The organism is Oceanobacillus sp. AG, assembly GCF_009746545.1.
Taxonomy (GTDB): domain Bacteria; phylum Bacillota; class Bacilli; order Bacillales; family Amphibacillaceae; genus Oceanobacillus; species Oceanobacillus indicireducens.
The window spans coordinates 1-57,671 of sequence record NZ_WOWT01000024.1; the positions used below are offsets into that span (position 1 = coordinate 1).

The 57,671-nt window shown below is 38.8% G+C and carries 54 protein-coding genes, 13 tRNA genes and 1 rRNA gene (1 of these 68 running past the window's edge); 53 read left to right on the top strand and 15 right to left on the bottom strand.

The genetic code is table 11. The annotated features are described in order from the left end of the window. Positions 1–141: 141 nt before the first annotated feature. From rrf to GN217_RS13110, 14 genes are all read left to right on the top strand, one after another. A 5S ribosomal RNA gene (gene rrf / locus GN217_RS13045) occupies positions 142–257 on the top strand. Between the two features lie 105 nt (positions 258–362). Then, positions 363–437: transfer RNA gene (locus tag GN217_RS13050), tRNA-Glu, on the top strand. A gap of 70 nt (positions 438–507) precedes the next feature. After that, positions 508–583 (top strand) — tRNA-Val (locus tag GN217_RS13055). 160 nt (positions 584–743) lie between these two features. Then, a tRNA-Met gene (locus tag GN217_RS13060) sits at positions 744–820 on the top strand. 80 nt (positions 821–900) lie between these two features. Then, positions 901–977: transfer RNA gene (locus GN217_RS13065), tRNA-Asp, on the top strand. Positions 978–1,176: 199 nt separating this feature from the next. Further along, a tRNA-Phe gene (locus GN217_RS13070) sits at positions 1,177–1,249 on the top strand. 353 nt (positions 1,250–1,602) lie between these two features. Further along, positions 1,603–1,675 (top strand) — tRNA-Lys (locus GN217_RS13075). 96 nt (positions 1,676–1,771) lie between these two features. Further along, positions 1,772–1,848, top strand: a tRNA-Arg gene (locus tag GN217_RS13080). A gap of 100 nt (positions 1,849–1,948) precedes the next feature. Further along, positions 1,949–2,022: transfer RNA gene (locus tag GN217_RS13085), tRNA-Ile, on the top strand. Positions 2,023–2,053: 31 nt separating this feature from the next. Further along, positions 2,054–2,146: transfer RNA gene (locus GN217_RS13090), tRNA-Ser, on the top strand. A gap of 10 nt (positions 2,147–2,156) precedes the next feature. Continuing rightward, positions 2,157–2,227 (top strand) — tRNA-Gly (locus GN217_RS13095). Positions 2,228–2,240: 13 nt separating this feature from the next. Then, positions 2,241–2,314, top strand: a tRNA-Ile gene (locus GN217_RS13100). 66 nt (positions 2,315–2,380) lie between these two features. Next, positions 2,381–2,454 (top strand) — tRNA-Arg (locus tag GN217_RS13105). Positions 2,455–2,522: 68 nt separating this feature from the next. Further along, a tRNA-Ala gene (locus GN217_RS13110) sits at positions 2,523–2,595 on the top strand. Between the two features lie 55 nt (positions 2,596–2,650). On the opposite strand, the gene GN217_RS13115 is transcribed toward GN217_RS13110, so the two are convergent. Further along, complete coding sequence (locus GN217_RS13115; RefSeq protein WP_232334441.1) at positions 2,651–3,799, bottom strand: Rpn family recombination-promoting nuclease/putative transposase; 1,149 nt, start codon at positions 3,797–3,799, stop codon at positions 2,651–2,653. A 409-nt stretch (positions 3,800–4,208) separates the two neighbouring features. Between GN217_RS13115 and GN217_RS13120 the strand changes: the two genes are divergently transcribed. The 3 genes from GN217_RS13120 (at position 4,209) to GN217_RS13130 (ending at position 7,380) form a co-directional block, all read left to right on the top strand. Further along, on the top strand, positions 4,209–4,427 hold the full coding sequence (locus tag GN217_RS13120; protein WP_156857118.1) for a hypothetical protein: 219 nt from the start codon (positions 4,209–4,211) through the stop codon (positions 4,425–4,427). 335 nt (positions 4,428–4,762) lie between these two features. Continuing rightward, complete coding sequence (locus GN217_RS13125; RefSeq protein WP_156857119.1) at positions 4,763–5,932, top strand: DUF4145 domain-containing protein; 1,170 nt, start codon at positions 4,763–4,765, stop codon at positions 5,930–5,932. Positions 5,933–6,774: 842 nt separating this feature from the next. Next, positions 6,775–7,380: a DUF5067 domain-containing protein gene (locus tag GN217_RS13130; protein WP_156857120.1), complete on the top strand. Its 606-nt coding sequence runs from the start codon at positions 6,775–6,777 to the stop codon at positions 7,378–7,380. A gap of 339 nt (positions 7,381–7,719) precedes the next feature. Here the strand turns inward: GN217_RS13130 and speB are convergent, their stop codons facing one another. Both speB and GN217_RS13140 read right to left on the bottom strand, forming a co-directional pair. Beyond that, positions 7,720–8,700 carry an agmatinase gene (gene speB, locus GN217_RS13135; RefSeq protein ID WP_156857121.1) on the bottom strand — a complete coding sequence of 327 codons (981 nt, stop codon included), beginning with the start codon at positions 8,698–8,700 and terminating at the stop codon, positions 7,720–7,722. Between the two features lie 23 nt (positions 8,701–8,723). Next, positions 8,724–9,644: a YkvI family membrane protein gene (locus GN217_RS13140; protein ID WP_198042656.1), complete on the bottom strand. Its 921-nt coding sequence runs from the start codon at positions 9,642–9,644 to the stop codon at positions 8,724–8,726. 377 nt (positions 9,645–10,021) lie between these two features. Between GN217_RS13140 and GN217_RS13145 the strand changes: the two genes are divergently transcribed. From GN217_RS13145 to GN217_RS13165, 6 genes are all read left to right on the top strand, one after another. Beyond that, positions 10,022–10,441 (top strand): Lrp/AsnC family transcriptional regulator, encoded by a 420-nt coding sequence (locus GN217_RS13145; RefSeq protein WP_156857123.1) that lies wholly within the window; start codon positions 10,022–10,024, stop codon positions 10,439–10,441. 266 nt (positions 10,442–10,707) lie between these two features. Continuing rightward, positions 10,708–11,301, top strand: a complete 594-nt coding sequence (locus GN217_RS13150) for a restriction endonuclease (RefSeq protein ID WP_156857124.1) — start codon at positions 10,708–10,710, stop codon at positions 11,299–11,301. A gap of 195 nt (positions 11,302–11,496) precedes the next feature. Beyond that, positions 11,497–12,393: a D-alanyl-D-alanine carboxypeptidase family protein gene (locus GN217_RS13155; RefSeq protein ID WP_156857125.1), complete on the top strand. Its 897-nt coding sequence runs from the start codon at positions 11,497–11,499 to the stop codon at positions 12,391–12,393. A 539-nt stretch (positions 12,394–12,932) separates the two neighbouring features. After that, complete coding sequence (locus GN217_RS19015; RefSeq protein ID WP_232334442.1) at positions 12,933–13,685, top strand: beta-ketoacyl-[acyl-carrier-protein] synthase family protein; 753 nt, start codon at positions 12,933–12,935, stop codon at positions 13,683–13,685. Then, the gene (locus GN217_RS19020; protein WP_232334443.1) at positions 13,664–14,191 is read left to right on the top strand and encodes a beta-ketoacyl-[acyl-carrier-protein] synthase family protein; all 528 of its coding nucleotides are present in this window, start codon (positions 13,664–13,666) and stop codon (positions 14,189–14,191) included. Before GN217_RS19015 ends, GN217_RS19020 begins: the two co-directional genes overlap by 22 nt. 29 nt (positions 14,192–14,220) lie before the next feature. Further along, on the top strand, positions 14,221–15,957 hold the full coding sequence (locus GN217_RS13165; RefSeq protein ID WP_156857126.1) for a class I adenylate-forming enzyme family protein: 1,737 nt from the start codon (positions 14,221–14,223) through the stop codon (positions 15,955–15,957). A gap of 266 nt (positions 15,958–16,223) precedes the next feature. Here the strand turns inward: GN217_RS13165 and GN217_RS13170 are convergent, their stop codons facing one another. Then, complete coding sequence (locus GN217_RS13170; RefSeq protein ID WP_156857127.1) at positions 16,224–16,697, bottom strand: hypothetical protein; 474 nt, start codon at positions 16,695–16,697, stop codon at positions 16,224–16,226. A 540-nt stretch (positions 16,698–17,237) separates the two neighbouring features. Between GN217_RS13170 and GN217_RS13175 the strand changes: the two genes are divergently transcribed. From GN217_RS13175 to GN217_RS13190, 4 genes are all read left to right on the top strand, one after another. Next, complete coding sequence (locus tag GN217_RS13175) at positions 17,238–17,528, top strand: hypothetical protein (protein WP_156857128.1); 291 nt, start codon at positions 17,238–17,240, stop codon at positions 17,526–17,528. 164 nt (positions 17,529–17,692) lie between these two features. Beyond that, positions 17,693–18,802 carry a type III polyketide synthase gene (locus GN217_RS13180; protein ID WP_255454398.1) on the top strand — a complete coding sequence of 370 codons (1,110 nt, stop codon included), beginning with the start codon at positions 17,693–17,695 and terminating at the stop codon, positions 18,800–18,802. After that, complete coding sequence (locus GN217_RS13185) at positions 18,799–19,320, top strand: isoprenylcysteine carboxyl methyltransferase family protein (RefSeq protein WP_370459781.1); 522 nt, start codon at positions 18,799–18,801, stop codon at positions 19,318–19,320. The genes GN217_RS13180 and GN217_RS13185 overlap by 4 nt, the downstream gene beginning before the upstream one ends. Positions 19,321–19,571: 251 nt before the next feature. Next, positions 19,572–20,357, top strand: a complete 786-nt coding sequence (locus tag GN217_RS13190; protein ID WP_370459782.1) for an STAS domain-containing protein — start codon at positions 19,572–19,574, stop codon at positions 20,355–20,357. Positions 20,358–20,425: 68 nt separating this feature from the next. Here the strand turns inward: GN217_RS13190 and sspL are convergent, their stop codons facing one another. Next, entirely contained in the window at positions 20,426–20,566 is a 141-nt protein-coding gene (gene sspL, locus GN217_RS13195) for a small, acid-soluble spore protein L (RefSeq protein ID WP_156857130.1), read from the bottom strand. A gap of 159 nt (positions 20,567–20,725) precedes the next feature. After that, entirely contained in the window at positions 20,726–20,890 is a 165-nt protein-coding gene (locus GN217_RS13200) for a hypothetical protein (protein ID WP_156857131.1), read from the bottom strand. A gap of 487 nt (positions 20,891–21,377) precedes the next feature. Here GN217_RS13200 and GN217_RS13205 point away from each other — a divergent pair, with 487 nt between their 5' ends. Further along, on the top strand, positions 21,378–21,569 hold the full coding sequence (locus tag GN217_RS13205; RefSeq protein WP_156857132.1) for a CsbD family protein: 192 nt from the start codon (positions 21,378–21,380) through the stop codon (positions 21,567–21,569). 122 nt (positions 21,570–21,691) lie between these two features. Further along, complete coding sequence (locus GN217_RS18720; RefSeq protein ID WP_198042657.1) at positions 21,692–21,832, top strand: hypothetical protein; 141 nt, start codon at positions 21,692–21,694, stop codon at positions 21,830–21,832. Between the two features lie 52 nt (positions 21,833–21,884). Here the strand turns inward: GN217_RS18720 and GN217_RS13210 are convergent, their stop codons facing one another. Continuing rightward, the gene (locus GN217_RS13210) at positions 21,885–22,340 is read right to left on the bottom strand and encodes an SRPBCC family protein (protein WP_156857133.1); all 456 of its coding nucleotides are present in this window, start codon (positions 22,338–22,340) and stop codon (positions 21,885–21,887) included. Positions 22,341–22,498: 158 nt separating this feature from the next. Here GN217_RS13210 and sspO point away from each other — a divergent pair, with 158 nt between their 5' ends. From sspO to pcp, 5 genes are all read left to right on the top strand, one after another. Then, positions 22,499–22,648 (top strand): small acid-soluble spore protein O, encoded by a 150-nt coding sequence (gene sspO, locus GN217_RS13215; RefSeq protein WP_156857134.1) that lies wholly within the window; start codon positions 22,499–22,501, stop codon positions 22,646–22,648. Positions 22,649–22,798: 150 nt separating this feature from the next. Further along, positions 22,799–23,200 (top strand): hypothetical protein, encoded by a 402-nt coding sequence (locus GN217_RS13220; protein WP_156857135.1) that lies wholly within the window; start codon positions 22,799–22,801, stop codon positions 23,198–23,200. 404 nt (positions 23,201–23,604) lie between these two features. Beyond that, entirely contained in the window at positions 23,605–24,288 is a 684-nt protein-coding gene (locus GN217_RS13225; protein WP_156857136.1) for a DUF969 domain-containing protein, read from the top strand. Between the two features lie 5 nt (positions 24,289–24,293). Next, entirely contained in the window at positions 24,294–25,217 is a 924-nt protein-coding gene (locus GN217_RS13230; protein ID WP_156857137.1) for a DUF979 domain-containing protein, read from the top strand. Between the two features lie 46 nt (positions 25,218–25,263). After that, positions 25,264–25,911, top strand: coding sequence for a pyroglutamyl-peptidase I (pcp, locus tag GN217_RS13235; protein ID WP_156857138.1), 648 nt, complete (start codon positions 25,264–25,266; stop codon positions 25,909–25,911). Between the two features lie 194 nt (positions 25,912–26,105). On the opposite strand, the gene GN217_RS13240 is transcribed toward pcp, so the two are convergent. Together GN217_RS13240 and GN217_RS13245 are read right to left on the bottom strand one after the other, a co-directional pair. Continuing rightward, positions 26,106–27,890, bottom strand: coding sequence for a glycoside hydrolase family 13 protein (locus GN217_RS13240; RefSeq protein WP_156857139.1), 1,785 nt, complete (start codon positions 27,888–27,890; stop codon positions 26,106–26,108). 139 nt (positions 27,891–28,029) lie between these two features. Continuing rightward, the gene (locus GN217_RS13245) at positions 28,030–30,150 is read right to left on the bottom strand and encodes an alpha-amylase family glycosyl hydrolase (protein WP_156857140.1); all 2,121 of its coding nucleotides are present in this window, start codon (positions 30,148–30,150) and stop codon (positions 28,030–28,032) included. Positions 30,151–30,521: 371 nt separating this feature from the next. Between GN217_RS13245 and GN217_RS13250 the strand changes: the two genes are divergently transcribed. From GN217_RS13250 to GN217_RS13300, 11 genes are all read left to right on the top strand, one after another. After that, complete coding sequence (locus tag GN217_RS13250) at positions 30,522–31,808, top strand: sugar ABC transporter substrate-binding protein (RefSeq protein WP_156857141.1); 1,287 nt, start codon at positions 30,522–30,524, stop codon at positions 31,806–31,808. 173 nt (positions 31,809–31,981) lie between these two features. After that, positions 31,982–33,229, top strand: a complete 1,248-nt coding sequence (locus GN217_RS13255) for a carbohydrate ABC transporter permease (protein ID WP_156857171.1) — start codon at positions 31,982–31,984, stop codon at positions 33,227–33,229. Then, on the top strand, positions 33,229–34,068 hold the full coding sequence (locus GN217_RS13260; protein WP_156857142.1) for a sugar ABC transporter permease: 840 nt from the start codon (positions 33,229–33,231) through the stop codon (positions 34,066–34,068). Before GN217_RS13255 ends, GN217_RS13260 begins: the two co-directional genes overlap by 1 nt. Positions 34,069–34,220: 152 nt before the next feature. Continuing rightward, positions 34,221–35,246 (top strand): LacI family DNA-binding transcriptional regulator, encoded by a 1,026-nt coding sequence (locus GN217_RS13265; RefSeq protein WP_156857143.1) that lies wholly within the window; start codon positions 34,221–34,223, stop codon positions 35,244–35,246. Positions 35,247–35,333: 87 nt separating this feature from the next. Continuing rightward, positions 35,334–36,365, top strand: a complete 1,032-nt coding sequence (locus GN217_RS13270; RefSeq protein ID WP_156857144.1) for a Gfo/Idh/MocA family protein — start codon at positions 35,334–35,336, stop codon at positions 36,363–36,365. 5 nt (positions 36,366–36,370) lie between these two features. Beyond that, positions 36,371–37,405, top strand: a complete 1,035-nt coding sequence (locus tag GN217_RS13275; protein ID WP_156857145.1) for a Gfo/Idh/MocA family protein — start codon at positions 36,371–36,373, stop codon at positions 37,403–37,405. Between the two features lie 15 nt (positions 37,406–37,420). Continuing rightward, complete coding sequence (locus tag GN217_RS13280) at positions 37,421–38,389, top strand: sugar phosphate isomerase/epimerase family protein (RefSeq protein WP_156857146.1); 969 nt, start codon at positions 37,421–37,423, stop codon at positions 38,387–38,389. Between the two features lie 69 nt (positions 38,390–38,458). Continuing rightward, positions 38,459–40,129 carry a glycoside hydrolase family 13 protein gene (locus GN217_RS13285; RefSeq protein ID WP_156857147.1) on the top strand — a complete coding sequence of 557 codons (1,671 nt, stop codon included), beginning with the start codon at positions 38,459–38,461 and terminating at the stop codon, positions 40,127–40,129. A gap of 79 nt (positions 40,130–40,208) precedes the next feature. Further along, positions 40,209–41,183 (top strand): ROK family glucokinase, encoded by a 975-nt coding sequence (locus GN217_RS13290; protein WP_156857148.1) that lies wholly within the window; start codon positions 40,209–40,211, stop codon positions 41,181–41,183. Between the two features lie 437 nt (positions 41,184–41,620). Next, positions 41,621–43,171, top strand: a complete 1,551-nt coding sequence (locus GN217_RS13295; RefSeq protein WP_156857149.1) for a class I adenylate-forming enzyme family protein — start codon at positions 41,621–41,623, stop codon at positions 43,169–43,171. A gap of 73 nt (positions 43,172–43,244) precedes the next feature. Beyond that, a complete protein-coding gene (locus tag GN217_RS13300) occupies positions 43,245–44,411 on the top strand; it encodes a lactate 2-monooxygenase (RefSeq protein ID WP_156857150.1) in 1,167 nt (388 codons plus the stop codon). A 273-nt stretch (positions 44,412–44,684) separates the two neighbouring features. On the opposite strand, the gene GN217_RS13305 is transcribed toward GN217_RS13300, so the two are convergent. Both GN217_RS13305 and GN217_RS13310 read right to left on the bottom strand, forming a co-directional pair. Next, a complete protein-coding gene (locus GN217_RS13305; protein WP_198042658.1) occupies positions 44,685–46,442 on the bottom strand; it encodes a glycerophosphodiester phosphodiesterase family protein in 1,758 nt (585 codons plus the stop codon). 3 nt (positions 46,443–46,445) lie between these two features. Further along, positions 46,446–46,979: a hypothetical protein gene (locus GN217_RS13310; protein WP_156857152.1), complete on the bottom strand. Its 534-nt coding sequence runs from the start codon at positions 46,977–46,979 to the stop codon at positions 46,446–46,448. A gap of 456 nt (positions 46,980–47,435) precedes the next feature. Here GN217_RS13310 and GN217_RS13315 point away from each other — a divergent pair, with 456 nt between their 5' ends. The 4 genes from GN217_RS13315 to GN217_RS13330 are packed head-to-tail and all read left to right on the top strand — an operon-like array spanning position 47,436 to position 52,173. Then, a complete protein-coding gene (locus GN217_RS13315; protein ID WP_156857153.1) occupies positions 47,436–48,473 on the top strand; it encodes an ABC transporter substrate-binding protein in 1,038 nt (345 codons plus the stop codon). Positions 48,474–48,487: 14 nt separating this feature from the next. Further along, a complete protein-coding gene (locus GN217_RS13320; protein WP_156857154.1) occupies positions 48,488–49,609 on the top strand; it encodes an ABC transporter ATP-binding protein in 1,122 nt (373 codons plus the stop codon). Next, positions 49,606–51,315, top strand: a complete 1,710-nt coding sequence (locus tag GN217_RS13325; RefSeq protein WP_156857155.1) for an ABC transporter permease — start codon at positions 49,606–49,608, stop codon at positions 51,313–51,315. Before GN217_RS13320 ends, GN217_RS13325 begins: the two co-directional genes overlap by 4 nt. Positions 51,316–51,354: 39 nt before the next feature. Next, positions 51,355–52,173, top strand: coding sequence for an HAD-IIA family hydrolase (locus GN217_RS13330; RefSeq protein WP_156857156.1), 819 nt, complete (start codon positions 51,355–51,357; stop codon positions 52,171–52,173). On the opposite strand, the gene GN217_RS13335 is transcribed toward GN217_RS13330, so the two are convergent. Then, positions 52,130–52,696, bottom strand: a complete 567-nt coding sequence (locus tag GN217_RS13335; RefSeq protein ID WP_156857157.1) for a glycerol-3-phosphate responsive antiterminator — start codon at positions 52,694–52,696, stop codon at positions 52,130–52,132. The genes GN217_RS13330 and GN217_RS13335 overlap by 44 nt on opposite strands. A 285-nt stretch (positions 52,697–52,981) precedes the next feature. Between GN217_RS13335 and GN217_RS13340 the strand changes: the two genes are divergently transcribed. Then, positions 52,982–53,326 carry an SLC5/6 family protein gene (locus GN217_RS13340; RefSeq protein WP_198042659.1) on the top strand — a complete coding sequence of 115 codons (345 nt, stop codon included), beginning with the start codon at positions 52,982–52,984 and terminating at the stop codon, positions 53,324–53,326. 17 nt (positions 53,327–53,343) lie between these two features. Continuing rightward, positions 53,344–53,466 carry a heavy metal-binding domain-containing protein gene (locus GN217_RS19240; RefSeq protein WP_255454399.1) on the top strand — a complete coding sequence of 41 codons (123 nt, stop codon included), beginning with the start codon at positions 53,344–53,346 and terminating at the stop codon, positions 53,464–53,466. Positions 53,467–53,526: 60 nt separating this feature from the next. Here the strand turns inward: GN217_RS19240 and GN217_RS13350 are convergent, their stop codons facing one another. Next, positions 53,527–54,096, bottom strand: coding sequence for a biotin transporter BioY (locus tag GN217_RS13350; RefSeq protein ID WP_156857159.1), 570 nt, complete (start codon positions 54,094–54,096; stop codon positions 53,527–53,529). A gap of 506 nt (positions 54,097–54,602) precedes the next feature. On the opposite strand from GN217_RS13350, the gene GN217_RS13355 reads away from it, so the two are divergent. Together GN217_RS13355 and GN217_RS13360 are read left to right on the top strand one after the other, a co-directional pair. Then, positions 54,603–54,980 (top strand): cupredoxin domain-containing protein, encoded by a 378-nt coding sequence (locus GN217_RS13355; protein ID WP_156857160.1) that lies wholly within the window; start codon positions 54,603–54,605, stop codon positions 54,978–54,980. Between the two features lie 281 nt (positions 54,981–55,261). Beyond that, positions 55,262–56,170: an RluA family pseudouridine synthase gene (locus tag GN217_RS13360; RefSeq protein WP_156857161.1), complete on the top strand. Its 909-nt coding sequence runs from the start codon at positions 55,262–55,264 to the stop codon at positions 56,168–56,170. Positions 56,171–56,335: 165 nt separating this feature from the next. Here GN217_RS13360 and GN217_RS13365 read toward each other — a convergent pair whose 3' ends face one another. Then, positions 56,336–57,070 carry a DUF6320 domain-containing protein gene (locus tag GN217_RS13365; RefSeq protein WP_156857162.1) on the bottom strand — a complete coding sequence of 245 codons (735 nt, stop codon included), beginning with the start codon at positions 57,068–57,070 and terminating at the stop codon, positions 56,336–56,338. Next, a protein-coding gene (locus GN217_RS13370) for an alcohol acetyltransferase (protein ID WP_156857163.1) crosses the window boundary here: on the bottom strand, positions 57,057–57,671 show its 3' portion. 654 nt of this gene lie beyond the right edge of the window; only the last 615 of its 1,269 coding nucleotides appear in the window; its start codon lies beyond the right edge, outside the window; the stop codon is at positions 57,057–57,059. Before GN217_RS13370 ends, GN217_RS13365 begins: the two co-directional genes overlap by 14 nt.

Below are 57,671 nucleotides of genomic sequence, written 5' to 3' on the forward strand. Positions count from 1 at the left end.
ATGAGGTTGATAGGTTCGAGGTAGAAGCATGGTGACATGTGGAGCTGACGAATACTAATCGATCGAGGACTTAACTAACTTCTATTTTGATGTCGTGATCTACTCTTATTTAGTTTTCAGGGTATAAGTATATATTTCATGTCTGGTAGCGATAGCGGAAAGGTCACACCTGTTCCCATACCGAACACAGCAGTTAAGCTTTCCAGCGCCGATGGTAGTTGAGACTTTGTCTCTGCGAGAGTAGGACGCCGCCAGGCATTTTTTTGTTTTAAATCGCCTCACTACACCTTAATGGTTGGGCAATTGGCTGTTAATCAGCTATAAACTTTGTGTGTGGAGCTAATTATTTCCAAAACTTAATTGGCCCGTTGGTCAAGCGGTTAAGACACCGCCCTTTCACGGCGGTAACACGGGTTCGAATCCCGTACGGGTCACCATTTTTTTAGGAAGGCATATTAAATATGCAACGTCCTATTGCAACACATGTACTAGCATGTCCGATGCTTCGGAGGATTAGCTCAGTTGGGAGAGCACCTGCCTTACAAGCAGGGGGTCGCAGGTTCAAGTCCTGCATCCTCCACCATTATTTATATGTATTTTTACGATCACGGAGTGGAGCAAAGCCGAAACACCTCTGAATAGGCTTTGTGAGAAGTGTAAGCTTCCCCGAATTATCTCGAAACACGATGAACAGTCCTTATTCTATTATTATGCATGAACAAAACTTGCATATTTCTTATTATCGCGGGGTGGAGCAGTCCGGTAGCTCGTTGGGCTCATAACCCAAAGGTCGCAGGTTCAAATCCTGCCCCCGCAACCAAAAAATATTAATGCTAGTTGAATCGGTGGTACTTAGAAAGTGCAACCAAATAACATTAATGTTTTTAAAAATACAATTAAGGTCCGGTAGTTCAGTTGGTTAGAATGCCTGCCTGTCACGCAGGAGGTCGCGGGTTCGAGTCCCGTCCGGACCGCCACTATTATAAATGAATTATTATGGCTCGGTAGCTCAGTCGGTAGAGCATAGCGTAAACTTCTTCGAATTACTTCATTGTAGCTATGCGAGGAGTGCAACTTCGCCGAATAAGCTTGCAACACGACGAGCAACAACATCTTTGAACATGCTTCGAAACAGAACCCGAAGCGAGAGGCTAATTAAAATCAGTAATATTCCATGGCTCGGTAGCTCAGTTGGTAGAGCAACGGACTGAAAATCCGTGTGTCGGCGGTTCGATTCCGTCCCGAGCCACTTTTTTAAAAGCAGCACTACATAATATACGTTGGCCTAGCTCAATTGGTAGAGCATGCGAATTACATCCTTGCATGTACTTCTCCGAGGCGGCCTACGAGGAGTGTACGCATCGTCGAATAATCTTGGAACACGACGAGCTTTCAAACTCCAAGCTCACATAATAAAACCAGCACCAAACTTACAACACGAGCCATTAGCTCAGTCGGTAGAGCACGCCGCGAATTACATCCTTGAGTGAACTTCTCTGAGGCGGCCTGCGAGGAGTGTACGCATCGCCGAATAAGCTTGCAACACGACGAGCTTTCAAACTCCAAGCTCATATAATAAAACCAGCACCAAACTTACAACGCGAGCCATTAGCTCAGTCGGTAGAGCATCTGACTTTTAATCAGAGGGTCACAGGTTCGAATCCTGTATGGCTCATCAATTGAATCACGGTTTTGGCGGGAGTCGCTAGTTGCAGAGGATCTCTAAACCTTCGCGGAGTCTGGTTCCGACTGAACCCCAGAACCATATAAAGCGCCCGTAGCTCAATTGGATAGAGCGTTTGACTACGGATCAAAAGGTTAGGGGTTCGACTCCTCTCGGGCGCGCCATATACATATTTGATTGCGTGAAAGCAGCTCAGAGATGACGGGCATAAAAAATACCAGTGAGGTAGTGAATTCAACTCCCACCGGTCACCCCATAAATACTGGACCCTTAGCTCAGTTGGTTAGAGCTATCGGCTCATAACCGATCGGTCGCAGGTTCGAGTCCTGCAGGGTCCATCGGTTCATCTAAAGAAGCATCATATAGTTCGGAGGTATACCCAAGTCCGGCTGAAGGGATCGGTCTTGAAAACCGACAGGCGGGTCAAACCGCGCGGGGGTTCGAATCCCTCTACCTCCTCCATTTTACATATGCGGGTGTAGTTTAGTGGTAAAACCTCAGCCTTCCAAGCTGATGATGAGGGTTCGATTCCCTTCACCCGCTCTTATTTCATGATGGGCCTGTAGCTCAGCTGGTTAGAGCGCACGCCTGATAAGCGTGAGGTCGGTGGTTCGAGTCCACTCAGGCCCATTAGAAAAACACTTGTTTCTGGGATAGGCAATACATAGTTTTGTAGGAAAATATATTGTTTATGTTGCGCTCTTAGCTCAGCTGGATAGAGCAACAGCCTTCTAAGCTGTAGGTCAGAGGTTCGAATTCTCTAGGGCGCATGAGCCATTCATTATTATTTAGCAGCTTAGGACTAGAATAGCCAACTATTTTACATATATTTTATCTTGGGGCCTTAGCTCAGCTGGGAGAGCGCCTGCCTTGCACGCAGGAGGTCAGCGGTTCGATCCCGCTAGGCTCCATCTAAGCAGGACTACAGTTAGCTTATTAGCTAATTGTAGTCCTTTTTTGTGGTAATTATTTCTTTTTCAATTCACGTTTAATTTCTACAACACGTGATACTGTTAATTCTGTAAAATTCGCTACTTCTTCAACCGCCATACCGCTACTTAGAAGGCGTCGTGCAGTTGTTTCGTTAGCAATTTTTTTACCTTGCTCTAAACCTTCATATAAACCTTGCTTTATACCTTGTTGGAGCCCTTGTTCTAGCCCTTGTTCTAATCCCTCCTTCATTATGCGTTTTCTACCTTCCTCGAGTCCTTCTTTCAATCGCAGTTCCATTTCTCGTTTAGCAGCTTCTTCATCTAAAATATATTTTAGCCTTGCTTCATAAGCAGCGTACTCCTTATCATTCATACTTAATTCTTCCCAATTTTTAAAGGCAGACTCTAATGATTTATCGTTCATTGCAATCTCCTCCAATTTTTGAAAAATGTCATCATAAACCTTTTTATTCTTCCTGTCAACAATTCCTAAAAGTAATAACCATCTTGCTAGTATATCATTCCAAGGGTCAAGCTGCTCTTTTTTCCACGCCTGGATGAGTTTAGGTATTTCTATAAAATGAAATTCCATCAACTCGGTCAGCTTGAACTTTTCTTCATCTTCGTACAGGTGATACGTGGTGTGGAATCGATCCGTTTGCATCAAGTAATTGAAGTTCATGATATTAATGGCAATGACTGGTCTTAGTTCCTTATAAGCCATACTCTTTTTCATTTGCCGGCGATAGATACCTGACCAATAATAAATCGAGCGGTTAATCATATTATGCTGATCCGTGAACTGGATTTCCACATTGATTCGTTCACCAGTTTCAGTTTCAACGATTATATCTAATCGTGACTGCTTGTCACCGTCATATTCCTCTACTTCTTCTACATTTATAAAAATGATGTCTTTAATAGAGTTGCGATTCGTTTTTTGCAAAATTGCATTTAAAAATACTACAGTGATTTGTTTATTCTTTTCTGTACCAAATAACTGTTTAAAAGCATAATCAACTTTTAGATCCATTAATTTGTTCAAGGGTATCCGTTTGAGTAAAGCAGTATCCGAACGTTTTCTGTTTGGCTTTGGTCGAACGCGTTCTTTGTCCTTCTCCTTTACTTCCATTATGACTGGGGGAACAGTGGTATAAATTTCAGAGGGAATATTTCGTGGCATATTGATACTCCTTATTAAATTTTGAGGGTAGTTTCTTTGAAGTATTTCTACTGTAAGTATACCAAATATTTATATAAGATTTAGTTGTTTTTTATCATTCCTTGGAGTATGAAGATGTGTAATTGTTATGGTGGCTCACTTTTAAGTTACCATATACGTGAATAATAGTTTTTCACACTTCATTGAAACGACCGAACAAATGTGCTAAGATAGATGAAGAATATTACCTTCTAGACACCTCACCATAATATCTTAAAAGGACGGGATATCTTGGTAATGCCCCTAGTTATTAGAGAAAAAACGTCGACTTACACAAAACATGATCAGCTTCATAAAAAACTCATCCACACATTTTTATGGCTTCTTTGAAACATATTTAAAACTATCAGAAGACGAGGAGGAAAAGTTGATGAAGGAAATTAGGGAGTTACCAGAGGCTGAAAAAATATTGGAAATTCCAATTTCGTATGAGGAGAAAGGGAAGGAGTTAGGGAGAAAAGAAGGTAGAGTTGAAGGAGTTAAGCAAGTGGCAATGGAAATGATAAAAGAAGGAGCCAGTTTAGAATTCATCTCTAAAGTAACAAAATTAACAATGGAAGAGTTAGAGAAATTAAAAAAGCATCTATGAATATAACTTGAAGTTATTCCAAAAAACCTTCAAGCTGGAGGGCACGTAAGTCTTCTTCAAGTACTTCTTTTTGTTTTACGGAATTCAATTCTTCAAGATACCTTTCCTTGAACTCCATGCAGCCTTGTGCTTGCATGGATTTTTAATGTAGCGTGTACATGTTTGAAATGACAATATAGATCAACTTTACCTATACGAAGATTTGTTCGCTGGAAAGCAACAAATCTGGTAAGATATAGGTAGTAATACACACCTCACAAAATTAAATTTTTCTATCTATAAATACATACATATCAGCAATTTGTTTTAAGATTTACATCAAGGGAGAACAGAAAATGGGAAGTTATTTTTATCAGTTTCTAGAGGATATATCAGAAGAATTGGCAAGGACGTTGGATGAACTGGAAAAGGCTATCTATCACAGTCCTCGCTCGATGTTGACACATAGTAGAACGTTTATCGAAGTATTGCTTGAAAAAGTAATGATCCACGAAAATATGCCCAATGAGCCGTATTTAACGATTAAAACCCGGATTCAAAATTTGGATGATAAAGGGTTGCTGAATGAAGAAGTGAAACATGCATTCCATGAGGTTCGGAAATTAGGGAACGTGGCAGCACATGACACACGACAATTCAGGTTCTCGGAGTCGCTCACATCTTGGGAGCATATTCATACGATTGTGAAATGGTTCGTGGAAGTGTATGAATCGTATACGATTGTAGTTCCAGATTATGTGGATCCAATCATGAAACAGGAGCATTCCTATGGATTAGAAGAGATGGCATTGCGTTTTAAGAAAATTGAAGATCTGTTGAAGGAATCGCTTGCGCATGAGAAACCGAAAGATGTCGAATCTGTAGGAAATGAGATGACTGCAGAAGATAGAACAGAGGAACCGAAGAAGAGGAAGGCCAGGCTTTTATTGCAGGAGGCTTTCAATGAAGAGCCTGGATTTATTCCTGTGCGTACGATTCACTATGGAGATGACTCCATCGATATCCCCTACTTTTTGCGTGATGCATTTCTACTTCCACAGCGTTTTGAAGAGTCGGAGCGGTTTTTAGTTCGTCTAGGTGGAGAGCAACAAGCTAGAATAATGAGTGAACTGCCGCATTCAATGGAAGGTTTCCATTTAAGGGTAACACGTTATACTGAATCTCATTCTGAAACATTCTTTAAAGAGTTGAAAGAATTTGTTGCGGAAGAAATTAGAAGGAAAAAGCTGATGAACAGCCGTCCAGGAGAGTTGTTCTTATTCTATAAGTCTAGTGAAATTGTGGTGACGGAGGATTTGGGCAATGTGGATATCAGTGTAGATAATTTTACTGGTATGCCTGGGTTGATTAAGCAATTAAATCAGGATGGGATTGATAAGGTTCGGGATTTGCCGAAGGAGTTGCTAATTCTTGGGAAATATCGGAGAGTTGGGAAGAGTAGGGTGGAGAGTTTTTTTGGACAGCTTGAGGAGATGCAGGGGAATTTGGTGAAAGAGTTGGTGTAGACACTATTGGTAATTATAATGGAACTGCCAAAATTATAAAAGTTGATTAAATGACTGAAGTACCTTGTCAAAAAAAGTATTACTCCAAGATAGGGAATGTAAACTAAACTGTGTAAGTGGAAGAGCGTACGATTCTGCTATTTAAACGATATACTGAAAGGAAATTATTATGAATAGAGAGACGTTTAACGTTCTTATGTTATTTGTTGAATCAAGCTACTTTCTTATTATGGCCTATGCATATTTTTTTTACTATTATTATTGTTAATTCTTGTTGCCAACTAGATTTAATGCTCCATACGTCGTCATCCCACCACCTCCCTTCTATAGGAAGATGATTAACCGCCCACTAAACTTATGTAGTTGCTGTATAGATTATAGCATAAGACTTATTTGAGTAATGGATTGAACAGAACAATCGATCTATTTTCATTATGGAAGGACATAGGGACAGGTTGTTCGTCATCTTATTAACAAGGTAATTCAAACAACGGACCTGTACCTCCGTCCTTTGTAATAATATCCAATCTATTTGATGATAGGATTCAAAAAACCACTAAAATTTGGTTATTATTCGAATGTTGTTTTCAATTCCTATTGAATATCCGTATTATAACAGTATAATAGTTATAAGGAACTGTGCTTAAATGACTGGTAAAATGATATTATAGGGAGTGATTGCTAAGGGGGGGCGATGCCATTTTGTAGTCTAATACTTTAGGAGGTTTATAAAGAAACCTTAGATGGAGGAAAAATAGTAAGTTATATCAACTGTAGGAGCGTTAAGTTAAGTAGGCTATCTATATCGAATAAAAGAATGGAAAATAATATATTTACAAACAATGAATACATATGGAGGTAGAAAAGTGAGTAAAAAGTGGTTAGGTTTATTGATTGCAGGTCTTTTAGTCTTATCAGCCTGTGGAGATACTAATAATGAATCAGGTCAACAAGAGGAAAATGCAGAACCAGAAACAAATGATGTTGCACAAAATGAAGAAATAGAAGAAGCAGAGGAAGAGCAGGAAGAAGAAGTGGAAGTTGAAGAATCATCAGGAAATGAGATTGTCCTTGGCGAACCAATCAATGTGGGAGAATACGAAATGACTATTCAAAGTTATAGCCTTGGTGTAGATTATGATGGAAAAGATGCTTTAATTATTGAATATGATTGGGTCAATAATTCAGATGAATCAGCTTCGCCTTTCATGACTTTCATGCTAAAAGGTTTCCAAGATGGAGTGGAAACGGACGAGGTATTTATGGTTGACGATGTGGATTTATCGATTGGGCAAAAAGAAGTTAGACCAGGTGGATCAATTGAAGGTGCACAGGATATTGTTGGTATAGATGATTTGTCCAAGCCGCTTGAGCTGGAATTAGATGAACTTATGTCTTTTGAAAGCAACCCTTATTTAGTAGAAATTGATTTATCAACATTAGAATAATTTTTAAAAGTTATCTCAATAAAAAAAACGAGTAACAAGATAATTTTTAGCTTAACATTCGCAACAAGTTGACTTTATATGGAATCATAATAAGAAATATTAAGCATTCATGAGATATCTAGATTAATGGACTTAGCAGCATCAGAAATACAATAAATTTCAGTGGAAGCACTACTTTCGGAGCCATGTGTGTAAAAAGAAACGGCTGGGTCTCTAGAGACTACGCTAAGACATAATTCTTTTCTTAATGTAAAATATGCACCAACATAAAAACACAAAAAAGCAATCCACACAAGGATTGCTTTTCTGAAATACAAATCTTAGTAGATTATTGTAATCTTAACTTTGTTCAGCTTGCTTAAGATTTTTCTCATGAATAATGAAGTTCATAAAATCGATGATAAGTCTTGCTGCGATTTGAGAAGTCACTCCTGTAGGGTCATATAAAGGATTCACCTCAACTAAATCAAAGCCAATGACATCACCTTTTTTGGCAACGACTTCCAAGATTTCACTGACCTCGTCATAGAAGAATCCGCCAGGGGAAGGGGATCCTGCACCAGGTGCGATGGACGCATCCAAACCGTCAATATCAAGGGTAACATAATACTTTTCACCTTCAGGCATATCTTTCAATGCTTCCTCGATACCCATTTTTCGAATTTGTTTTGGTGATAGAATCGAACTGCCATATTCTCTTGCATCATCAAAATCTTCCTTCTGACTGCTCCCAACACCGCGAATACCTAGTTGAGCCATTTTGTTAATATGCGGCATTTCCGACATCCGTCTCATTGGGCTACTGAGTGTGAAACGTTGGCCAGAAGCTTCTTTCAACCAGTCCAAGTGGGCGTCAATCTGTACGACGTTCACTTTTTCGTGTTTGTCTAGTGCAAAAGCGACTGGAGATGTTATCGAATGGTCTCCCCCCAACACAATAGGAATTGCTCCCTTTTCAATGATTTTCCGAATGGCTTCCTCGGTATTTTCGTGGCTCTGTTCTACATCGCCATTGATGATGGATACATCACCACAATCGACTATTTTCCAACCTTCATCGCTATAGATAATATCTCTTTCGTGGTCATATCCTCCCCCGAATCCATAAAGAGAGGATTGTTCGCGAATGGATCTTGGTCCCATTCTAGTGCCGGAGCGCCATGCGGTTGTCATATCATTTGGTACACCGATGATTGCAAAATCTGCATCTAGTTCATCTAGGTTTGTACATATTGGATATTTTCTAAATGACGTAATACCAGTAAATGGCATGTTCAATTTCACTCTTGTATAATTATCTTTTCTTGCGTATTTACTCATGTTATAACCCTCATTTTCTATTTTTAAAATTTTTGTTTATCAATGTTTCCTTTATTGATGAATTGCCGATAGAGCATACCTGCAATTAATATTAGACCGATATAGCCGACGATTGGGTAAACCAAATCAATAATTTTGGCAAACGGTAATAATCCACCGAAAAATCCGACAATTGTTAATCCAATGGTAATAAGTCTATATTTCTTCGTGTCGCCTTTTGAAAATTGTACAGCGACGGTCCACAACATACCTACTGCAGTGGTATATATCGCAATCAATAGAATGATAGAAAAGACTAGAGAAAGCGAAGGACTGATTTGATTTGCTAAGAACAAGGTTGGAATATCCATCGTATGTGTTTCTTCGACGTTGGACAAGATGCCAATATAGATTGCAAAAACCCCGATAAGCATAATCAATCCACCAAGAGTACCTCCCAAGATGACATTTTTTCTGCTTGTTTCTTCTTTCCCTACATTCGCTAAAAAAGGAAGGGCAACTAGGAGAACAAAAGAAGAATAAACAAAGCCAGATTGCCACCAGTGATTTGTTGCGGTTGAAATTTGAATGTTATTAAGGATATCTCCAGCTTGTCCAAATCCTTCTACATTAAAATTCCCTGCTCCTACTACAATTGCAAAGATTACGATAATAGGTCCCGCTATTCCCAAAATCTTTACGATGGTGTCTAAACGTAATAAAGCTGTAATCATAACAAGGATAGCCATTAAGGCACGTCCGGGAACGACACCTACCCCAAAGTGTTCCGAAACGGTTGCACCTGCACCAGAAATCATGACGACAAATACGACTAGTATGAATAACTGGGCAAACCAATAGAAGAATATTCCTAGGTATTTTCCACAAAAATATATAAAGACTTCTTTTGAATCTTTCGCCTGTAAACGCAGTCCCGTGTCCATCGCATAGGCTCCGAACCACATATGGATAACAGCAGCTATTATAATAGCACCTATACCTAAGTAGCCGAATGAAACGAAAAATTGCAGAATCTCTTAGCCCGTCGCCGTACCAGCGCCCAATATAAATGACACGAAGGTACCTGCTAAAATAATGATTCTTAATGTGTTATTCATCATGTCTCCTCTTTTTCATTTTTTTTCACTTGTTTGACCACTACAAAAAAGCTTGCCTCCTTTTTAAAATTTTTATCCCTTTTCAAACAAGATTATATTACATATAATAATAGTAGAAATTTTAAATTATTATATACAAAAGTGAATTAATTCAATTAAAAGAACCTTCTAATTGAATAAAAATATACTAATATACTTATCATATTGAAAAAGGAGGATTAAGGATGGATGAATTAGATATCAAACTGATAACATTACTGCAAGAGGACGGGCGAATTTCAATAAGTAAACTGTCGGAGAGAATGGCACTTAGTCGTCCTAGTGTGGCCGAAAGAGTGAAGCGCTTGGAAGAAAAAGGTATGATAGAAGGCTATACTGCCTTGATATCACCTGAAGCAATCGGGCGGAAATTGTTAGTTATCATTGAATTAAGCGATATACTGGAACCTCTAAATAAAATTGAAGAAAAGCTTGCAAGTGAACCCGCTGTGATCGAATGCCATCGAGCTACAGGCCATGTTCATTATTACATCAAAGCGGCTCTATATGATATTGGGGAACTCACCCGATTGGTGGAAAGTCTTTTACCCTACGGAAAAACAAAAACATCTGTGTTGCTCGGCACCCCTGTGAAAAAAGGGTAATTTTGCCGCATGATAATTACCATGATGAACAATGAAGAGTGAATAACCTGGGATAGTGAAAACAATTGAAGACATCGGTAACGAGGGACGTAAAATTACTCAATAAGTTACTAGGACTGACCAATTCACTCATAAATACAAAATTATGCCCACCTATATGCTAAAATGAATCTATATTGTTAGTCATTATTCTATACGCCTTGTATACTTCCTATCAATCATGTTAATAAATATTACTAACATGATAGTTTAGGGAGTGACACAAGATGTTAGTTTTAGAATTAATTATCGGTTTAGTCCTACTGGCTGCATTCCTTCATTTCCGTTATACAAAAAGGAAACACCAACGGATAAACTCGCTCATTGATCGACATATCGAAGCAAGTGAGGAATTGAAGAAGACCCTAGCTATGGGGTTGTATTTACGATTCAAAACAGAATCAGCAGAGCAACCGGTAAATTATTCTAGCATTTATCTTAAAGGTAATCCTATTTCCTTTGAATCGTTTGTTGCGGACCTTATGAAAACAAGTAGAGGCGGAAGTATTTGGGTTTCTCCTTCCAGTAATGATCAAGGTGTGGATTTTGAACATACAACTGGTTCCGGATTATATCTAGGCCAAGTAAAATGCTATGAAGAAGACCTGCCTTTTGACCCGATTGCACTCATTCATTCGAATATGGTAAAACGGGATGCGGTTGGTGGCTATGTTATTACTACCGGATCTTTTACCGAAAATGCAAGACACTATGCACAAGGATTAAATATTGAACTGATTGATGGAGTTAAACTTGTGGAAGAATGGTTTGCGAGTTTAAGGCACTCTGAGGAAGATATAAATAATTTGATAGATGATTAGTATCTAATCTTGTATTTCGTCTCTGTTATATATTAAATAAAGCATGAAGGACAGGTTCCTTTACCATTGTTTTACCGAGAATCAATGGAAGAGGAGCCTTTCCTTTTATTTCTACTTTGATACAATAAATGTATCAATTAAAGGTGCTCTTTTGTTGAGGTATACGATAGGAAAAATATGTAAAGGAATACTAGTATGAAAAAACTCTCGAGATTTATAAAGATTTTAATCATTGCGGTTGTTACCATATTTGTATTATTTAAAGTAGGGGATAAAATTTATGAATATTTTTCTCCTTTACGTAATGATGGATATACCAGCCCATACATTTATCTGTTTGATAGAGAAACAGGGAATACTATTTATGAAAAAAATATACACTCTAAAACATATCCTGCTTCACTGACCAAAATAATGACAGCGATTGTCGCCTTGGAAAATATTGATAACTTATCTGAAATTACTCCAATAGATGTAGAAACATACCAAGATATGGTCGATCAAAATGCTTCGATGGCAGGATTTTATGGGAGAGAGGCAGTCACTTATCGAGATCTGCTGTATGGAACGATTCTAAGTTCAGGTGGTGAAGCCGCCAACTCTTTAGCCATTCATGTAGCGGGAAATGTAAAAGACTTTGTTCAGATGATGAATGCAAAGGCTGCGCAACTAGGGTTAGAGGACACACATTTTACGAATCCAGATGGGCTCCACGATAAAAAACAATATACAACGGCTTATGATATGGCAAAACTTTTAGATTATGCATTAGATAACGGTCATTTTAAGGCGATTTTTACAAAAGAGACCTTTCAAACCACATCAACGCCTGATCACCCTGAGGGAATTTTATTAGAATCAACTGTTCTTACCTTTCTGAATAAAGAGGAGCAAGAAGGGTTTGAGATTATTGGTGGAAAATCAGGTACAACCTATGAAGCGGGGCAATGTTGGGCAACCCTCGGAGTAGTAGAAAATCAAGAGTATATAAGTATTGTCATGGGAGCACCACTAGAAGATATTAGTCAACCAGACCAAGCACAAATAACAGACACGCTAAAGTTATTTAAACAAATTAAATCCGGAAAGTAGTTCATTATAGCTGTATTGTTAGAAGAAAGAAAATAACTACCCCTGAAGCCTCGCAAGCAGAAGAGTAGTTATTTTTTACTGCCGAATTTTCCAGTTAAAGTGGAGATGAAAATAACCTTGAACTCATCTGACTATTGAATCCTCAGCTGTTTCTATTTGCCGAAAAGTTGTAGTGTAAGCCATTCCTGAGTTCTTTTAATTTCTCCTAATGGTAGGCAATGAAAATGAAGTAAGCGCTTTTTTGAAGTATACTAGTTTTATACCTATAATCATCGTTCTAATTAACAAATGATAGATTTTGAATGGTTGCTTATTTTGTTAATCACGAAAAATAGTAGTATGCACATATTTTTATCACGCATTACCGGTCTGTAATAGCCCACCTCTAAACATGGAAGGAAGCCCAAGATGTGAAGGTGGGGGATATACAGTCCGTAAATCCCTGATTCTGTTCAACTAACATTCAGTGGGGGAAGGAAAAACCCACTGAATGAAGTTTCACTTTATTACAATGATATTCATACAAAGGAGCAGTGATCATGAAACAAATAGAGATTGCGGTAACTGGGATGGGGGCTGCCTCTCCATTTGGAATGGGTGTATCGACATTCTGGGATAATTTAATTGCCAATCGTTCTGCTGTAGCGGAAGTGACGGATGAGGAGTTACGTAGGTGGGCAAAGGTTGGTGCGCGTGTTCCAGAATTTCATGCAACGGATTTTCTTTCTAAAAAGATTGCCAGAAACACGGATTATTTTACACAGTTAGCATTAATTGCAGCCGAAGAGGCGCTAAAAGATGCAGAATTGTTAAAAGGTGATGGAGAATCCTTTGCAGCTGGCGTGGAAAGAGATCGAATTGGAACAGCGATTGGAACAGCATTTGGCGGTATTCAGTCGCTAGAGCAGGCTTCGGAAAAGCTCGCAACAGGGCGTGCAAAACGAGTTGGACCTCGTATGATTTCCAAGTCGATTCCCAATGCAGCGGCAAGTACGATTTCCATACAATATGGTTTTCGCGGTCCATCTAATACATATGTAACGGCTTGTGCGGCTTCAGCGAATGCGATTGGAGAATCTGCTTACTGGTTTTTCCGAGATGATGTAGATTATATTCTTGCTGGAGGAGTAGATAGCCTTTGGTCCAATGCATTTCTGTCTGGATTAGGAGATGCGGGGGCACTAGCAACGAAAGGGCCGGAAGACTTTTCGACATGGTCTCGTCCGTTCGATAAAGAGCGGACAGGAATGGTAATGGGAGAAGGGCAGGCTTGTTTGTCCTGGAGCCATTAGAACATGCCAAGGCAAGGGGGGCACATATTTATGCAATATTAAAAGGTTACGGGGCTTCCAATGATGCATATCATGATACGTCGCCAGACCCTGAAGGAACCAGCGCTGCATTGGCAATTGAGCGAGCGCTTCGTTCGTCAGGATTAACTCCTGCTGATATTGATTATATTAATGCACATGCGACGTCAACACCAGCTGGAGATATTGCAGAAACGAAGGCATTAAGACTTATCTTCGGGGAGAGGCTAGATGAAATACCTGTCAGCTCCATTAAAGGAAGTGTAGGTCATTTACTTGGTGCAGCGGGAGCGATTGAGAGTATTGCGTGCATCAGAGCACTAGAAACAGGGATGCTTCCTGCAACACTTCATTCTAATATTCGTGATGAACAAGCATCTTTAGATATCATTCCGAATAAGAGCCGCAAGCAGCGTATTACAACAGCGATGAGTAATTCATTTGGCTTTGGCGGTCAAAATGGAATTCTTATTTGGCAGGCTCCTTAATGAATGAAAGGATGAATGGAGGGATAAAGATGCAAGAAACTCGATTAAGTGTAGAGCAAAGAAGAGAGGCATTAAAATCGGCTTATCCTAAATGGGAGAAAAAGACAATTGCAGCCCATTTCAAGGAGCAATGTCGACATTACCGGGATTATCCGCTGATTATGATGCCGGAAGATACTGTGACATACGAAGAGATTTGGGAAAGGTCACGACGTTATGCCAAAGCAATGATTCAGCTGGGTGTACAGCCGGATGATCATGTCGCTATCTTAATGGAAAATGATCCAGATTACATCGCTTTATTTATTGCTTCTTCGATGATTGGAGCTATTGTTGTTCCGTTGAATACACAGCTTCAAAAGGAAGAGTTGACCTATATGCTTCGCCAATCGGATACAAACTGGCTTTTCTTACATCAGGTTGCAAATAAAAAAGAACACGCGGAATCCTTAAAAGGCGTAATAGCAACCCTTCAGAGGGAAGCGGACAGTCCTTTTAAACAGGCTGTTTGTATTCCAATGAAGAAGGAAGAAGCTCCGGCAATTTACCAACATTGGAATTATTTTATAAAGGGGGCAGAAGCGGTAGAGAATGCGGTTGTTGATCAACGTATGCTGGAAACAACTAATCCTGATTCCTGTGCTGCGATTATTTATACGTCAGGATCTACCGGTTTGCCAAAAGGTGTGATGCTTACGGATGATATGATGCTGCGTTCCGGATTTGCGACTTGTTATACAAGGGCTTATGAAACAGGAAGACGAATTTATGCACCGATTCCGATGTATCATGTTTATTTTCTACAAGAAGGTTTATTTGCAGCCTCCTTTTTAGGGGGAGGGATGGTTACCTGTCAGGCCTTTCAGCCATTGCAATCATTGGAATTGATGGAAAAATACAATGTGCATGATTTTCAGGCGGTTCCTTCGATGCTGGTAGCTTTATTGAATCGACCGGAAATCAAAAATACCAAACTGAATCATCTCTATGCGTTGTTATGTTGTGCAGCTCCATCACCAGTTCCTCTGTGGAAACGTGCAGTAGAAGAGCTGGCAGTGACAGAGATTGGTACAGGTTGTGGGGGAACGGAAGCAGCCTCTACAACAATGCTGACAGAAATCGGTGATCCTTTAGAAATTATATCGACAACTGTTGGAAAGGTGAAAACAGCTGGAGTAGCAGGAGACCCGGAGTTTGGAGATAAAAGTGTAACATATAAGGTAATTGATCCAGGTTCTGGGGAAACCTTACCAAGCGGTTCCGTTGGTGAGTTAGCAGTTCGAGGCAACGTTGTAACAAAAGGCTATTATAAAAAACCGGAGGAAACGGCTTTTGCGATTGATGAAGAAGGCTATGTCCGTAGCGGCGATCTAGGAACCATTGATAAGAATGGCTATATTCGGCTATTAGGAAGAAGTAAGGACCTCTACAAGGTATCCGGAGAAACCGTAGCTCCAAAAGAGGTAGAGGACGTTATTTCAATGCATCCTGCTGTCAATCAAGTATACATTGTTGGTGTGCCAGATAAGTTAACGACTGAAACTGGTGCAGCGTTCATTGAATTGAAAGAAGGGGAGAGCTGCTCGAAGCAAGAAATCAGAAACCTGTGCCGGGAACGTGTAGCCCGTTTTAAAATACCGAGACATATTTGGTTTGTGGAGGCCTCCGAATGGCCGCTGACGGGAACCGGGAAAATTCAAAAGTTTAAATTACAGGCGATTGCAGAAGAAAGATTGAAAAAAGTAAAACAGATTGGAACAAAATAAATTTGTTTCAGTCTGAGTTCGAATAATAATTGAATATAGAAACGTATCTAAAGACTTCGTGGCTATATTGTCAGAAAAGAGAAAATAACCACCCTTGAAGCCGCACAAGCTGAAGGGTAGTTATTTCTTACTCCCAGCGAGTCGTCCCCTTGAAGGGCTATTACACGCTTTGCCGCTTCATGTGATCAGCATGGAGCGGTTTCTTATATTATGATGATTCTCTACCTAAGTTAATCCGAACAAAAAATGCTTAGGAGTTGCTATGTTCATCCAACAATACCACTCATTACACAACCCGTTAATTTATTTGATAGGTTTGCATGTCTAAATAGCCAATTTATAAGTTTTGGCTCTATAATAAATTCCTCAGCTCCAACTTTTCCTTCAGTAAACAGCAATGCCAGTTCACTTGTCAACGTAATAGGGATCCCTTCTTGCTTCCATCTTAATTCCGTAACCCAATGCTCATAACTGTCCAAATTCGTCTGGTGATCATTATACCAATTTAAAATATAGTCGTCTCCAATCATAGCGACTAATTTCATATAAAAATCCTCAATATGCTCCTCGAAGACACTCTCTTTCAAAGTACCTTTCACTGCCTTGTCATCAACATGTAAGCTGTATTGCTCTAAATCGAACCGTTCATTTAAGAAGTTTTTCCATTCATTCTCGGACAATGCTCCAAATGATGTTGCTGTAAAATTCTTTACTATTCCAAGTGTGTAATATGTTGCCATTTTTTCACCTCATTTCTTGTAAATTAGTTGTTAGTTTTCATTCTAACATAATATTTAAAAAATAAAATTAAATAGGGGGTTCGAGAGCAACCTCTCAAATCTATGTGGTTTTACTGCTCTGAGAAATCCAGTTATAGCTATGCATTTTTTATGGAACAAAATTGTCTTGCATCCAGTTTTTTCATACGTTATTCTTAAGACAAGGAATCTCATTCCCTGATTTACAAGAAGACCACCTTTTTTCCATAGGAAGATGGTTAACCGTCCGCCATACTTATGTAGTTGTTACACAGATTATAGCATAAGATTTATTAGAATAATAGATTAAATAGAATGTATGTTTCTCATTTTTGGTTAGCATAATGGTATCTAGTTTCTTTTCCGAAAAGGGGGTGCCACAACGTGTGTGCTGCCCAAAATATCGCTTATAGCCACCGGTTTTTCCCCCAGTTAAAAGTGCTATCCCTCCCCGAACCATAGCAAATGTTGTGGAATTGTGAATTAGAGAGAAGGTTAAAGTAAATAGAGGGAGTGATTTAATTGAGTAAGAGGGCTTTTCATATATATAACATTATTATTTTACTTTTATTACTATCGTTTAATCTCTTGGCCTTATTCGGAGCAGGAATAGGTGAAGGAGGAATCAGCTCAGGAATGTGGTTTATTACTGGTTCCTCATTGGTATTTTGGCTCATCTTTTACATTATTCAATTTGTTGGTTCTAATAAAATTTGGAGAATTTCCTGGTTTCTTATTATGGTAGTATTTCTATGGTTTTGGGAAACAGGTCTTGGCTTTCTTGTCGGTGGAATGTGGTTTGGTATGAGTTAAAAATATTCTATATCCATTTTGAGTAGAGAAATCCCCGTATGATCAAGAACAAAATACGCACCGATAAAAGATTGAAGCTGGCAAGATACGGCTTCTTTTTATTTTGAGAATTTACACGTCTATCTATGAATCATAACTTCCAACCTGGGGAAACTATAAAAAATATGAATTCAAAAGGTGAAGTTATGTCATACATATGTTCAGTTGGCACGAGTATCCCGAAACACAACATCAACCAAGAAGAAGTAAAAGAATTAGTCCAGAACGTATTTGGCTATACCAATCGTGAGGTCAAACGGCTACTTCCCGTGTTCGACAATGCCCAGATTGAGAATCGGCAATTTGCCGTAGCTAAAACATGGTTTGAAGAAGAGCACACTTTTGCAGAGAAAAATAATATCTATCAAGAAAATGCAATTAGCCATTCGCTTGAAGCAATTGATGATTGTTTGCAAAATGACCACTTTCTAACAAATTCCATTCCTTATGAAGCGGTAGATTTAATTATTTATGTATCCAGTTCAGGCCTATCAACTCCCACGATCGATGCTTTTCTGCTTAATGAAAGGTCCTTCCGGCAAGACGTTCAACGAATGCCGCTCTGGGGATTGGGCTGTGCAGGTGGAGCAATCGGTTTGTCAAGGGCTCATGACTGGGTCAAGGCACACCCTGAAAAAACTGCACTTATCATATGCTGCGAATTTTGCGGGGTTACTTTTCAAAAAGGAGACCATCGTAAAAGTAACCTTGTTGGCACCGCGTTATTTGGGGATGGAGTGGGTGCGGCACTACTGGTTGGAGAGAATTCGCCATACTTGAAGCATAAGAAACAGGCTGTCCCGCAAGTGAAAGGGACAAGTTCACGTACAAAAAAGAATAGCACCGAGGTAATGGGCTGGAATATAACGAATAGTGGGCTTGAAGTTATTTTTGCAAAAAGCATCCCTTCGCTTGTCGAATCTTTTTGGAAAGAACATATCGAGCTTTTCTTTCAACAATTTCAAGTGAAAAAAGAAGCGATACACGCTTATATTGCCCACCCGGGTGGGGTAAAAGTGTTGCAAGCGATGGAAGAAGTATTAAAGGTGGAAAAAGCTAAATTAAAGCATTCCTATAACGTGTTAAGAGATCATGGAAATATGTCGTCCGTCACTGTTTTATATGTCCTAAAAGAATGGATGAAAGAAGGCATAAAAGCTGGAGAGAAAAGCATCTTATCTGCATTAGGGCCTGGTTTCTCGTCCGAATTACTGTTATTGGAGTGGAGTGAATGATGCCTGCTTATCTCTGGTGGATTTTTATATTTATAGCGTTAGAGCGTATCGTGGAATTAATTATTGCAAAAAGAAATGAAAAATGGATGTTGGAACGAGGAGGGATAGAGTGGGGGAGGGAGCATTATAAATGGTTTATTGTTGTTCATCTGTTATTCTTCTTATCGATTTTGACTGAGGTTTCGCTCCGTGATAATTCTGGTTTTGTAATAAACAATTATGTATTTGCGCTCTTTCTCCTAACGCAAGCAGCAAGGGTCTGGTGTATTCAATCGCTTGGACCGTTCTGGAATACAAAAATCATTATCCTGCCTGACCGTTCTTTAATCAGCAGAGGACCTTACAAGTATGTAAAACACCCGAATTATATCATTGTCGGTATCGAGTTATTCATTATTCCCATACTTTTTGGAGCCTATTTCACCGCAATTCTTTTCCCGATTCTCCATATTTCTTTAATGACCGTACGCATTCCCATTGAAAATAAAGCGTTAGCTGAATTAAAGAAAGGGACGTGACAGGCGTTCCTTTTAATTATGGTGCTAAAGGTTATACCCTCTATAAAGGCAATCCGTCTAGATTATTCCTATTAGCTCGATCGGCAAGATTTGATTCTTTCTCTAATATTTTCACGCTTACCTTGTTTAGTCACTATAAAATGAGGGAATAAGCCTAGTGAGCAGTTTTTAATTACAAAAGGGGGGCATCCATTGGCACATACTTACAACGTTCAGTCATTTATTAAGAATAACAGGGAAGATTTCCGGTCATGCTATTATCGGAGGCAGGAAATGTTACGGAGAAAATCAATCATATTTTAATAGAAGGAAACATTGATCTTTTGAAAAATGCAGAGCATATCTGCCTTTATGTATTGGGAGACGAGGAGAAGGAGCTCATCGCTTTTGCAGAAAAAGAAGGTATTGCCTGGGCAAAACACGCTTTGACGCTATCCTTTAAATTGGAGTGGGTCCATGCAATAAGACGCACGTTGTGGCATCTCCTTCATGAATGTAACCCGTCCGGCACTACTTCAAATTCGCTGGATGATTTTTTTGAATTGGAGAAGAAAATGAATGATGGAATTGATGAATTTTTAAATACTTTTTTCATTAGTTATTCCAAATACAAAGATGAATTGTTCTTGAATCAGCGGAAACTTGTTGAACATCTGACAGTTCCAATCATCCCGGTTAGCTCTGCGATAGCCGTTTTACCGCTCATCGGTGAGTTCGATTCTTACCGAATGGAAATTATAGTGGAAAAAGTATTAAATGAAATTGCAAGATTAGAGATAGAAACATTGATTATCGACTTGTCTGGTATCCCCGACATAGACGAATATATTATCCATACCTTCCAAACCGTGTTACATGGTATACGAGTGATGGGTTCCAAGTCGGTCCTGACTGGCTTAAGACCACAACTTGCGAAGAAAATAGCCTCTTTAGGAGCAGGCAATACTTTACAGACAGAAGTGAAAGGAACTCTCCAGCAAGCTTTACAGGAATATTTGACGGCGGAATCTGGAAAACTTGAGCACTTACCATCGTAAGCGGTTATTTCAACCTATTCCTTACATTTAACAAGTAGTTGAACCAGGGACACCCCTGATTCAGCTACTTATATTTTTGTGTTTTTCTTTTTTGCTCGCTGTTCCAATTGTGATTTGGGCTCCTGAACAGCGACATCCTCTGAATACCCTTGTGGATTCACGCTGGATCTAGCTCTTTTTTTCTTTGCATGGTCTGTATCTTTTGACATGTCAGCACCTCCAAGATTTAGTATGTGAAACGTACTCATATATATACATGACCTGATTGCGCGGGAAAATAGAAGTGGATAGATTCGTAGTATGAAGAGAAAACATACGATAGCAATGACAAAGCACCCCACAAATCCCTAGGGTGCTTAAAGTAAATTTTAGTTAAGAAGATTGTTCCGACACATGTTCATCGTAAGCATTCTTTCTTTCTCACGTCGTTGATTCAATTCTGACTCGAGCTGTCTAATGTAATGCGGGGGAAGGTCGTGTTTTTTCGCTTGAAGCAATGTTTCCTCGAGGTACTTATCTGATTGATTCATCATGGTGCACATACCTCCTTTTTAATATTATTGTTTCCGCTTACATGGAAGATAAACGTAAAACCGGCTTACAAAATTGGGACAAGTTTATTACAAATTATGACAGAAATAGAAAAGTTGCCTTATGGGCATTCTATGCATAAAATCAAGACTTATGAATAAACCAAGAACACTTACAGTTGAAGAAGATACAGAAGAGTTTGTTCTAGTTGTGTAAAGCGTATATCCGTTGTCCACTCTTCAATGTCAGATGTTCAATAAACGTGCATGTTTAAACATGATGAAAAAGGGAAAATTTGTCTACATAAAGTGAAACTTCATTCAGTGGGGGGGTTCCTTACCGTTCCTTACCTCCCCGACTGAATGTTAGTTGAACAGAATCAGGGATTTACGGACTGTCTAGCCCGCCCCACCTTCACATGTTGAGCTTGTCTCATGTTTAGAGGTGGGGTATTACAGACCGTTAATGCGTGAGAAAGGAGTGGACTACATGAGTGAAGGTTTCAAAAACAAAGTAGGTGGCGAGATTGATAAGGCTAAAGGAGAAGTGAAGGATAAATTTGGTAAAGCAAGAGGTGATCTCTCCAAACAAGCCGAAGGGAAATTTGATAAGGCAAAAGGTGACGTTAAAAAGAAAATGGGAGAAATGAAAGATAAATTTGATCATAACTCGTCGGATTAAACAAAATGAAATGAGAAAGTGCTTTGCATTGCAAAGCACTTTCTAATGCTTCATCCGCTCTGCTCGAATAATTCCACTCCCAGAAGGGAAACTAATACAAATCTCTAAAGGAGGCTAGATTCATGGAAGAAAATAAAAATCGACAATTTAAAGAACGGGGCCAAAGTGGTGAGAATCGCAATGGCCGTAAAAGTCAATTTAAGAATTATAACGCTGAAAAGGAAGAGGAACCGAACGAATTTTTGAGTAAGCGAGATGAATGAATTTAACCAATAAAAGAGCGGAGAATCCACACTCCGCTCGAAACTTAAAACCTTAAGCCCGTTCTCCAGCTACCTCTTTCATCCTATTAGCAACGGAAATCGTCAATTTCTCGGTAGTTTTTGGAACAAATTTTTTTAAGATCTTATTAATCATCGGGCTCATTGCCCCATGTGCTGTTATATCTAGATATCCAGTCATTTTCGTGGAATTTTCATCGATTTTCTCTGCATCGAAATAGCCATCGCCAGAGAAGTTCTCAGACAGACCGGATAAATTGAATGTAACAAGGTTTGGCGCTCTCCACTCGGTAATATCAACTTTTAGTTTGATTTTTTTCTTCATGAATCCTAAATCGCCTTCAAACTCCCAAGTGGATTCGGAGTCATTGATAAGTTCGTGGTTGATATAACCAGGGACAAGTGGTGCCCAATTGTTAATAGAACTTACAAATCCCCATACTCTTTCAATTGGTAAATCTAGTTGTGTCTGATGTGATCCGTTTGGCATTTTTTCATTTCTCCTTTAATTAATATAGTACGGTTCGTGAGTGTCGAATTAGTTAAATCTTATTATAATTTAAAATGTTAGTAATGTGAAGCAAGGAATATTTAATGAGCTCATAATTTTTGCTGCAAATGCTGAATATATAAGGAGGTGGTGTTCAAATGACAAAGAAAAAGTTAAGTAATGGCGGTTTCAGTGATGAGCAAGCGGTGAGGAAGAAACTTTCTAAGAACTTTGACCACGAATTTGCTAATGAGCCCCTAACGACAAACGAGAAGCTTCATAATAAAAAAACGAAGAAGCGTCAATAGCCTCGGTAATGGGAAAAAAGCTGGAGTTCAATAAATCGAACGACAGCTTTTTTTGTTCTTAGTCGGCGACAGAGATGCGCTTCAATTATAAATGTAGGCTTCTCAAATCTCCGTAGACAAGCTATAATAGAAACAAGGAGGTGGGAACCGGTGGAAGAAAAGGTAGTTTTGAAGGAGATTTTAAATGCATTACATGAACATTCGAAGCAGATCAATGAAAAAATGGACAAGCGCTTTGATGAAGTCGATCAACGATTCCAAGAAGTGGACAAGCGCTTTGATGAAGTCGATCAACGATTCCAAGAAGTGGACAAGCGCTTTGATGAAGTCGATCAACGATTCCAAGAAGTGGACAAGCGCTTTGATGAAGTCGATCAACGTTTCCAAGAAGTGGATAAACGCTTTGATAAAATTGATCAAAAGTTCGATAGCCTAAACCAAAAAGTAGGTGGAATACGGATTGAACTTCACGAAACGCAGGAAACAGCTGAATTTGCCGCAAGTAAAGTTATTCAACACGAGAAAGAACTTCGCCACATTAACACACAATAACTGTCCCCCCATACGATAATATTTCCTTACAATAAAGCCCTTGGCAACTTCCATTGAAGTCTCCAAGGGCTTAAAAGTCTCCAGGGAACGTTACGAATTCTTGCTTCATATAGTTGAACCGCCGTATAAGGAACGGTACGTACTTGCTTAGGACGCGGTATTCTTGTTTTCTCCATTTCTCATCGACAGTTAACATTTCCAGTAACTTTTTCTAAAATATTTTTATCTATTTGTTTACCGTTTACATTCCCATCATTTCAACCAAACGCTCAAAACGATGGCTTTGTTTGCCATTTTTCCCCACTTGAGCAATAAACTTCAATAAGCTATGATAATAAGCATTATAAGTACTATTTTGATTCTTTAATCAGCAAGATTTTTACATCTAAGAGGGAAGTGATCGTTTGGAATGGATAAAGTTAATCGGTATTGTCGTTATCGTAGTCGGCTTTTTACTGAAATTTGATACGATAGCAATTGTAATCATCGCAGCTCTTGCAACTGCACTTGTTTCTGGTTTATCTTTCCCGGAATTTTTGTCCAGTTTAGGGCAAGCATTCGTGGATAACCGCATTGTTACCTTATTCTTACTTACGCTGCCATTGATTGGACTAGCTGAATCGCATGGGTTAAAAGAACAAGCAGTAAAAATCATTCAAAAGGTGAAAAGTTTAACAGCAGGGAAATTCTTAAGCGTTTATTTATTTATCCGCGAATTGGCGGGGTTGTTCTCGATCCGTCTAGGTGGACATCCGCAATTTGTTCGTCCATTAGTTCAACCAATGGCGGAGGCTGCTGCAAAAACTACTGTTGGTGAATTAGATGAGAAAGAAAAAGAACAAATTAAAGCTAGATCCGCAGCTATGGAAAACTACGGTAATTTCTATGGTCAAAATACGTTCGTTGCAGCAGGTGGTGTCCTATTAATTTCTGGTTCACTAGAATCACTAGGCTATTATGCACCAGCTATTGAAATTGCAAAAGCCTCTATTCCTATTGCAATTATCATGATTATCGTTGGGATTATAGATAACCAGCGATTTGATAAAAAACTTAAAAACAATCAATCTAAAAGGAATAGGGGGTAGAGGTTATGGAAACATTTTTCGCTAATTTATTAGAATTTTTCTTTATTCTTATAGGAATTCAACTAGTTTATACAGCAGTTCGCGTATTTATGGATGAAACAAACCCTACCCGCTTAGGCAGTGGCTTATTCTGGTTGATTATCGGGGTTCTATTCGCTGTAGGTGAATACATCCCTTCTATGATAAGCGGTATTTTAGTAGTCATTCTTGGTGTGTTGACACTGTTCAAACAAGTAAATATGGGAGACGTCTATAATCCGGATCCGAAGAAAGCTGATGCTGAATCCGACCGTTTGAATAATAAAATATTTATCCCGGTCATATTATTGGCATTAATTGCATTAGTGGTTGCTACAATAATACCTGAATCTAGTGCATCGGTAATCGGTATTTCATCTATCATTGCGACGATCGTTGCTGTTGTTATTATTAAACCTAAAAATAGAGAGATTCTTATTGAAAGTGACCGGATGGTACAGCAAGTTGGTACAACAGGTATGCTGCCGCAATTACTCGCAGCCCTTGGAGTCATTTTTACGGTCTCTGGTGTTGGGGACGTTATTGCTGATATAATTGGTGGTATTGTTCCCGAGGGCAGCCAGTTAGCAGGTGTTATTGCATACGTAATGGGGATGGTTATCTTTACGATGATTATGGGTAATGCATTTGCGGCATTCACGGTTATTACAGCAGGAATTGGAGTTCCATTTGTCATGGCCGCGGGCGGTGACCCTGTTATTGCCAGTGCGCTCGCCATGACTGCCGGATTCTGCGGGACGCTCTTAACACCGATGGCTGGGAACTTCAATGCTCTCCCGGTTGCACTCCTGCAAATGAAGGATCAATTTGGCGTCATAAAAGTTCAAGCACCAGTTGCTGTTACAATGATCGTTATCCATATCGGGTTAATGTATTTCTGGGCATTTTAGTATTAATTAACAACGCACACAACATGAGATATAGGAGATGAAAGAAATGAAAATTTTAGTTACAGGTTTTGATCCATTCGGTGGAGATACGACTAACCCTGCGATTGAAGCAGTGAAAAGACTGCCTGATGAAATCAAAGGGGCTACAATCATCAAATTGGAAATCCCGACTGTTTTCTTTAAAAGTGCTGAAGTTGTAAAAGACGCAATGAAGAAAGAGGAGCCGGATTATATACTAAACATTGGCCAGGCAGGAGGCCGTTTCGGGTTAACACCTGAGCGTGTAGCAATCAACCAAGATGATGCACGCATTCCTGATAATGAAGGGAATCAGCCAATTGATACGCCGATTCAGCCAGACGGAGAAAGTGCTTATTTCTCCCAATTGCCGATAAAAGCGATGGTCGATGCGATGAAAAATGCAGGTGTTCCAGCATCTATTTCCAATACGGCAGGTACTTTCGTTTGTAACCATATCATGTATCAAACACTTTATTTGACGCATACAGAATTTCCAAATGCGAAGGCTGGTTTCATGCATATCCCGTTCTTAACGGATCAAGTGATTGATCGCCCGGAGACAGCATCGATGAGCCTTGATGATTTAGTAAAAGGGATCACAGCTGCAATCGAAGCAATTGTTGAATTTGATGGAAAAGAAGATGTGAAAATGGTTGGTGGAGCGACGCACTAATCATTTATAACGATTGAGAAAACCACAGGGGTGTTATCCTCTCTGTGGTTTTTACTATAGAAAAAAGTAACAGATAGGATAAGTGGACGGACAAAATTTGATGTTAGGACAGTTCTTGTGGTTTATTTTAACAAGAACTGTCCTTAAGTAATTTAATCATCTAGGGTCGTAATTTTCTAGCTTTAAATTATCTACTAATTCTTATACTCAAAAATGCGAAAACCTAATGGAGAGACTTTTATCTTATCTAACGCTGTCAGTTGAATAGACTCGTGGGAATAGGCTGTATTGATGCTAGTTCCAACAAGTAGTTCACTACAATATTTTTCAGGAAAATCTGGTAAAGCTAACGTCTGTTCCTCCGTACTATTATTTATAACATAAAGGATACGCCGGTTACCCGCTTGCTTTTGATAGACTAATGTATTTGCTTCATTATCGTACATAACGATTTGGAATGTACCATCATTTCCAAAAGCAGGAATTGTTTTTCGCATTGTAATCAGATTTTTAACATACGTAAACAACTCTTTATCTTGCTTCGTTTCGTCCCATATCATACATGCGCGGCAACCCGGATCTTGACCGCCTTCCATCCCAATTTCATCCCCATAATAGATACAAGGTGTACCAATGAAAGAGAGCTGAAAGAGATATAGAAGTTTCACACGATCCAACTCGCCATCTGCTAATGTCAAAATCCGCGGTGTGTCGTGGCTATCAAGCAAATTAAAGGCAACTTCATTCACATTCGCCGGATACATATGCAATACATTGGTAATGGAATTCGCGAAGTCTTCAGGAGATCGCTCATTTTTTGCAAGAAAATCGATTGCACTATTTGTAAACGGATAATTCATGACAGCATCGAATTGGTCGCCGCCAAGCCAAGGCATTGAATCATGCCAAATTTCTCCTAATATATAAGCATCCGGTTTCACTGCTTTCACTTCTTTTCGAAAATCTCTCCAAAACTGGTGATCCACCTCATTCGCGACATCTAAACGCCACCCGTCAATATCAAATTCTTCAATCCAGTAGCGGGCAACTTTCAATAAATAGGCTTTCACTTCCGAATTTTCCGTATTGAGCTTCGGCATGGATCCAACAAAGCCAAACGCATGATAGTTTGGTACTGGCTCTGGTTTTACAGGGAATTCTCGAAGATGGAACCACTCCGTGTAAGCTGATTTCTCTTGTTTATCCAGTACATCTTGAAATGGAGGGAAATAATAGCCGCTATGATTAAATACCGCGTCAAGCATGACACGAATTCCCCGCTGGTGACATTCACGCACAAGGCGGCGAAAAGTTTCCTTATCTCCAAATTGCGGATCAATTTCCATGTAATCAATCGTGTCATATTTATGATTGGAATATGCTTTAAAAATTGGTGTGAAATAGATGCCATTAATTCCTAAATCAACTAGATAATCCAGGGAATCGATTACACCTAGGAAATCACCGCCAAAGAAGTTTGTAGCAGTCGGTGCAGCCGATCCCCATGGTAAAGTTCCCTCTGGATTTAATGATGGGTCGCCGTTTCCAAACCGTTCTGGAAAAATTTGATACCAAACAGTGTCCTTAACCCAGTCTGGTGCTTGGAAGACATCGATTTGATTCAAGTATGGGAAGCAGAAGTAATTGGAAATATCTGCTGGAGGATCAGAATAAACACCACTCTCCGTGTAATAGCATGTTTCACTAGAATCCGAGCAGCGAAATCCATAGCGCATCCGGTAGAACTCAGGTTTTACTGCGATAAACCAATAATCATGTAAAGCGGTCGATCCTGACTTGATCATCTCAACCGTTTGCGTCTGCCATACCTCATCTTTCCAGTCATACGGGTCTCCAAACAGAAGTGCGACAGACTCCATATCATTCTTTTTCGTTTGCAGTACGATATGTAATGTTTCCTTGTCATAAGCGTATGCGAAGTTATTCTTTGGGCGGTGGTAGATTGCTTCTTTTAGCATTTAATTTTCTCCTTTCTGAAATAAAAACCCCGATTTCCGTAGTGTTGGAAATCGGGGTTGTTGTCATTTGTACAAAGCATTGCCCTTAAGTTGTTCTCCATTTTAATGTAATGTAAGCGGATTAGGTTGTCAATAAAATTTATTGTTGCCAGTCTACAATTACTGTATCAGTCCCATCTTGAGGAGTTGTAACAGAATGGTTAATACCGGACTCCCACTCCACGTTTCCTACAGCGTCTTTTTTAATGAATTTAAACTCTATGCTTTCATTGGCAGGAACACTTATATCATAATACCAACTAGGATACTCATATATAACTTGATTAAACATTGGCCCTATTGCTTCATCAGGATTCCAATTTCCTAGTTCACTTACATTCCCAACAATATAAACGTTCGAACCAAGAGTAGTAAATGCGTTATTTACCACAAAACGCATCGTTATTTGTTTACCAGTTAGTAATTCGAAATTATTATATGAATTACTACTATTATTATTTGCTGTGTAAACGGTTATATCATGTTTACCAGGATTGATGTTTGGAAGAAGAATTTCTATCTCTGTGTTAGACCAAGATTGAATCTCTACAGTAGATGAACCTAATTGAACTGTTCCCTCTTCAGCACCAAATCCCTCCCCATTTATCATAACCGTATTTCCAGCTTTACCTACCATTGGACCGACATGTCCTATAAGTGGTGTAGTAGAAGATTCAGTGTACTGCCAAACGGATACGGCTCTTGGGCTGAGATTAAACGAGTCTACTGAACCATTTGAACTTACAGTTATATTATTACCGTCTAATAGAGTGTTCAGTTCATCATTATACCCTCCCTCTGGTAAAGAGGTATTCAAATTGGTAATATTATAACTTTCATGACCACGATTTACAGCGGTAACAACAACATTATTTCCAAACTTTCTTTCATAAATATAAACATCAGAGTTTATCCAACGTTCATTGGTATCTCCGTATCCAAGTGCAGGGTTGGATTGTCTCAGCGATGTAAGTTGACTAGTAATTTGATAGGCATTTGTTGATGTATCAAAATTAGTCAGCGGTTTTCTGTTATCAGGATCGCTATCTCCAGTTAAATACTGTTCAGTTCCATAATATATAGTCGGAACACCTCGAGAGGTAAGTAATACAGCAAGGGCGATATCTGTATGTCTATTCGAGGATGCTTCTTCAGAAAACCTGCTCATGTCATGATTGTCTATAAAAGTTACTTGATCGATAACTTCATTATAATCTACAGCAGAGCTGTCAATCATTTCATGGAAATCGTACCAGTCAGAACTCCCGTCTTTCAATACATCACGAATTGATTGTCCGAATTGAAAATCCAGAAGACTCATGCCGCTCTCATTTGCAAAATGATGATTTTGTGGATCAATCTCACCCGATCCTAAAAACCACTCACCAAATGTAAAAACGGGTTCATAAGCATATATCTCACTCATTAAAGAAGTTTGCCAACCCTCTGGCATATGTTTAACAGCATCAACTCTGATTCCATCTATGCCTTTATCTAACCATAGCTTAATAGAATCTTTTAAATATTGATCCATTGTATCATTATGCAAGTTATAATCTGCCAAATCGTATAAGTTTCTATAGATACTGTCTTCATAGGAGGAAAAGTCTGTCCCGCCATTATGATGAAATATATTTAATGGATCATTTGAATAGCTTCCCAATAATGTTCCGTTATCGTATATGGCGCCATTTTCTGCATAAGAAGGATCAGTCTCTAAAGCAGGGGAAGAATGATTAGGCGTGAAATCTACAATGACTTTTATATTATTTGCATGTGCCGTTTCGATTAAACGGTCAAAATCATTGAAATCTCCATAATAAGGATTCGTTTTCTTATAATCTCTAGCCCAATACCCATGATAAGATGTATACCCACTGGGATGAAGTGCATAAACGTTTTCAACAGGTTGTGAGATCCAAAGTGCAGTTATTCCTAATCCAGTTAGGTAACCATCGTCTATTTTATCGATAATCCCTTGCCAGTCTCCTCCACAATATTTGTGAAGATTACTGCAGTCTGAACTATAAATATTGCCAGATGGATTATTTGTTGAATCTCCGTCGTAAAATCTATCAGTTACTATTTGATAGATAACATCTCTAGAATAATCAACCTTGTTTGAAACATCAGACTGCGCAGCCGTTGAAAAAGAAAAAGTGAAAAATAAAAATAAACTTAATGCAATCGATTTCATTAAAAGTCTTCTTTTATTCACCATATCACTCCTTAATAGTATGAGATTTTTTGACTACACTCTCCTTCCTAGTAATATAATTAACCCCGGCTTTTAATTGAATAAAAGCCGGGGTTGTCTGTGATAACAAATCATTGCCCTCAAATTTTATATTTAAGTATTTTCATAGATGTTACTCAATTAATATCATAAATAAAGGGACTTATCAATGGGTATTTAGCACCATTTTAATCATTTTAAAAAAAAGTTAATGAAAACGCTTGCCAAATTAAATAGTTCGTTATAGAATGATATCAAAGCTAGGGCAAACGTTTGCGCAGAACTATTGTACTAATCTGATTTAGGCATATGTTTCGTTACTAGCTAAATTAATTTAACAGGGGAGAGGAATTGAGATGAAGAAAAGATACTTGTTATTATCGTTCGTTATGTTATTGTCTCTATTTGTTTTTTTGGCAGCCTGTGCACCAGACCGTGAGGAAGATGTGAACAGTGGAAGTGAAGGTGAAGATAATGGAGAACAGGCGGAAAAACCAGAGGAGTTAACAGTCTGGGCAAATGATCAAGAAGAACAACTAGAAGCTATTCGGAAAATAGCTGCCGATTATGAAGAGCAAGAAGGAATTAAAGTTAATGTGGAAGCGAAAAGTATGCTGGATCAATTACAAGAATTGTCTTTAGCTGGCCCGGAAGGAAATGGACCTGATTTATTCTATCAACCGCATGATCAAATAGGGAATATTGTGGCTCAAGGTCTTGCAGACCCGATTAATCTGACAGATGATGAAATAAGTCCCTATGCCGATGCCGCAGTGGAAGCAGTAACGTACAACTTTGATGGTGAAACAGATATATACGGAATCCCGGCAGTATTTGAAACATATGGGTTATTTTACAATACAGATATTGTGTCAGAAGCTCCAGAAACTATAGAAGACTTGAAGACGATCTTAGAAGAGAATACGAATGCGGCTGAGGACAAATATGGATTCTTAATGAAACCAGATGATTTATACTTTGCTTATCCGTTCTTCAAAAATTATGGTGGTTATATTTTTGGTGGAGATATAGGGGAGTATGATACTTCCGATATTGGTTTAAATAATGAGGGGGCTATAGAAGGTGGAGAGCTATTCCAATCATTCTTTGGGCAAGGATTGATTCCTTCATCAACAACAATTGATGTAATTGATGGATTATTCTCAGAAGGAAAAGTAGGCGCAGTTATTAATGGACCGTGGAGTATAACAGGTTATAAAGAGGCAATCGGTGATAGTCTTGGATTTGCTCCATTTCCTGCAATTAATGGTGAACCAAGTTCCACTTTAGTTGGAGTAAAGGCTTGGATGGTATCTTATTACTCAGAAAATAAAGATTGGGCTAAAGATTTAGCTTTGTTTATGACAAATGAGGAGAATTTGGCATATTACTTTGATGTGGCAGGAGAGCTCCCTCCAAATACGGCAGCATTAGAAAGTATTGATGACCCAATTTATGCTGCGTTTGCAGAACAAATTGAATATGGCGTACCAATGCCAAGTACACCTCAAATGTCTCAAGTTTGGGAACCGATGAACAATGCTTTACAATTCCTTGCTGAGGGTGAAGAAGCGAAAGCAGTTCTTGACGAAGCAGCTGAGCAAATTCAAACAAATATAAATGCAAGTGGTGGAGGTCAATAAAAGCAAAATAATAATGGGAAGGTTATTCTTCCCATTATTACTTTTAATGTTTAATAGAAAAAAGGAGGCAAACCGTTTTGTCTACTCCAGCAAAGAAAAATCCAGATGAAAATATAGAACAAAAGAAAGTAAGGAAGAATGACAAATGGAAGAAACATAGTCCGAAAGTGGCAATGATATTATCGATTGTTTTTGCAGGGTTCGGTCAATTATACAATAGGCGATATCTAAAAGGAACAATCTTTATTATCATGGAATTAGCTTTCCTTGTTGCATTTTTAGAATCTATTAACTATGGTTTATGGGGTCTACGTACATTAGGAACTATTCCCGGTACGGACCATTCTATCAGATTGTTAGTTTTAGGTGTATTGTCATTGATTGTAACCGTTATTGTGATCACTCTTTATGTATTTAATGTTATCGATGCAAAAAAACAAGCTGAAAAATTACGAGATGGTTGGAAGCCATTAAAGTTGAGAGCATCATTTAAAGAATTTTATGACCGTGCATTTCCTTATATAATGACGTTTCCCGGTTTACTACTTATGATTTTTGTTGTTATCTTCCCTTTATTATTTTCTGTGCTTTTGGCTTTTACGAATTATGATTTATATAATTCACCACCTCGTAATCTAGTCGATTGGGTAGGATTTGATAATTTTAAAAACTTGGTCACAGTACCAATCTGGCAAGATACATTTATAAGTGTGTTTTCGTGGACTATTGTATGGACAGTTGTTGCAACTACATTACAAATTGCACTTGGTTTCTTTTTGGCTGTTCTTGTAAATGATCCACGAGTTAAATTTAAAAAATTGATTCGTACCATTTTAATTCTACCTTGGGCAGTACCAGCGTTTGTAACTATACTAGTGTTCTCAGCGATGTTTAATGATGATTTTGGAGCTATAAACAGGGATATTATTATTCCGTTATTAGGTGGAAATGGCGTATCTTGGTTGAGCGATCCTTTATATACTAGAATAGCTATTGTCATGATTCAAACGTGGCTTGGATTTCCGTTTATTTTTGCTTTAATTACTGGGATATTACAGAGTATTTCCAAAGATTGGTACGAAGCAGCTGACATGGATGGTGCCTCGCGTTTTCAAAAGTTTAGAAACATAACATTTCCCCACGTGATGTTTGCTACTGCACCATTATTAATTATGCAATATGCTTCAAACTTTAATAATTTCAATGTGATTTATTTATTTAATGAAGGTGGCCCACCTATTCGAGGGCAGAATGCTGGAGGAACGGATATATTAATTTCCTGGGTATATAAGCTAACTTTTGATACAAATAATTACTCTATGGCTGCAGTAATCTCAATTATAATGGGGTTAATTGTTTCAGGATTTGCATTTTATCAATTCAGAAAGACAAGATCATTTAAAGAAGAGGGTGAAATCTAATGAATAGAAAGCAAAAGTCCAGAATGGAGTTAGCCTTCATTTATATAATAATTGCAGTTGTAGCAATTATTATATTTTATCCTTTAGTATGGACAGTTGGTATGTCTTTCAACCAAAGTACTAGTCTATATTCATCCAGTTTAATACCAGAAAATTTCTCATTAGATCATTATAAATGGCTATTTAGTCCAGACAGTGATTATTTAGTATGGTACAAAAATTCATTAATTGTTTCTATTGCAAATGCAATAGGAAGTGTAGTTCTAACTTCATTAGTTGCTTATGCATTTTCTCGATATAAATTTGTTGGAAGGAAAAATGGTTTATATATCTTCTTACTCTTGCAAATGTTTCCAGTTATGATGGCGATGGTTGCTTTGTATATCTTTTTGAATATGCTAGGTTTATTAGACACCCTGTCTGGTTTGATTTTAATATATCTTGGTGGTCAAATTCCGTTTAATGCATGGCTTGTTAAAGGATATTTTGATACAATACCTCGCGAATTAGATGAGGCAGCAAGAATAGACGGAGCAGGACATCTAAGGGTGTTTTGGAGTGTAATGCTACCACTCGCAAAACCCATTCTTGCAGTAGTAGCTTTATTCAACTTTATGACTCCTTTATTTGATTTTTTGCTACCCTCAATTGTACTTTCAAGTGAGGAAAATTATACATTAGCGGTTGGTCTATACAACTTTATTAATGATCAATTTTCAAATAACTTTACTAGGTTTGCCGCAGGATCTGTCTTAGTGGCAGTACCTATTGCAGCAGTATATTTATTCTTGCAGCGATATCTGATATCAGGACTGGCAGCTGGGGGAACGAAAGGTTAAACTTCTTAATAGAAACACTAAAAATTCTTAAAGTCTTGGAATCCTGTCCATTCTATGATGAATTATTGATTTCATTAATTATACCAGAGGACAGCTTGCTATTTCAGACTGCAAAAGTTGAATGATAAATAAACAGGAGGGTGAAATGGAAAATGGTAACAATAAAAGACATAGCAAAGGCAACAGGTGTATCCCCCTCTACTGTTTCTAGGGTAATTGCCGATAATCCGAGAATTAGTCCAGATACAAAGAAAAAAGTACGAAAAGCAATGAAAAAGCTAGGTTATCATCCGAATATCCATGCACGAAACTTAGTTGCCAAATCAACAAAGGCAATCGGTGTTATCTTGCCGTCATCTGCTGACAAAGCATTGCAAAACCCATTTTTCCCAGAAGTATTGCGGGGAATTGGATCTGTCACACATAAGGAACAATATACGATGATGCTTTCCAGCGGACAAACAGAGGAAGAAATACTTGCGGAAGTTGAACGTATGGTTTATGGCAGTTATGTTGACGGCATGATCTTACTTTATTCCCGAATGAATGATCCTGTTACGCAGTTCCTGAGGGAAAGAGAATTTCCATTTGTCATCGTTGGAAAACCCTATGAGAACATCAGCGAAACAACCCATGTCGATAATGATAACTTTTCAGCAGGAAAAGAAATTACCGAACATCTTATTGAACAAGGGCATGAAAAAATCGCATTTATTGGTGGGGCGAGGGATTTATTCGTAACAGTTGACCGTGAGGAAGGCTATAAAGCAGCACTGGATGAAGCTGGGCTAGAAAATAAAGAAGCGTATCAGATTCATACCGAATTTCTGAAATCAGGAGGGCGGGAAGCTGTAGAGAGTTTATTGGCGCTCGAGACCCCTCCGACAGCTATTGTAATTAGTGATGATTTAATTAGCTTAGGTGTTTTAAGTATGCTTGAAGATTCAGGATTGCATGTTCCAAAGGATATTTCGTTAGTAAGCTTCAATAATGTATATTTATCAGAAATTACGCGTCCTGCGTTAACAACGATTGATATACAAATCTATGAAATAGGCGCACAATCAGCTAAAGCGTTAATAGAAAAGACAGTAAATAAATCAGAACCGGCAAAACGGATCATCATTCCACACAAAGTAATTTACCGTGAATCCGTAAGTGAATATAAGTCTGAGTGAATACGGAAGATTGACTGGACCCCTGTGCATGGAAAAGCGGATTCACCAGAGAAATAGCCGAGAAATAATCAAAGGAGGAATCGTCCTATGACAAAAATTCGTGTTGCCGTCATTGGCTGTGGAAGTATTGCAAAACACCGCCACTTAATCGAATACAACAATAACCCACATGTGGAGATTGTCGCAGTGTGTGACATTAATGAAGCAAGAGTAAAAGAAACTGCTGAAAAATATCATGCTAAAGCATATAAAAGTTATGAAGCATTGCTGGAATCAGAAAATATCGATGCAGTGAGCGTCTGTCTCCCTAACTATTTACATGCACCAGTAAGTATCGCTGCCCTAAATGCAGGCGCTCATGTCTTATGTGAAAAACCGATGGCAACTTCCCGTGAAGAAGCTGAACAGATGATTGAAGCAGCCGAGAGAAATAATAAGAAACTCATGATCGGCCATAATCAGCGCTTCGTTTCTTCTCATCAAAAAGCAAGGAAATTAATCGAACAAGGTGAAGTTGGAAAAATTTATAGTTTCCGTACGAGTTTTGGACATGGTGGTCCAGAAGGCTGGAGTGCAGACGGAGCGGACAGTTGGTTCTTCAAAAAAGATCAGGCCTTTATCGGAGCAATGGGTGACCTTGGTGTACATAAAGCGGATTTACTGCGTTATCTGTTAGGTGAGGAATTCGTAGAGGTAGGAGCTTTTGTCGAAACGAATGCGAAAGAAAATATCGATGTCGATGATAATGCAACGTTAATTTTAAAAACAACAAGCGGCATCGTCGGTACACTGGCAGCAAGCTGGGCATATACCGCAAAAGAAGATAATTCAACGATTCTTTATGGGGAAAATGCAACGTTAAGGCTTGAGGACGACCCCGAATACTCCCTTATTGTGCAATACAATAATGGGGAGGTAGTGAAGTATGAGTTGGATGGCATTCAATCGAATGAAGATGGTGGTCAAACAACCTCACATACAATCGATCATTTCGTCGAATCCATTCTTCATGATACAAATCCATTGATTGATGGCGAGGAAGGCAAGAAATCATTGCAAGTGATTCTAGGTGCTTTGGAATCAGTGGAAACGAAACGAATTATCAGCTTGGAGAAGTGAAATTGATGCGGAAATTGAAAATGGGAATCATCGGAGTAGGTGGGATAGCGCAAGATCGCCATATCCCGGCCTACCAGGCATTATCAGACAAAGTAGAAATTACCGCAATACAAGATCTTAAAATTACAAAAGCAAAAGAAGTAGCGAAAAAATTTAATATACCTTACGTGTTTTCCAATTATGAAGAACTTTTTGCCGCCGTTGATGCGGTGACAATTTGCACACCGAATAAATTCCATGCAGAAATCTCTATCGCGGCATTAGAAGCGGGAGTCCATGTTTTATGTGAAAAACCGATGGCCATCACGGCCAAAGAGTGCGATTTAATGATTGAAGCAGCAAAGAAAGCGAATAAATGTTTAAGCATTGCGTATCATTATCGGTTCATGGACTCTGTTCAGCTGGCCAAACAAACGATGAAAGAAGTCGGGGACCCGCTTGTAGCAAGGGTCCAGGCATTGAGGTGCCGGAAAGTTCCAGGCTGGGGTGTGTTTACGAATAAACAATTACAAGGCGGAGGAAGTCTGATAGATTGGGGTTGCCATTTTTTGGATGCAGCACTTTGGCTATTAGATGAACCCAACGCAGTAGAAGTAACAGGAACAACGTATAACAGATTAAGCAAAACGCCAAATCAGCTCAACGACTGGGGCAGCTTTGATCATGAATCTTTTGATGTGGATGATCATGTATCTTCCTATATCCGATTTGAGAATGGTGCCTCTATGTTATTTGAATGCTCTTGGGCAGCAAATATAAAAGAAGATACGACAAATGTAAGCATATCCGGTTCGGATGGGGGATTGAATGTATTCCCATTTGAATTCTACCAGTCAAAAACTGGAGCATACCTAACAACCACAGCAAAAGTGGAAGATGATCAAGCAAAAGCAGGATATCTTCAGGCTAAAAACTTTATTGAAAGCTGTCTTGGGGAAGCAGAATTAGTGAATAAACCTGAGCAAGCGAGAACGGTTACCAAAATAATTGAAGCGATTTACAAAAGTAGTGAAAGCAAATCAAGTATAACATTAAATTAACTGGAGGCGGTATCCATGAAATTAGGCGTATTTACAGTATTATTTAATGAAAAACCTTTTGAAGAAATGTTGGATCATGTAAAGCAAGCTGGACTAGAAGCAGTTGAAATTGGTACTGGTGGGAACCCTGGTACTGCTCATTGTGATGTGGATGAACTACTCGCGAGTGAGGATAAACGGAAGGAATTTATCGATAAAGTTCATTCAAGGGGCTTAACGATCAGTGCATTCAGCTGTCACGATAACCCGGTTTCCCCAAATAAAGAACATGCAAAAAAATCCCATGATACGTTCGTGAAAACCGTGAAACTTGCGCAAATGTTGGATGTACCAGTCGTCAACACGTTTTCCGGCACACCAGGAGCGCATGAAGATTCCAAATACCCTAACTGGCCTGTCACACCATGGCCAACCGAATACACGGATATTTTAAATTGGCAATGGGAGAAAAAATTGATTCCTTATTGGAAAGAGCAAGCCCAATTTGCAAAAGATCATGGGGTGAAAGTTGGATTGGAACTTCATGCAGGTTTTCTCGTTCATACTCCTTATACATTACTGAAACTTAGAGATGCAACGAACGACGCAATCGGTGCTAATCTGGACCCAAGTCATTTATGGTGGCAAGGCATTGACCCGGTTGCAGCGATTAAAATATTAGGTAAGGAAAATGCGATTCATCATTTCCATGCGAAAGACACATATATTGATCAAGATAATGTAAACATGTATGGCCTGACAGACATGCAGCCATATGCAGATGTAAAGACGCGTGCATGGAGTTTCCGTTCAGTCGGGTACGGTCATAGTATCCAAGAATGGTCTAATATTGTGAGTGCGTTACGGACGTATGGTTATGATTATGTCATGAGCATTGAACATGAAGATCCGATCATGTCGATTGATGAAGGCTTTCGCGCAGCAGTTCGAAACTTGAAAGCTATCAATATGGAAGAGGCCCCCGCTAATATGTGGTGGGCATAATCTTGCTTTACAGGAAAACAATTAGCTGATGTTTGATATCAAACCGTTCAGCTAAAGGAGGAAATAAGTATGACTAGCCAGTGGTGGAAGGAAGCGGTAGCCTATCAAATTTATCCGCGAAGTTTTATGGATTCAAATGGAGATGGCATCGGGGATATCCAGGGTATCATCTCGAAATTGGATTATTTACAGGATTTAGGGATTGATGTCATTTGGGTCTCACCAATCTATCCGTCTCCGAACATTGATAATGGTTATGATATTAGTGATTACCAAGGGATTTCAGCCGAATACGGAACGATGGAAGATTTCGATGAATTGCTGCGGGAGGTACATGCCCGTGGTATGAAATTGATTATGGACCTTGTCATTAACCATACATCAGATGAGCATGAATGGTTCATTGAATCCCGTTCTTCAAAGAACAATGCCTACCGGGATTATTATATTTGGCATCCTGGAAAAAACGGCAAAGCCCCGAATAATTGGGAATCTATCTTTGGAGGATCCGCCTGGGAGTACGATGAGAAGACTGGAGAATATTACATGCATGTTTTCGCCAGTAAACAACCAGACCTCAACTGGGAAAACCCGGAAGTTCGTCACGATTTGTATAAAATGGTGAATTGGTGGTTGGACAAAGGAATCGATGGTTTCCGAGTCGATGCGATTTCACATATTAAAAAAGTTCCCGGTTTTCCAGATATGCCGAATCCCGACAATCTAAAATATGTTCCTTCGTATGAGGGACATATGAATCGACCTGGAATTGAAGTTTTCCTGGAGGAACTGAGAAAAGAAACGTTTGATAACTATGATATTATGACCGTCGGAGAAGCGAACGGAGTCAAAGTTGAACAAGCGGATGCATGGGTCGGTGAGGAGAATGGCTTTTTCAATATGATCTTCCAATTCGAACACTTGGACCTTTGGGGCAAGAGTGCAACAGGCGGACTCGATATGCAAGGACTTAAAAAAGCGCTCAGTAAATGGCAAAAAGGTTTGGATGGTGTCGGTTGGAATGCGCTGTTCTTAGAAAACCATGACCAGCCTCGTTCTGTTTCCACATGGGGAAATGATACGGACTTGCGGGAAAAATCGGCAAAGAGCTTTGCAACCATGTACTTTTTAATGCAAGGAACACCGTTTATTTATCAAGGGCAAGAGATTGGGATGACGAATGTCGAGTTTGATTCCATTGATGATTATAATGATGTTGCAATTAAAACACTTTATAAAGAAGAACGGGAAGCCGGTAAGAGTCATGGAGAGGTAATGAAAATCATCTGGAAGAGCGGCCGGGACAACTCCCGAACACCGATGCAATGGAATAGTAAGGAAAACGGCGGATTTACAACGGGAACACCATGGATGAAAGTAAACCCAAATGTGAAGGAAATTAATGTAGAAGCCGAGCTGAAAGATCCTGATTCGATTTATCATTACTATAAAAAGTTGATTGAGCTGCGCCGTGGAAATGAGACACTCATATACGGCAGCTATGAACTTATCTTAGAAGAACATGAGCAAATTTATGCTTACGTACGAACGTTAGGCGAGGAGCAGTATGTTATTTTAACAAACTTATTGGATGGTACTGCTGATTTCGAGTTCCCTGAAGATTTACTAGGTAAGCAGGCGGAATTGCGATTAAGCAACTATCAGGTGGAAGAGGCTCATGAAATACTGGATACGATGACTTTCCGTCCGTATGAAGCCCGAGTGTATCAAATAAAATAAGACGTTGCTTGATCATTCAGGAGTAACCTGCTCATAAGGAAGCAATCCGCTAATCTTACATGATAAGGAGTACATCTAAATGGATGAGTTGATGATAGGTATAGATATTGGAGGCACTACTGTAAAAATCGGCTTAATCAATCATGATGGAGAGTTTTTAGTTAAATGGCAAATACCAACGAACAAAGATAATGCAGGAAAGACAATTGTAAAAGATATTTGGGCATCGATAACGGATACCTTATCAAAACACAAAATAGAAAATAAAATAATAGGAATAGGTGTGGGCGCTCCCGGTTTTATACATCCAGAAACTGGTATCGTTGAAGAGGCTGTAAATATTGGCTGGAAAAACTTCAATCTGACAGAAGAACTTCACCGATTATCAAGTTTACCTGTATTTATAGAAAATGATGCTAATTTAGCAGCATTAGCGGAGAACTGGAAAGGGAGCGGCAACTCTGCTGAAAACCTTATATTTATTACGCTTGGCACCGGAGTTGGTGGCGGAATTATCGCAAATGGAGAGATTTTGAACGGAACGAATGGCACTGCCGGTGAGATTGGGCACATCTTGGTTGCGCCAAACGAATACCGCTGTAATTGCGGAAGAATGGGATGTTTGGAAACAATAGCTTCGGCAACAGGAATTGTGCACATGGCCATGGATCATATAAAAGAAGCTCCTCACGGTGTACTCGCTGCCCGTTATAACCAACGTGGTATGCTAGAAGCGAAAGATGTTTTTGATTGTGCAACGTCCGGAGATGAAGCGAGTCAAAGGATTATTGATCGAATGAGCGATGTGTTAGGTATGGCGATGGCAAATATGGCAGTTACGATCAACCCTAGTCAGATCATAATTGGTGGCGGCGTCTCCAAAGCAGGGGAGCCGTTGCTCGCTAAAATAACAGCAGCATTCAAAAAGTATGCCCTTCCTAGGGTAAGTGAATGTTGTGAAGTGAAGCTCGCACAATTGGACAATGATGCAGGAATGATTGGTGCGGCATATCTTGTGAAAAGTCGATTTGAGAAGCAAGAGATTAAGCTGTAGTTTTTACTGAAATTGAAAATAATGCTGGGACATAACGCTTCCAACTTGGATTAAATCTGAACAAATCTACTGACTAGTTCTGGAATATCAGGAGACTACTGTAGTAAGAAAGGCATCAATGAGACCTCGCAGTGTATCGCACCCAAGGAGACTAATCAGCCGTTAAAGGAAGCGCGAAGTTATATTCCTGGAGCGGCTGTTGATGCTCCTACACTTTGTTTAGATCGATCACCATATTTGGAAGTTATGTCTCGGCTATAATATAACTGGACAAACTGTTAACTATAAATTTCAGAATAATAAATATAGGTGATATATACATAATAATCAATCTTGTGGTAAACTATAAAGTAAAACTTGCTGAAAGGGAGGCAGGATTGAAAGATAACATGGCTGTTCCTGTAGTAGAATTTAAAAATTCCAAGGGGGAATGACGGATGCAACAGATGCTATTCAGCGACCCGATCAAATTAAATGCAATTCGCTATGGAGAAAAAGAAGCAATATCCTTTATGGAGAAAAGATTTACATATCACCAATTCAATAATCGTATTAATCAGCTGGGACACGCCTTGCAGAATATTGGAGTTAAAAAAGGTGATAAAGTAGCGTTTATGTTAATGAATTGCAATCAGTTATTTGAAATTGTCTTTGCATGCAGTAAAATTGGTGCCGTTTTTGTTCCGATTAATTCCAGATTTGTTGGCCCGGAGATTAAACACGTACTAGATGATTCAGATTCGCTAGTTCTTATTTTCGATAGTCGGTTTTCAAATGAAATGATGGCTATTTCAAATGAGGTTCGAACGACAAGGCATTTTATAAGTGTTGGGGATGCAGCAGATATCGCATCTTTCGAGTATGAAGCATGGATTTCTAGTTTTTCGAATGAGGAGCCTGTCCCAGCTGAAACTTTACATGAACTTGATAGGATATCGATCATGTACACTGGTGGAACAACTGGCCGTCCAAAAGGAGCTGTAAGAACACATCGAAGTTTATATTTGGTTGCCTTGCTTTTCAGTATCGAGTTCTCCATAGGGAGGAATGGTAAGGGTTTGGCATCAGGTCCATTATATGGTGCAGCAGCCTTTTCAATTGCGTTGCCAAACTTTTTTGTCGGAAATCCGGTTCATATCCTAGAAAAGTTTCATCCGATTGAAGTTCTAGAAGCAATTGAAAGAGAAAAGCCGACTTCTACTTTCCTAGCCCCGCCAATGTTTGAAGCCATTTTTTCGTTGCCGGAAAACATTCAAAATAAGTATGATGTTTCATCCTTGCAATCTATAATCTCGGTGGGAGCACCTCTCCATACGAGTACAAAAAATAAAATCATGAAATACTTCAATACTGCGGATCTTAACGAATTTTACGGAGCAACGGAACTCGGTGGTGCTGCAAACTTATTCCCGGAAAACCAAAGGGATAAAAACCGTTCTGTCGGAGTACCGATGCTTGGCATGGAGGTGAAGCTTCTGGATAAAGCAGGGAATACTGTCCAATCTGGCGAGGCGGGAGCATTTTACGTAAAGGGAATTACATTGTTTGATGAGTATTATAATAGACCTGAGGCAACAGCCGAATCATTTAAAGGCGAATGGCTCGGTTTAGGCGATATAGGTGTACAGGATGAAGAGGGGTTTTACTATATCGTTGATAGGGAACAGGATATGATTCTTTCAGGTGCTATAAATGTTTACCCTGCAGAGATTGAAGAAGTTCTACATGAGCATCCTAAAGTTGCAGACGTGGCAGTCATTGGTCTACCTCATGAAAAATGGGGAGAGATACCAATTGCCATTATAGTTTTAGGAGAAGGTGAATCCGCAAATCAAGAGGAAATAATAGATTTTTGTTCCGGGAAATTAGCTAAATATAAGATCCCGCACCGCGTAGATTTTGTAGATGAACTGCCGCGAAGTCTACAAGGAAAGTTACTAAAATATCAGTTGCGTGAGAGATATATAAATAATGTAACTAGTGAATAAGACGATTTTCAATTGATAGGTAAAGGGTCGAATTAAAAAATACTTCAAGTAAGAAATCGAGGAGGTATATTTTATGGAGAACATTGGAAACAAGATTCAATTTGATATTTATTCAACGATGCATAGTCCTGATCCCAAAAGGCTTCCAGTGATTCTAGAAGATTGGGAAGCACTTGCCCGTGAGAAATTAGAAGATGGCCCATATTATTATATCGCGGGTGGAGCTGGTGGAGAACATACAATACGAGAAAATTTGAAAGCGTTTACCGTCGTGAAAATTATTCCGCGAATGCTTCGGGATGTTGATAAGCGGGACTTGTCGATAAATTTATTTGGTGAGATTTTCCCGTCTCCAGTTCTGCATGCGCCCATTGGTGTGCAATCTATTATTCATAAAGATGGAGAAATTGGTTCGGCATTAGCTTGTGCGGAATTGGGCGTACCTTATATAGCTAGTTCTGCATCGACTGTTCCCATGGAAAAAATTGCGGAGGCAATGGGCGATGCACCACGTTGGTTCCAGCTTTATTGGAGCAGAGATCCGGATATTACTGCAAGCTTTTTAAAACGGGCAGAAGCGTCCGGCTATTCAGCAATTGTTGTTACGTTAGATACGCCAATGATGGCTTGGCGGGAGTATGATTTGAAGAATGTATACCTACCGTTTCTTGCTGGTGAAGGAGTAGGGAATTATTTTACCGATCCAGCATTTCAAGCAAAACTTGAAAAAAATCCTCAAGAAGACCCACAAGCTGCGATTATGCATTGGACGAAAGTTTTCGGTAACACATCTTTATCGTGGAAAGATATTGCTTTTTTACGGGAGCATACGAACCTTCCTATCATTTTAAAAGGAATCCTCCATCCAGATGATGCGAAACTTGCTATGGAGAAGGGAGTCGATGGTATTATTGTATCTAATCATGGGGGACGCCAGGTAGATGGCGCAATCGGAGCATTGGATGCACTTCCAGAGGTTGTGAATGTAGTCGAAGGAAATATCCCTGTACTCATGGATAGTGGAATTCGCCGAGGTTCGGATATTATAAAAGCAATAGCCCTAGGAGCGGAGGCGGTACTAATTGGTCGTCCCCTTATGTATGGCCTTGCAGTTGCCGGTCAGCGGGGAGTTAAGGAAGTATTGCAGCATATGCTCGCCGATTTGGATATTACAATGGGACTTGCCGGACAAAGTTCTGTAAGTCGGCTGGATGAGTCGATTTTAAGAAAAAGTGAGTAGGGGAGTTTTAGATGCGATTTTTTTCGCATATACTTACGATTTTGCAAAGCATGACTCAAATGACAAGATTGATTTCTTGATTGTTGCAAAAGAAAAATAGCTATATATTTAGGTATAATATGCTCCCCCGTATAGTATATTAGACTGAGAAATAATATAAGTCTCTTCTTCTATAGGGGGAGCATATGAGTGTTGTTCTTTTATTATACAGTTTAGATCAAATCCTCAAGCGGTGGAATAATGTCATTTTCATGGTTCGTTATTTCGTTTGTCTTACTTACTGACATTTACTTCAATTGGTTTGGAAACCAAATTCCAGTCTTCATCCAACATATTAAATGTATGCACAGCGAAGACTTCAGCTCTTCCAGGTGCTAGTGCTGTTATAGTATTGCCTGTCACATCTACATATCTATCATTATCGTGGCTATAAAGAGTAGTTTCCAGATTTTCTGAACGATCCATTCGATAGTTTACAAATGTTTTTGCTTGAATGGTTGCGGATTTACCAACTTTTAAATTCCGTTTTTTTATTGGTGTTTCAATAAATGTCGGTCCGTCGCTCAACCATTGTGTATAGTCAGTGATTGGGCCTATTAAGCCTTTTTTCAATAAATCCTTAAAAGGTTCCTGACTGCGGAAAGTCCAGTGCATATTGATTAATCCCCGTTGTCTCATATATGTTATAGATTCTTCAGAAAGGCTGCCATAACTTGCATTCAAGCGGGCACCAATACTTGTCGCATAGTTCAACATTCGTTCAGCATCTTCTATTCGTTGTTCCGGCGAATCGGGAACTGATGCAGAGTAAAGATAACCTACACTGATTTGCGGCGCGATTTCCCGAAATTTTTTCACACTTTCCATGTCAAAGCTTTGCAGGACGACATTTTCTTCCATGCCAACCTCGATGATTTCCTGAAGTACTTGTTCTTCCATTCCAATTCCTTTCAATTCCACAAGAAGCAGCACATCTTTGTCCTTGAAGCCTTCTAAAAATTCGCGGAAAGTAGGCACTTTTTCACCTGCGAATTCTTCATCGAAATGACTGCCGGCATCAAGCCCGCGAATTTCTTCCAGTGTCAATTCACTTACTGCACCTGTACCATTTGTTGTACGGTCGACTGTAGTATCGTGCATTATCACAAGATGACCGTCTTTTGTACGTTGGACGTCTGTTTCAATTAAATCAGCACCCAATTCATATGATAAGTGGTAACCAGCCATTGTATTTTCAGGTGCCAGGGATGGAACGCCTCGGTGTGCAACTACTATTGGACGTTGAACAATCGTTCTTTCAGGGTAATTTTCGAAAACTGCTGTAGTTTCTGCAGGATTACTGGAAATTATTCCATCGACACCAGCATGAATTAAATCATAAGCATTTTCTCCAATGCCCCACACAGAAATTGCCCGGGTATGGAAGTAGTGTGTATTGTCAATGGAAATATGTTGCTCCGGAAGAACTACTGTAAAGGAACGACTCATATTTGCATCTTCCACTAATTTCTTCAAGTCATGTTTATTCAAATGATTTTTCTCATAGAGAATGGCTCCGCGAGCGATTGGATAAGCAGATTTAATATTTTCCAATATGTCTACATTGGCTGATAATATATGCACATCATTGATTGACGTGGATTGTAAAGCATCAATGACACCTTCAACCGCATTCGGATCATCCACTTGAATGACTGGGATGACTTTTTCTTTTGAAGCGGCTAGAATATCTGTTAAAGTGGAGCCCCCGACCGTAACATGTCCATCATCATTTAATTCTGCTGGAAATAATACAGATGATACTCCTTCAAGTTCATCAAATTGATTAGGAATCTCACTTGATATTACAGTTGGTGCGTTGACGATATTTGTTTCAGGTTCCTCTGGTAGAAAGGCATTTGATTCTTCCAGTGGCGGGAGTTCCTGGATGCTTGTTGTAACTTTAACATTGTCAAAAGCAACCGTGGCACCGGAAACTTGAAATCCTAGATCTCCTTTTAAATAGGTACCGACAAGATCTGAATCGATCACCAATTAATCATTGATATATTGTTGTACACGATCATGCTTTGCAATCACCTTTAACCGATATGTCTCATTATATTGGAAATCCTCTGGATAAAAGTTTGTCGCTTGTACATCCCACGTATTGGAAGGAGTACGTAAAGCCAACTCTATACCATTTAGTGCAGCTGTGCCTTTTCTAACAGCAAATTGGTAGTATGGATAGTTTTCATCTTGAATTCTATACATCAGAGAAGCCCAGCGGCCATCATCCACTGCTGATTTAAAGGAAACATCAGCCTCAAAGATATAATCACCCAGATCCTCCCCAACTGAAAATATAACGCGTGAAGGTTGAGATGTACTTGGTGACGTCAGCTCAAGCGCCCCATCTACAACGGATGCATTACCCTCAATTACTTTAAAACCATCTGGTAATCCTTCTTTTTCGAAGTCTTCTTCTAGAAGGATTTCCTCACTTGCTGCGGTACTTTGGGAATTCAGAAAACAAACACATAAAAAGGTGACGGTGAATGTTAATAGAAATGATAAGAATTTCTTCATTTTAAATCCTCCTTGTATATTTGTTTCTGTCTCTTCTAAGAGGTCTACGTTCTTGGGTTAATCCCTCCTTTACAAAAAAATAGAGAAGACACCGAAGAGCCCCCATAAAAGGGTGACTCATGGTATCTTCTCTAAGACTCTACCTAAGTAATTATGAAATTACCATCAGTATAGCTGCGAAATAAATCCCTTGTCTATGGGGTTAATGGTTCATTTTGGAAAAATATCTAGGGAATAGGTAATAGATAACTTAATATTTCATTTTAACGCAATATTTTAACGGTTATGTATTTACAAATATGTAAGCGTTCGCTATAATGTTGATTAATCGAATATCTCTCGGAGATTGGAAGAGAAGAGAATGAAATAATACTTCTGCCACAGGAGTATGTTTTTTCAATCTCTTCTTTATTCATTTCCGAAAGTTTTTCGTAAATAGCAAAAGGGGGATGTAACATGAAGAAATTTCTATTGACTTTATTATTTTTAGTTTTATTTGTTGGGGCGCTTACAGCATGTGCAGGTGAAGAGTCTGAGTCTGAAGATGGGGAAGGATCTTCAAGTGATCCAATAACATTGTATTCACCGGAGACACCAGATTTAACTAATGAACTTGCTGCAAAGTATGAAGAATTATACGGACAGAAGGTTAATGTTCACTATGCGGGAACAAACGTTTTAGTGAATCAAATGATGGCGGAAAAAGGTAATCCCCAGGCGGATGTATGGTATGGGGGAGGGGGAATCCTTCCATTTGAATCTGCAGTCGAAAAAGAAATCATAACACAGTATATACCGGAAAGTGCAGAGGATTGGGAGGTAGTCGAAAATGGAATTAAGATGAAACATGAAGACGACTATTATGTCGGAACAGAATTATTTGTTCTAGGATTTTCTTATAATACTGACTTTGTGACGGAAGAAGAAGCTCCAAAGACATGGGAGGATTTATTAGATCCAAAATGGGAAGGGAAAATTCAGTTTCCCAATCCAGCAGCATCGGGAACGGCTACTTTAATGGTACTTAGTTATATGATGCAACATGGAGAGGAAGAAGGTTGGGAGTATTTTCAGCAGCTAGCTTCCCATTCCAATTCTATTCCTGACTCTGGGTCAGCTCCAACAAAAGCTGTAGCTATGGGGGAAGCCCATGTTGCAATTGGTTTTGACTTTATGGCGTATGAACATCAAGCAAAAGGAGAAACAGTAGATTTTGTTGTTCCGGATAAAACTCCTATTTTAGTAAATCCAGCCACTCTAGTTAAAGATGGGCCAAACCCAGAGGGTGGTAAGAAATTCATAGATTTCATGTTAGAGGAAGAGGCACAGCAAATTTTAGCGAATTGGTATCATATCCCTATCAACCCAGAAGTAGAGTCTGAGACACCATTAAATATTGATTCCATAAAGGATAATGCGGTGGACTTGGATATTGATTGGGTTAATGAACATTATGACCGAATTCGTAACGAGTGGACCAATAAAATAAACTAAAGGATGTTGATAAAATGGGGTCAGTTGTAATTGAGCAACTTAGAAAGGATTTTTCCGGATTAACTGTACTTCAAGATATAAACCTGGACATTAAAGAGGGCGAGTTTTTTGCCCTCCTCGGTCCGTCCGGCTGTGGGAAAACAACGACAATGAGATGTATAGCAGGTTTTGAAACACCAACTAGTGGCACCATTAAAATTGGAGATAAAAATGTGGCGAATTTAGCACCAAACGAACGAAATTGTGGAATGGTTTTCCAGAGCTACGCACTTTTTCCCCATATGAATGTATTCGATAATGTCGCTTATAGTTTAAATATTAAGGAATTGAAAAAGAGCAAATTCTTTAAAAAAGCCGGAGTTTATACACGAATGCTTAATAGTAAAATTGTAAAATATCCACAACATATCGAGAGAAAGGTAATGGACATATTAGAGTACGTCGAATTAACAGAACATGCAAAAAAGCTTACCAGTGAATTATCTGGAGGGCAACAACAGCGTGTGGCGTTGGCAAGAGCACTAGTAATGGAGCCTGAAGTACTTTTAATGGATGAGCCTTTGTCCAATTTGGATTTAAAGCTACGTCATACAATGCGAAATACAATTCGGCGTATCCAACAGGATTTAAAAATAACTACAATTTTTGTAACTCATGACCAGGAAGAAGCAATGAGCATGGCAGACCGGATAGCTGTAATGAAGGATGGAAAGATATTACAGGTAGGAACGCCTACCGATTTATACAGCAATCCCAACACGCCATTCATTGCAGATTTTGTGGGTACGTCTAACATCTTATCTGGTAAAGTTGTTGGAAGTGAAAAGGGGGAGACAATTGTGCAAATCGGTAATCAACAAATTAAGTCATCCACCCAAACGGATAAGAAAGATGTACAGGTAATCATTCGACCGGAAAATATTAATGTGTTAAATGGTGCTCCGGATGACTTTGGTAATTCCTTTGAGGGGACCATCCATTTGGCAACCTATCTTGGCTCAATTGTTCGCTACGATGTAAGAGTCGGTGAACATCAATTATTAATAGATACGACATATGAATCAGGTGACAGCATTAAGAAAAATGGTTCGACTATCCGTTTAGGTGTATCACCTGAAAGGGTGTTACTAATATGAACAAATTCAAACAAAACTTTATGGGATTGGGTTTAATTAAATTATTAATATACGGATTCTTTCTTTTGTTTTTAATCATCCCTTTATTATCTGTTTTTTTAGTCGCTTTTACAGATGAACCTATTAATGTGTTTGGTTCGCTCGTTAGCTGGGAGCAAATGCAAATTACAATTGACCAGTTAAAGAACGCTACATTAGATAATTTTAAAGCTATGTTTACTTATGGAAGTTATTTTAGAGGATTAATTAATAGTTTAAAGCTTTCTTTAATAGTTTCTTTATGGGTACTTATTATTTGTATTCCAATAGCGTATGGAATTGCACGCACAAAGATGCCGTTTAAAAGGACGATTAGCGCATTATGTACCGTGCCTCTAGTTATCCCGACATTTATTTCTGCCTATGCGTTCATTATTATGTTTGGACGTTCAGGATGGGTTACTTATATTTATGAAAAATTAGGTGGAGAAGGAATGTTGATTGATCCGTATTCGATGACTGGGATAGCGATTGTGCAAATTTTCTTTTTCTTCCCGTATGCACTTTGGCCAATGGTCGCGGCTTTTAAGATTAGTGATATATCCTTGGAAGAAGCCTCCCGTAATATGGGTTCCAGGGGTTGGTTAACATTTATAACAGTCACATTTCCACTGGCTTTGCCCGGTATGCTTTCTACTTTATTAGTAATATTTGCTGTCAGTTTTTCAGATTTTGGAACACCAATTATTTTGGCTCCAAATGATTTGAATCTTATCGTGGTGGATGCTTATCGGGAAATCGCTGGGTTCTTTAATTGGGGCGGGGCTGCTATTCTAACTGTAATTATGATCGCGGTTGCTGGGGTTGTCTATTGGTTGCAAAACTATCTTCTTAAGGATAAAAATTATGACGTACTTTCTGGCAAACCGAAGCAAGTGAAACTTAATAAAAATAAAGCTTTAACAATTCCGCTTACTATATTCTCAGGCATAGTTGTATTGATTCCAATTCTTGCTATGCTTACAGTTTTCTTGCAGTCCATAGCGACAACCTGGGGAAGGGATCCATTACCTAATGGATATACATTTGATCATTATCGCACCATATTTACTTCTTCTTTGGGGAATATCCAAAATAGTTTAGTCCTAGCGGGTGGAGCACTTATTCTAAGTGCAGTTATCGCTACATTTGTATCGTACTTTGTTGTCCGTCAGCGTTCGACAACCTTAGATTTTATGACAACTATTCCGTTGATTGTACCGGGAATTGCTTTTGGTATCGCCTTAATTCAAACCTTTAATACTGCACCTTTACAGTTGACTGGAACCGCTTTAATTTTAATCATTGCCTATAGTATCCGTAGATTACCATATATGGTTCGTTCTACAGTAGGAACGATGAGAGCGATAAAACAAGATATTGAAGAGGCTGCTGTCAGCCTGGGGGCTTCTACATTAACGGCAGCTACAACAGTCGTCGGTCCATTAATGCTTCCTGGTATTGCTGCTGGTTCTATTTTAGTATTTGTAACAGTTATAAAGGAAACGAGTGTTTCCATTTTAATGGCTCCTGCTGAATGGGCACCCATGAGTCTGGCGATTTTTCAAAATGTATTGAGAGCCGAATACTACTCAGCGGCAGCGATGTCAGTTATTTTGGTTATTATAGTTCTTGTACTGCAAGCTATCGCAAATAAGTTATCTGGAGGAAATAAGTCACACGAATAAAAAGGGAGCCTTTTAGATAAATTTAAAGGGAGGATTAAGGTGAAAAGGGGATTTATCTTTGATTTGGATGGAACTGTTTATATTGATGATCAATTAATTGAGGGTGCACGAGAGGCTATCCAAGAATTACAAGAACGTGGCGATAAAATAGTATTTTTAACAAATAAATCAATTGAAACAATTGCAAGCTATGTGGAAAAACTAAGGAAACTAGGAATAGATATAAATCAAGAAAATGTCGTTAACTCAAACTATCTTACAGCTCGTTATTTAAAATCTAAATTACTTCCAAACGAGAAGGTGATGGTCATTGGGGAACAACCATTATATGACGAAATAACGAATATGGGGATAAAAATTTCAGGAAATGAGAATGAAGTTCGTTACGTTGTAATAGGATGGGACAGGAAGTTTACCTATGACAAATTGAATCAAGCTTTTCAAGCCTGGAAAAATGGAGCGATCGTAGTTGCTACAAATCCGGATCGAACTTGCCCTATTGAAGGAGGACAAATACCGGATTGTGGTGCAATGATAGGAGCCCTGGAAGGGGCAACCGGTGAAAAAGTAGAACTCATTCTCGGAAAACCCTCCCAATTAGCGGCCAAATTCATTGTTGAGGATATACTTAGGCTCCCGCATTGTAATTGTTACATGGTTGGAGATCGATTAGAGACGGATATTCGAATGGGAAATGACTATGGTTTAAATTCAGTTCTTGTTCTAACAGGCATAACAGAAAAAACAATGCTAGAGCACGCAGAAGATCAACCAGACTTTATAATTAATAGTATTAAAGATTTACCAGAGTTAACTAAAGACTCAAATTCCAAAGCTTTGAATCACCTGCGGACATAGCCAAAGCGCCCGCTTGCAATCCATCTGTAATTTGATTTTTATTACTTACTAGCCCTCCTGCTATGATTGGTAGGTGGGTTAGTTTAGTCAAATTGTCAATGATGTCGGGCATGATTCCAGGAAGGACCTCAATTGCATCAGGTTTACTTGAGTGAGCAATTTCAATACCTTTTTTCATCGCATTTCCATCGATTAGGAATATACGCTGTATAGCCATAAGTCCTTCCTCCTTCGCAAATTTAATTAGATTACTTTTCGTAGTAATAATTCCTTTCGGTTGCCAGATATTTGCAATATATTCAATTGCACTTCTCGTGTTTGCTAATCCATCAATAAAATCTATATGAACAAATATTATCTTATTATATTTTTTTAAATGATTTATGTATTTTTTCGTCGTAATAAGATTTCCAGTTAATAAAAAAACAATATTAGCCTTAGAATTGGCAGCGAATTCTAACTGTTGTTTACTTTTTACAGAAGCAATTACTTGAGATTCAACTAAATCAACGATACTATTCACGAATATTCCTCCTAGTCATAAGATTTTATATTATTATACCATAGTGATTATACGGTGGGTTGTTTAGAAGAAAATGCTTCGTAATTAATTTTTGATAACACTTTGTTTTTAAGATACAGGGAAATGCGTGGCAATTAATTAAATTTAATAGTTTTGGCTTAGTTGCTATACCCCAATAGTTATGATGAAGTTCACAATGTTAGAAAAGTAGTACCCATAGAGCAGTTAATATGCAGGCGCTTACTAGGGCGGCTATATTGGGAAAAATATAATCGTTATCATTTGGTGAATCTATCGGAGGTGCTTAAAAAAATGGATTCACTTGTTGCCTTGTTAGGCGTATTCGGTGGGGGAACTTTCGCATCAACAGTTTTCCCGGCAGTAGTTTTAGGATTAATTTGGAAAAAGGCTACAAAACAAGGTGCGATTGCCAGCATTGCTGTTGGTTTAAGTATGAATTTTATTTTGGAAATAAGTCAAAAATATGGAATTACGATACTGCCTGAAGGAGTTATTATTGGGGCGTTTTCACTAGCCTGTTCGATTATTATCTTTGTGACCGTTTCCCATCTAACTTATAAAGCGAATGCAGTAGTTGATAAAAAGGTTTTGGATGCTATGGCTGGATAGTATTAGGTAGAGATGATATTCAAGAAGGGTTAAAAGCTTTTGGAGCCAATGCAATCGTGGGTATGCGGTACCAAACTTCTACTATAATGGGTGGTGCTTCAGAGGTTATTGCTTACGAGACTGCTGTAATTGTAGAATAATTATTATACGATCCCAACAGAGAGAATGCCCTATCTGTTGGGGTATACTTTACTCCACCCCTACGAAGCAACCTTCTCCCCATCCACAATCAACTTCGCATCAACCAACCGCTCTCTTACCTTAATCCCAATCAAACTAGCCAAATAAGCTTTAATAAATCCCACTACAAGAAATGGATAGACACCGGCTATAAGTGCCGCATTCCATCCTAAATCTAATACAATTTTTAATTGTAACGTACCGAAAAGGAGCGTGACAAACATTCCTGCTATATTAGCAACAAGTGCCATCGTAATGGAGAATTTCGTTTTTTCAAGGATTAATCCGGTTACATAAGCAGCTGCGATAAAGCCAAAAATATAGCCGCCAGATGGTCCGACTAAAACTTGCGGTCCACCAGCGAAACCAGCAAAGACCGGGAGTCCAATCCCACCTATAGCTGCATAGCAAATCATTGCTAATGCGCCTTGACGACTGCCAAGAATTGTCGCAGCAATCCCAACAGCCAACGTCTGACCACTTATAGGGATGAGTGGTAGCGGGATTTCGATTTGTGCCAGTATTGCTGTTATGCTTGCGAAAATAGAACAATTAAGTAGAATTCTGAGTCTCCTGCTTTTTGCATTCATTGTACAAATCTCCTTTTTAATCAATCATCATTCATTCCATAGTTTCTTATTAGTTGGATTGTATAATGCAAAAACTCTATTGTCAACTACTGTTTTTTTTGGTTGACAATAGAACTGTATGTTTCTAAATAAAAAGAAGAGGCTGCAGTTTAAGAATGGCTTTCTCCTTTTAAAGTTATTTAGCAAAACGTTAAATCAGGAATTCGGAATTATAAATAATATATACAATAATCAACTTTCCTTGTGGTGGTTTAGTATTAGTCGAGCTACTTACAGCAATAATGTCTATTCGTTCAGTGTTTGTCACAATTATGAAGGTGGAAGAAATCAAAGTAATACGATCGGCAAGTGCCAAAGGTCATAAACGAGATAGAAAGACTAGATATTGAAACATTAATTATTGGATTTTCTGTCATATCTGATATTGACGAGTATATCACTTCTAATATTCTTTGATATTTTCCTGTAAATTGAAGAAACTAACAGGCAGAAAGGAGGTATTACGAATGTCTATTAAAAATCCGTTAATAAGGTTCGTTGGTGTATTTGCGGTGATCATGGTTCTTTCTAGTTTTGGCTCGCTACATGGGATTGCAGAAACTGAAGCTCGGAATGCAAATAATGAAGTCGTGGTCGAATTGAACGATGATTTCTTTAATCCGGACGTAATTACGCTTCCCAATGAAGAAACGACAATTCTACTGCTTCAGAATAAAGGAATGAAAGAACATACCTTCACTGTAAAAGGACTAGCCATTGATGTGGAGCTTCAACCGGGAGAAGAGAAAAAAATCTCGATAAAGCCCGGAAAGACCGGCACGTATGAATTGATATGCCGATACCATGAGCAGGAAGGCATGGTCGGAGAAGTAGTGGTTGAATAATGAGGATTTGTTGACGATTGTTCTATTACGACACAGCATGACATCTCGGGCAGAGAGGGTCATGCTTTTTTTATCGACAGGTACTAGATACTTGCTGAAACAAGCTGCCGTTTTACCTGTTCTATTGATTTCATCTAGGATGAGGGAAGAGGTCGTAATCGCCAGGTGGAAATATTGCTGAAGTATGAGGTGGATGGAAATTTAGGGACAAACTGTTCTTATCCCGCCAATGAGTGTATGATGGAACCATCACAACTTCACTATTTTAAGGAGCATATCACATGCCTAAAAAGAAATCTAATTACCTGCAAGATGCCAAATCTATCATCGTCCAGGTGAAAGAACCCGATGAATTATTATCTTTTTTATTAAAGGTAATGTCTAACCGAAGCAGGAATTCGGTAAAATCCATCCTGGGCAGAGGCCAAGTAATGATTGATGACACAATCGAAAAACAGTTCAATTATAATTTAAAACCTGGTCAAACGGTCACTATTTTAAAAAACAAAGCTGCCATCAAACAGGATGCGTTAATTGGACTCCAGATTCTTTATGAAGACGATGATATTCTTGTCATCAATAAAGAAGCCGGATTATTGTCAATCGCTACTGAGAAAGAGAAAAGACATACCGCTCTGCATCAATTAATGAATTATGTGAAAAGGGAAAATCATGACAACCGAATTTTTATCGTGCATCGTTTAGACAAGGATACGTCGGGGATTATGCTGTTTGCTAAGTCGAATGACGTGAAAAGAAAACTGCAGGATAATTGGAATACTATGGTGAAAGAACGAACATATGCGGCTCTCGTGGAAGGAAAGGTTACAAAAAAAGAAGGCTATATCACGTCTTGGCTTCGAGAAACGAAAACGCATGTTATGTACTCCAGTCAAACGCCAAATGATGGATTACTCGCAAAAACCCGCTATAAATTTATACAGGGTAATGCAGATTTTTCTTTATTGGAAGTAAATCTAGAAACGGGCAGGAAAAATCAAATTAGAGTTCATATGCAAGACCTGGGTCACCCGGTTGTAGGGGATAAAAAGTATGGAGCAAAGGAAAGAAATGCAATCGGCAGGCTCGGATTACATGCAAAGATCCTAGCAATGCATCACCCGACAACAAATAAATTGATGACGTTTAAAGCGGATGTACCAGCATCTTTCATAAAAAAGTCTAAATAATAAGAGGAGGGTGCAATTTATCTGTCACCCTCCATTTTATCACATATTAACGGTCTGTAATCCCCCAGCTCTAAACAAGGGGGATATACAGTCCGTAAATCTCTGATTCTGTTCAACTAACATTCAGTGGGGAAGTAAGGAATCCCCACTGAAGGAAATTTCACTTTATAAATGAAATTTCCTGGCGATTTTTTGCTTGATTCGCTCGGGCATCCCATATTTAACATAAATCATGATTAGTAATACAGGCAGTAGTTGCAGAACGGTAACAATCACCCAACTCAAAGGGTTTATTTTATTTTGATAATTTTGAATGAAAAAGTTAATCCACATCGTCAGAATAACAATCGCGATGAATAAGAATCCAATCACATTAAAGCCTCTAACCGATAACGCTCGAATCACACTCCAGTAACAGATTCCGATAACCGTTGTGCCAGTTACAATTGGAAATGCTAATGGGATAAACCATTCCAAGCTGCCGCTGAACATATCCAGGCCAAATAATAAGATAAGAGCATCTAAGCCGATCCCGATAATTACTTTATAATAATTTTTCACATATCCGAACGAAAAGTAAATCAAGACCCAACCTGCAAGCACGCTTAAGTTACTATATCTAGACCATGTAAATGTGTTATTCAGTTCATAGTCAATGTAAAACATAAGACTGACAGCTACGAATACTAATAACGTTATAAAGATAAAAATACGATTTAGAACTCTTCTCGTATAAGTTGGATAGGGGTTTGTCGTTTTAGGGAACTTCTTGACCCTTAGAACATCCTCATTTTCTTCATGTACTTTTGGGATATGAAAGTTACATAGTGGACATGGCCGGTTATCCCTCTCCACTTTTATACCGCATTTTGGACAATAGGCCATTTTAATTCTCCTCATCGTTTGTTTCTACAGTTACTTCAATTCCGTGTTGCCTGAGACTCCGAAAAAATTCTCGCTCAACGACTCGATCTCTGGATAGATTTCCAAATGAAATATACATATGCTGTTTGTAGCTAATTAGTATGACCTTAACTTTATTTCCAATACTAGGTGGCGGATAACATTCGATCCTTTCGATGAATTCTTCCATTTCACTAGGGACTTGAACAATCCCCAAGTTGGATAGGCCACTTGTATATTGACCCTCGCCAAAAAATGAATAAATGGACGGAGCAACAATGTCTTTAATCGGTGAAGGCATTAATCGTAATGCCAAAGATTTCTCGCTGATAACACTACGTTTGATGTACTGCTTTAATTTTTTCGGTGTCAATAGGCGGCTGAATTCGATGTTTAACTCTTGAATAATTTCTTCAAAATCGTATTCGCCAAGCCGCGCATCAATCGAAGGTGTAATGCTTACAAAAAAGTTCCGCATCGTATCGCTTGGAAAAAAAGCACGCATATTAACTGGAACATTGATGACAATCGGCTTTTTACGCCTCGACGTTTTTTCTTGAATTTTTAACAGACACTGGATATAAACAGCGGTAAGAAA

Excerpts from the sequence above, each read along its gene's own strand:
- GN217_RS13300 (WP_156857150.1), top strand. The coding sequence starts at position 43,245 with ATGGAGAACATTGGAAACAAGATTCAATTTGATATTTATTCAACGATG.
- GN217_RS13120 (WP_156857118.1), top strand. The coding sequence starts at position 4,209 with ATGAAGGAAATTAGGGAGTTACCAGAGGCTGAAAAAATATTGGAAATT.
- GN217_RS13275 (WP_156857145.1), top strand. The coding sequence starts at position 36,371 with ATGCGGAAATTGAAAATGGGAATCATCGGAGTAGGTGGGATAGCGCAA.
- GN217_RS13115 (WP_232334441.1), bottom strand. The coding sequence starts at position 3,799 with ATGCCACGAAATATTCCCTCTGAAATTTATACCACTGTTCCCCCAGTC.
- GN217_RS13315 (WP_156857153.1), top strand. The coding sequence starts at position 47,436 with ATGAAGAAATTTCTATTGACTTTATTATTTTTAGTTTTATTTGTTGGG.
- GN217_RS13270 (WP_156857144.1), top strand. The coding sequence starts at position 35,334 with ATGACAAAAATTCGTGTTGCCGTCATTGGCTGTGGAAGTATTGCAAAA.
- GN217_RS13290 (WP_156857148.1), top strand. The coding sequence starts at position 40,209 with ATGGATGAGTTGATGATAGGTATAGATATTGGAGGCACTACTGTAAAA.
- GN217_RS13260 (WP_156857142.1), top strand. The coding sequence starts at position 33,229 with ATGAATAGAAAGCAAAAGTCCAGAATGGAGTTAGCCTTCATTTATATA.
- GN217_RS13285 (WP_156857147.1), top strand. The coding sequence starts at position 38,459 with ATGACTAGCCAGTGGTGGAAGGAAGCGGTAGCCTATCAAATTTATCCG.
- GN217_RS13320 (WP_156857154.1), top strand. The coding sequence starts at position 48,488 with ATGGGGTCAGTTGTAATTGAGCAACTTAGAAAGGATTTTTCCGGATTA.
- pcp (WP_156857138.1), top strand. The coding sequence starts at position 25,264 with ATGAAAATTTTAGTTACAGGTTTTGATCCATTCGGTGGAGATACGACT.
- GN217_RS13265 (WP_156857143.1), top strand. The coding sequence starts at position 34,221 with ATGGTAACAATAAAAGACATAGCAAAGGCAACAGGTGTATCCCCCTCT.
- GN217_RS13295 (WP_156857149.1), top strand. The coding sequence starts at position 41,621 with ATGCAACAGATGCTATTCAGCGACCCGATCAAATTAAATGCAATTCGC.
- GN217_RS19015 (WP_232334442.1), top strand. The coding sequence starts at position 12,933 with ATGAAACAAATAGAGATTGCGGTAACTGGGATGGGGGCTGCCTCTCCA.
- GN217_RS13130 (WP_156857120.1), top strand. The coding sequence starts at position 6,775 with ATGAATACATATGGAGGTAGAAAAGTGAGTAAAAAGTGGTTAGGTTTA.
- GN217_RS13150 (WP_156857124.1), top strand. The coding sequence starts at position 10,708 with ATGTTAGTTTTAGAATTAATTATCGGTTTAGTCCTACTGGCTGCATTC.
- sspL (WP_156857130.1), bottom strand. The coding sequence starts at position 20,566 with ATGTCAAAAGATACAGACCATGCAAAGAAAAAAAGAGCTAGATCCAGC.
- sspO (WP_156857134.1), top strand. The coding sequence starts at position 22,499 with ATGACAAAGAAAAAGTTAAGTAATGGCGGTTTCAGTGATGAGCAAGCG.
- speB (WP_156857121.1), bottom strand. The coding sequence starts at position 8,700 with ATGAGTAAATACGCAAGAAAAGATAATTATACAAGAGTGAAATTGAAC.
- GN217_RS13240 (WP_156857139.1), bottom strand. The coding sequence starts at position 27,890 with ATGCTAAAAGAAGCAATCTACCACCGCCCAAAGAATAACTTCGCATAC.
- GN217_RS13200 (WP_156857131.1), bottom strand. The coding sequence starts at position 20,890 with ATGATGAATCAATCAGATAAGTACCTCGAGGAAACATTGCTTCAAGCG.
- GN217_RS13170 (WP_156857127.1), bottom strand. The coding sequence starts at position 16,697 with ATGGCAACATATTACACACTTGGAATAGTAAAGAATTTTACAGCAACA.
- GN217_RS13230 (WP_156857137.1), top strand. The coding sequence starts at position 24,294 with ATGGAAACATTTTTCGCTAATTTATTAGAATTTTTCTTTATTCTTATA.
- GN217_RS13185 (WP_370459781.1), top strand. The coding sequence starts at position 18,799 with ATGATGCCTGCTTATCTCTGGTGGATTTTTATATTTATAGCGTTAGAG.
- GN217_RS13325 (WP_156857155.1), top strand. The coding sequence starts at position 49,606 with ATGAACAAATTCAAACAAAACTTTATGGGATTGGGTTTAATTAAATTA.
- GN217_RS13145 (WP_156857123.1), top strand. The coding sequence starts at position 10,022 with ATGGATGAATTAGATATCAAACTGATAACATTACTGCAAGAGGACGGG.
- GN217_RS13205 (WP_156857132.1), top strand. The coding sequence starts at position 21,378 with ATGAGTGAAGGTTTCAAAAACAAAGTAGGTGGCGAGATTGATAAGGCT.
- GN217_RS13365 (WP_156857162.1), bottom strand. The coding sequence starts at position 57,070 with ATGAGGAGAATTAAAATGGCCTATTGTCCAAAATGCGGTATAAAAGTG.
- GN217_RS13310 (WP_156857152.1), bottom strand. The coding sequence starts at position 46,979 with ATGAAGAAATTCTTATCATTTCTATTAACATTCACCGTCACCTTTTTA.
- GN217_RS13140 (WP_198042656.1), bottom strand. The coding sequence starts at position 9,644 with ATGTGGTTCGGAGCCTATGCGATGGACACGGGACTGCGTTTACAGGCG.
- GN217_RS13360 (WP_156857161.1), top strand. The coding sequence starts at position 55,262 with ATGCCTAAAAAGAAATCTAATTACCTGCAAGATGCCAAATCTATCATC.
- GN217_RS13155 (WP_156857125.1), top strand. The coding sequence starts at position 11,497 with ATGAAAAAACTCTCGAGATTTATAAAGATTTTAATCATTGCGGTTGTT.
- GN217_RS13250 (WP_156857141.1), top strand. The coding sequence starts at position 30,522 with ATGAAGAAAAGATACTTGTTATTATCGTTCGTTATGTTATTGTCTCTA.
- GN217_RS13255 (WP_156857171.1), top strand. The coding sequence starts at position 31,982 with ATGATATTATCGATTGTTTTTGCAGGGTTCGGTCAATTATACAATAGG.
- GN217_RS13125 (WP_156857119.1), top strand. The coding sequence starts at position 4,763 with ATGGGAAGTTATTTTTATCAGTTTCTAGAGGATATATCAGAAGAATTG.
- GN217_RS13355 (WP_156857160.1), top strand. The coding sequence starts at position 54,603 with ATGTCTATTAAAAATCCGTTAATAAGGTTCGTTGGTGTATTTGCGGTG.
- GN217_RS13210 (WP_156857133.1), bottom strand. The coding sequence starts at position 22,340 with ATGCCAAACGGATCACATCAGACACAACTAGATTTACCAATTGAAAGA.
- GN217_RS13190 (WP_370459782.1), top strand. The coding sequence starts at position 19,572 with ATGCTATTATCGGAGGCAGGAAATGTTACGGAGAAAATCAATCATATT.
- GN217_RS13245 (WP_156857140.1), bottom strand. The coding sequence starts at position 30,150 with ATGGTGAATAAAAGAAGACTTTTAATGAAATCGATTGCATTAAGTTTA.
- GN217_RS13280 (WP_156857146.1), top strand. The coding sequence starts at position 37,421 with ATGAAATTAGGCGTATTTACAGTATTATTTAATGAAAAACCTTTTGAA.
- GN217_RS13180 (WP_255454398.1), top strand. The coding sequence starts at position 17,693 with ATGAATTCAAAAGGTGAAGTTATGTCATACATATGTTCAGTTGGCACG.
- GN217_RS18720 (WP_198042657.1), top strand. The coding sequence starts at position 21,692 with ATGGAAGAAAATAAAAATCGACAATTTAAAGAACGGGGCCAAAGTGGT.
- GN217_RS13350 (WP_156857159.1), bottom strand. The coding sequence starts at position 54,096 with ATGAATGCAAAAAGCAGGAGACTCAGAATTCTACTTAATTGTTCTATT.
- GN217_RS13165 (WP_156857126.1), top strand. The coding sequence starts at position 14,221 with ATGCAAGAAACTCGATTAAGTGTAGAGCAAAGAAGAGAGGCATTAAAA.